At 46.0% G+C, this 57,671-nt stretch carries 53 protein-coding genes (1 of these 53 running past the window's edge); 26 read left to right on the forward strand and 27 right to left on the reverse strand.

What is annotated here, in order from left to right:
• Positions 1-974: sensor histidine kinase (locus tag NDI35_RS05835; protein WP_445311895.1), on the forward strand; the 974-nt coding region annotated here is incomplete at its 5' end.
• A 170-nt stretch (positions 975-1,144) separates the two neighbouring features.
• Positions 1,145-2,677 carry an ATP-binding protein gene (locus NDI35_RS05840; RefSeq protein WP_445311896.1) on the forward strand — a complete coding sequence of 511 codons (1,533 nt, stop codon included), beginning with the start codon at positions 1,145-1,147 and terminating at the stop codon, positions 2,675-2,677.
• A gap of 551 nt (positions 2,678-3,228) precedes the next feature.
• Here the strand turns inward: NDI35_RS05840 and NDI35_RS05845 are convergent.
• Entirely contained in the window at positions 3,229-3,924 is a 696-nt protein-coding gene (locus NDI35_RS05845; RefSeq protein WP_445311897.1) for a DUF8692 domain-containing protein, read from the reverse strand.
• 28 nt (positions 3,925-3,952) lie between these two features.
• Positions 3,953-5,350, reverse strand: coding sequence for a GAF domain-containing sensor histidine kinase (locus tag NDI35_RS05850; protein WP_445311898.1), 1,398 nt, complete (start codon positions 5,348-5,350; stop codon positions 3,953-3,955).
• A 115-nt stretch (positions 5,351-5,465) separates the two neighbouring features.
• Between NDI35_RS05850 and NDI35_RS05855 the strand changes: the two genes are divergently transcribed.
• Together NDI35_RS05855 and NDI35_RS05860 are read left to right on the forward strand one after the other, a co-directional pair.
• The gene (locus tag NDI35_RS05855) at positions 5,466-5,633 is read left to right on the forward strand and encodes a hypothetical protein (protein WP_445311899.1); all 168 of its coding nucleotides are present in this window, start codon (positions 5,466-5,468) and stop codon (positions 5,631-5,633) included.
• A 106-nt stretch (positions 5,634-5,739) separates the two neighbouring features.
• Positions 5,740-6,063 carry a DUF3155 domain-containing protein gene (locus NDI35_RS05860; protein WP_006635576.1) on the forward strand — a complete coding sequence of 108 codons (324 nt, stop codon included), beginning with the start codon at positions 5,740-5,742 and terminating at the stop codon, positions 6,061-6,063.
• A 339-nt stretch (positions 6,064-6,402) separates the two neighbouring features.
• On the opposite strand, the gene NDI35_RS05865 is transcribed toward NDI35_RS05860, so the two are convergent.
• From NDI35_RS05865 to NDI35_RS05880, 4 genes are all read right to left on the reverse strand, one after another.
• Entirely contained in the window at positions 6,403-6,936 is a 534-nt protein-coding gene (locus NDI35_RS05865; protein WP_445311900.1) for a cofactor assembly of complex C subunit B, read from the reverse strand.
• A 320-nt stretch (positions 6,937-7,256) separates the two neighbouring features.
• A complete protein-coding gene (locus NDI35_RS05870) occupies positions 7,257-7,649 on the reverse strand; it encodes a PadR family transcriptional regulator (RefSeq protein ID WP_445311901.1) in 393 nt (130 codons plus the stop codon).
• A gap of 83 nt (positions 7,650-7,732) precedes the next feature.
• The gene (locus NDI35_RS05875; RefSeq protein ID WP_445311902.1) at positions 7,733-7,879 is read right to left on the reverse strand and encodes a hypothetical protein; all 147 of its coding nucleotides are present in this window, start codon (positions 7,877-7,879) and stop codon (positions 7,733-7,735) included.
• A 112-nt stretch (positions 7,880-7,991) separates the two neighbouring features.
• Positions 7,992-8,195 (reverse strand): DUF751 family protein, encoded by a 204-nt coding sequence (locus tag NDI35_RS05880; RefSeq protein WP_190657763.1) that lies wholly within the window; start codon positions 8,193-8,195, stop codon positions 7,992-7,994.
• Between the two features lie 274 nt (positions 8,196-8,469).
• Between NDI35_RS05880 and NDI35_RS05885 the strand changes: the two genes are divergently transcribed.
• On the forward strand, positions 8,470-9,345 hold the full coding sequence (locus tag NDI35_RS05885; RefSeq protein ID WP_445311903.1) for a DNA adenine methylase: 876 nt from the start codon (positions 8,470-8,472) through the stop codon (positions 9,343-9,345).
• Between the two features lie 88 nt (positions 9,346-9,433).
• Here NDI35_RS05885 and NDI35_RS05890 read toward each other — a convergent pair whose 3' ends face one another.
• On the reverse strand, positions 9,434-9,916 hold the full coding sequence (locus tag NDI35_RS05890) for a PD-(D/E)XK nuclease superfamily protein (protein ID WP_445311904.1): 483 nt from the start codon (positions 9,914-9,916) through the stop codon (positions 9,434-9,436).
• A gap of 27 nt (positions 9,917-9,943) precedes the next feature.
• The gene (locus NDI35_RS05895) at positions 9,944-10,879 is read right to left on the reverse strand and encodes a metallophosphoesterase family protein (RefSeq protein WP_445311905.1); all 936 of its coding nucleotides are present in this window, start codon (positions 10,877-10,879) and stop codon (positions 9,944-9,946) included.
• 102 nt (positions 10,880-10,981) lie between these two features.
• Between NDI35_RS05895 and NDI35_RS05900 the strand changes: the two genes are divergently transcribed.
• Both NDI35_RS05900 and NDI35_RS05905 read left to right on the forward strand, forming a co-directional pair.
• A complete protein-coding gene (locus NDI35_RS05900) occupies positions 10,982-12,013 on the forward strand; it encodes a hypothetical protein (RefSeq protein ID WP_445311906.1) in 1,032 nt (343 codons plus the stop codon).
• A 308-nt stretch (positions 12,014-12,321) separates the two neighbouring features.
• Entirely contained in the window at positions 12,322-13,083 is a 762-nt protein-coding gene (locus tag NDI35_RS05905; protein WP_445311907.1) for a Uma2 family endonuclease, read from the forward strand.
• A gap of 104 nt (positions 13,084-13,187) precedes the next feature.
• Here NDI35_RS05905 and mrdA read toward each other — a convergent pair whose 3' ends face one another.
• Entirely contained in the window at positions 13,188-15,002 is a 1,815-nt protein-coding gene (gene mrdA, locus NDI35_RS05910; protein WP_445311908.1) for a penicillin-binding protein 2, read from the reverse strand.
• A 224-nt stretch (positions 15,003-15,226) separates the two neighbouring features.
• Between mrdA and NDI35_RS05915 the strand changes: the two genes are divergently transcribed.
• Positions 15,227-15,586, forward strand: a complete 360-nt coding sequence (locus NDI35_RS05915; protein ID WP_445311909.1) for a phage holin family protein — start codon at positions 15,227-15,229, stop codon at positions 15,584-15,586.
• Positions 15,587-16,045: 459 nt separating this feature from the next.
• Here NDI35_RS05915 and NDI35_RS05920 read toward each other — a convergent pair whose 3' ends face one another.
• The 3 genes from NDI35_RS05920 to NDI35_RS05930 all read right to left on the reverse strand — a co-directional run bounded on the left by NDI35_RS05920 (position 16,046) and on the right by NDI35_RS05930 (position 19,850).
• Positions 16,046-16,723 (reverse strand): N-acetylmannosamine-6-phosphate 2-epimerase, encoded by a 678-nt coding sequence (locus tag NDI35_RS05920; RefSeq protein WP_445312100.1) that lies wholly within the window; start codon positions 16,721-16,723, stop codon positions 16,046-16,048.
• Between the two features lie 73 nt (positions 16,724-16,796).
• The gene (locus NDI35_RS05925; protein WP_445311910.1) at positions 16,797-17,162 is read right to left on the reverse strand and encodes a four helix bundle protein; all 366 of its coding nucleotides are present in this window, start codon (positions 17,160-17,162) and stop codon (positions 16,797-16,799) included.
• Positions 17,163-17,303: 141 nt separating this feature from the next.
• A complete protein-coding gene (locus NDI35_RS05930; RefSeq protein WP_445311911.1) occupies positions 17,304-19,850 on the reverse strand; it encodes a hybrid sensor histidine kinase/response regulator in 2,547 nt (848 codons plus the stop codon).
• A 631-nt stretch (positions 19,851-20,481) separates the two neighbouring features.
• On the opposite strand from NDI35_RS05930, the gene NDI35_RS05935 reads away from it, so the two are divergent.
• The 4 genes from NDI35_RS05935 to NDI35_RS05950 all read left to right on the forward strand — a co-directional run bounded on the left by NDI35_RS05935 (position 20,482) and on the right by NDI35_RS05950 (position 28,545).
• Complete coding sequence (locus NDI35_RS05935) at positions 20,482-21,768, forward strand: CBS domain-containing protein (RefSeq protein ID WP_445311912.1); 1,287 nt, start codon at positions 20,482-20,484, stop codon at positions 21,766-21,768.
• A 202-nt stretch (positions 21,769-21,970) separates the two neighbouring features.
• Positions 21,971-23,893: a response regulator gene (locus NDI35_RS05940; RefSeq protein ID WP_445311913.1), complete on the forward strand. Its 1,923-nt coding sequence runs from the start codon at positions 21,971-21,973 to the stop codon at positions 23,891-23,893.
• 275 nt (positions 23,894-24,168) lie between these two features.
• Positions 24,169-27,630, forward strand: a complete 3,462-nt coding sequence (locus NDI35_RS05945) for a PAS domain S-box protein (protein ID WP_445311914.1) — start codon at positions 24,169-24,171, stop codon at positions 27,628-27,630.
• A 528-nt stretch (positions 27,631-28,158) separates the two neighbouring features.
• On the forward strand, positions 28,159-28,545 hold the full coding sequence (locus NDI35_RS05950; RefSeq protein WP_333083611.1) for a response regulator: 387 nt from the start codon (positions 28,159-28,161) through the stop codon (positions 28,543-28,545).
• 670 nt (positions 28,546-29,215) lie between these two features.
• Here NDI35_RS05950 and NDI35_RS05955 read toward each other — a convergent pair.
• A complete protein-coding gene (locus NDI35_RS05955; RefSeq protein WP_445311915.1) occupies positions 29,216-29,533 on the reverse strand; it encodes a hypothetical protein in 318 nt (105 codons plus the stop codon).
• 76 nt (positions 29,534-29,609) lie between these two features.
• On the opposite strand from NDI35_RS05955, the gene NDI35_RS05960 reads away from it, so the two are divergent.
• Positions 29,610-29,918, forward strand: a complete 309-nt coding sequence (locus tag NDI35_RS05960) for a DUF1830 domain-containing protein (protein WP_445311916.1) — start codon at positions 29,610-29,612, stop codon at positions 29,916-29,918.
• 5 nt (positions 29,919-29,923) lie between these two features.
• Positions 29,924-30,343, forward strand: a complete 420-nt coding sequence (locus tag NDI35_RS05965; RefSeq protein ID WP_445311917.1) for a late competence development ComFB family protein — start codon at positions 29,924-29,926, stop codon at positions 30,341-30,343.
• 82 nt (positions 30,344-30,425) lie between these two features.
• On the opposite strand, the gene NDI35_RS05970 is transcribed toward NDI35_RS05965, so the two are convergent.
• Positions 30,426-30,779, reverse strand: coding sequence for a DUF6464 family protein (locus tag NDI35_RS05970; RefSeq protein WP_333249596.1), 354 nt, complete (start codon positions 30,777-30,779; stop codon positions 30,426-30,428).
• 411 nt (positions 30,780-31,190) lie between these two features.
• Entirely contained in the window at positions 31,191-31,922 is a 732-nt protein-coding gene (locus tag NDI35_RS05975) for a sucrose-phosphate phosphatase (protein WP_445311918.1), read from the reverse strand.
• A 171-nt stretch (positions 31,923-32,093) separates the two neighbouring features.
• Between NDI35_RS05975 and NDI35_RS05980 the strand changes: the two genes are divergently transcribed.
• Entirely contained in the window at positions 32,094-34,418 is a 2,325-nt protein-coding gene (locus NDI35_RS05980; RefSeq protein ID WP_445311919.1) for an iron uptake porin, read from the forward strand.
• 517 nt (positions 34,419-34,935) lie between these two features.
• On the opposite strand, the gene NDI35_RS05985 is transcribed toward NDI35_RS05980, so the two are convergent.
• Positions 34,936-38,277 carry a PAS domain S-box protein gene (locus NDI35_RS05985; RefSeq protein ID WP_445311920.1) on the reverse strand — a complete coding sequence of 1,114 codons (3,342 nt, stop codon included), beginning with the start codon at positions 38,275-38,277 and terminating at the stop codon, positions 34,936-34,938.
• A 406-nt stretch (positions 38,278-38,683) separates the two neighbouring features.
• A complete protein-coding gene (locus tag NDI35_RS05990) occupies positions 38,684-39,343 on the reverse strand; it encodes an HAD family hydrolase (protein WP_445311921.1) in 660 nt (219 codons plus the stop codon).
• A gap of 110 nt (positions 39,344-39,453) precedes the next feature.
• Here NDI35_RS05990 and NDI35_RS05995 point away from each other — a divergent pair, with 110 nt between their 5' ends.
• Together NDI35_RS05995 and NDI35_RS06000 are read left to right on the forward strand one after the other, a co-directional pair.
• A complete protein-coding gene (locus tag NDI35_RS05995; protein WP_445311922.1) occupies positions 39,454-40,218 on the forward strand; it encodes a Uma2 family endonuclease in 765 nt (254 codons plus the stop codon).
• Positions 40,219-40,430: 212 nt separating this feature from the next.
• Entirely contained in the window at positions 40,431-42,239 is a 1,809-nt protein-coding gene (locus NDI35_RS06000; RefSeq protein ID WP_445311923.1) for an aspartate kinase, read from the forward strand.
• 118 nt (positions 42,240-42,357) lie between these two features.
• On the opposite strand, the gene NDI35_RS06005 is transcribed toward NDI35_RS06000, so the two are convergent.
• Both NDI35_RS06005 and dcm read right to left on the reverse strand, forming a co-directional pair.
• Positions 42,358-42,798 carry a DUF29 family protein gene (locus NDI35_RS06005; protein WP_445311924.1) on the reverse strand — a complete coding sequence of 147 codons (441 nt, stop codon included), beginning with the start codon at positions 42,796-42,798 and terminating at the stop codon, positions 42,358-42,360.
• A gap of 88 nt (positions 42,799-42,886) precedes the next feature.
• Positions 42,887-43,939 (reverse strand): DNA (cytosine-5-)-methyltransferase, encoded by a 1,053-nt coding sequence (gene dcm / locus NDI35_RS06010; RefSeq protein WP_445311925.1) that lies wholly within the window; start codon positions 43,937-43,939, stop codon positions 42,887-42,889.
• A 332-nt stretch (positions 43,940-44,271) separates the two neighbouring features.
• On the opposite strand from dcm, the gene NDI35_RS06015 reads away from it, so the two are divergent.
• Positions 44,272-44,655 (forward strand): DUF4346 domain-containing protein, encoded by a 384-nt coding sequence (locus NDI35_RS06015; protein ID WP_333166222.1) that lies wholly within the window; start codon positions 44,272-44,274, stop codon positions 44,653-44,655.
• 59 nt (positions 44,656-44,714) lie between these two features.
• Here the strand turns inward: NDI35_RS06015 and psb32 are convergent, their stop codons facing one another.
• Positions 44,715-45,437 (reverse strand): photosystem II repair protein Psb32, encoded by a 723-nt coding sequence (psb32, locus tag NDI35_RS06020; RefSeq protein ID WP_445311926.1) that lies wholly within the window; start codon positions 45,435-45,437, stop codon positions 44,715-44,717.
• Positions 45,438-45,569: 132 nt separating this feature from the next.
• Here psb32 and NDI35_RS06025 point away from each other — a divergent pair, with 132 nt between their 5' ends.
• Positions 45,570-45,800, forward strand: a complete 231-nt coding sequence (locus NDI35_RS06025; protein ID WP_006635545.1) for a hypothetical protein — start codon at positions 45,570-45,572, stop codon at positions 45,798-45,800.
• Positions 45,801-45,959: 159 nt separating this feature from the next.
• Here the strand turns inward: NDI35_RS06025 and NDI35_RS06030 are convergent, their stop codons facing one another.
• Positions 45,960-46,505: an NADPH-dependent FMN reductase gene (locus tag NDI35_RS06030; RefSeq protein WP_445312101.1), complete on the reverse strand. Its 546-nt coding sequence runs from the start codon at positions 46,503-46,505 to the stop codon at positions 45,960-45,962.
• A 326-nt stretch (positions 46,506-46,831) separates the two neighbouring features.
• On the opposite strand from NDI35_RS06030, the gene ftsH reads away from it, so the two are divergent.
• Complete coding sequence (ftsH, locus tag NDI35_RS06035) at positions 46,832-48,766, forward strand: ATP-dependent zinc metalloprotease FtsH (protein WP_445311927.1); 1,935 nt, start codon at positions 46,832-46,834, stop codon at positions 48,764-48,766.
• A 218-nt stretch (positions 48,767-48,984) separates the two neighbouring features.
• Here ftsH and NDI35_RS06040 read toward each other — a convergent pair whose 3' ends face one another.
• Together NDI35_RS06040 and NDI35_RS06045 are read right to left on the reverse strand one after the other, a co-directional pair.
• A complete protein-coding gene (locus NDI35_RS06040) occupies positions 48,985-49,539 on the reverse strand; it encodes a M23 family metallopeptidase (protein WP_445312102.1) in 555 nt (184 codons plus the stop codon).
• A gap of 267 nt (positions 49,540-49,806) precedes the next feature.
• Positions 49,807-49,992, reverse strand: a complete 186-nt coding sequence (locus NDI35_RS06045; RefSeq protein ID WP_445311928.1) for a hypothetical protein — start codon at positions 49,990-49,992, stop codon at positions 49,807-49,809.
• A 31-nt stretch (positions 49,993-50,023) separates the two neighbouring features.
• Here NDI35_RS06045 and NDI35_RS06050 point away from each other — a divergent pair, with 31 nt between their 5' ends.
• From NDI35_RS06050 to NDI35_RS06065, 4 genes are all read left to right on the forward strand, one after another.
• Positions 50,024-50,407: a hypothetical protein gene (locus tag NDI35_RS06050; protein ID WP_445311929.1), complete on the forward strand. Its 384-nt coding sequence runs from the start codon at positions 50,024-50,026 to the stop codon at positions 50,405-50,407.
• A 142-nt stretch (positions 50,408-50,549) separates the two neighbouring features.
• Positions 50,550-50,948 carry a DUF4087 domain-containing protein gene (locus tag NDI35_RS06055; RefSeq protein ID WP_445311930.1) on the forward strand — a complete coding sequence of 133 codons (399 nt, stop codon included), beginning with the start codon at positions 50,550-50,552 and terminating at the stop codon, positions 50,946-50,948.
• A 37-nt stretch (positions 50,949-50,985) separates the two neighbouring features.
• Positions 50,986-52,434 (forward strand): RecQ family ATP-dependent DNA helicase, encoded by a 1,449-nt coding sequence (locus tag NDI35_RS06060; protein ID WP_445311931.1) that lies wholly within the window; start codon positions 50,986-50,988, stop codon positions 52,432-52,434.
• A 194-nt stretch (positions 52,435-52,628) separates the two neighbouring features.
• Entirely contained in the window at positions 52,629-53,594 is a 966-nt protein-coding gene (locus tag NDI35_RS06065; RefSeq protein WP_445311932.1) for an RluA family pseudouridine synthase, read from the forward strand.
• Positions 53,595-53,830: 236 nt separating this feature from the next.
• On the opposite strand, the gene NDI35_RS06070 is transcribed toward NDI35_RS06065, so the two are convergent.
• Positions 53,831-54,721 carry an NERD domain-containing protein gene (locus NDI35_RS06070; RefSeq protein ID WP_445311933.1) on the reverse strand — a complete coding sequence of 297 codons (891 nt, stop codon included), beginning with the start codon at positions 54,719-54,721 and terminating at the stop codon, positions 53,831-53,833.
• An 87-nt stretch (positions 54,722-54,808) separates the two neighbouring features.
• Complete coding sequence (locus NDI35_RS06075) at positions 54,809-55,567, reverse strand: phycobilisome rod-core linker polypeptide (protein WP_445311934.1); 759 nt, start codon at positions 55,565-55,567, stop codon at positions 54,809-54,811.
• A gap of 148 nt (positions 55,568-55,715) precedes the next feature.
• Between NDI35_RS06075 and NDI35_RS06080 the strand changes: the two genes are divergently transcribed.
• Entirely contained in the window at positions 55,716-56,045 is a 330-nt protein-coding gene (locus NDI35_RS06080; protein ID WP_445311935.1) for a hypothetical protein, read from the forward strand.
• Here NDI35_RS06080 and NDI35_RS06085 read toward each other — a convergent pair.
• Entirely contained in the window at positions 55,986-56,582 is a 597-nt protein-coding gene (locus NDI35_RS06085) for a phycobiliprotein lyase (protein ID WP_333078001.1), read from the reverse strand. The genes NDI35_RS06080 and NDI35_RS06085 overlap by 60 nt on opposite strands.
• 229 nt (positions 56,583-56,811) lie before the next feature.
• On the opposite strand from NDI35_RS06085, the gene NDI35_RS06090 reads away from it, so the two are divergent.
• The gene (locus NDI35_RS06090) at positions 56,812-56,982 is read left to right on the forward strand and encodes an NblA/ycf18 family protein (protein WP_190734295.1); all 171 of its coding nucleotides are present in this window, start codon (positions 56,812-56,814) and stop codon (positions 56,980-56,982) included.
• A gap of 231 nt (positions 56,983-57,213) precedes the next feature.
• Here NDI35_RS06090 and pstB read toward each other — a convergent pair whose 3' ends face one another.
• On the reverse strand, positions 57,214-57,671 hold the 3' portion of the coding sequence (gene pstB, locus NDI35_RS06095) for a phosphate ABC transporter ATP-binding protein PstB (protein ID WP_445311936.1). The gene runs 343 nt beyond the window's last position; only the last 458 of its 801 coding nucleotides appear in the window; its start codon lies off the right edge, out of view; its stop codon occupies positions 57,214-57,216.

Raw genomic sequence — 57,671 nt, forward strand, 5'->3', positions numbered from 1 at the left:
TTCTTTATTTGGAAAATAATTTGACTGAGGGGGCTTTTACTACCGATCGCCTAGAATTGTTAAAAGTTTTATCTGCACAAATTGCTATTTCTATTGAGAATGCTCAACTTTACAAAAATTTACAGGAGTTTAATCAAAACTTAGAGCAATTAGTGAGCGATCGTACTCAACAATTATCGAACACCCTAGAGGCTTTAAAAGCCACCCAAACTCAGCTAGTTGAATCGGAAAAAATGGCATCTCTGGGAGGATTAGTTGCTGGTGTTGCCCATGAAATTAATACTCCCATCGGAGTGGGTGTCACTGTTGCTTCAGCTTTGGCAGAAAATACCACCGAATTTGCATCTATTTATAAAAGTGGCAAAATGAAGCGCTCGGATTTAGAAGAGTTTGTCGATATTGCTACTCAAAGCAGTAAGGCACTTCTAATTAACCTAGAGCGCGCGGCAGCATTGATTCAAAGCTTTAAGCAAGTAGCAGTCGATCGCTCTAGCGAAGAACGGCGTACTTTCCAGATCAGACCTTATCTTGATGAAATTTTATTACAATTAAAACCAAAGTTGAAAAATAGCCAACATTCGCTTAAAATTAAGGGAGATAGCAAGATCGCCATAGATTCTTATCCAGGAGCCTTATCCCAAGTTGTGACAAACTTGCTGATCAATTCTCTGATTCATGCCTACGAACCAGGGATTTCTGGGGAACTACTCTTTGCTTGGGAGCAAGAAGGTAATCGGCTAAGGTTTGAATACGCCGATGAAGGTAAAGGTATTCCCCCAGAAAACTTAAGTAAAATTTTTGAGCCATTCTTTACCACTAAGCGTGGTCAAGGTGGCAGTGGGTTAGGGTTACATATTGTCTACAATTTAGTCACCCAAAAACTAAAAGGTGAAATTGAATGTCTAAGTGAGGTGGGAAGAGGAACCAAGTTTATTATTAAATTACCCATGCAAATTGATTCACAAATAATGTAGAGTTCCTATTCTGATTTCCTGGCCCAGATCACTAAGTAAGTCCACCTCATTAAAAGTAAAATAAGGATGACTGAAAAGGTTGCTGTTTAACTCTTCTCCCTTCTGCCTTTTTCTTAACAGGTTTTCTAACTTCAAACCTAAAAATTAGTAAAAAATCAAGGTGTACAGCAATGAAAAGTGATTTTGACGATTTGTTAACTAAACCATCTCCAGAAACAGTATACTTTGCCGAAGTGATCGACTCGGATGACGAGATATTGTTTGCAGATGAAACCACAGAAGAAAAACTGAGTGAAAGCTGGAAAATTTTAGTTGTTGATGATGAGGCTCAAGTTCACACCGCTACCGAAATTTCACTAAGGAAGTTTGTATTTGAAAATAAATCTTTAACCTTCATTAATGCTTACTCCGCTGGTGAAGCTAAACAGCTAATCCAAGAAAATCCTGATGTTGCCATCATCTTACTTGATGTAATTATGGAAACAGATGATGCTGGCTTAAACTTTGTTAAATATGTCCGCGAAGTCTTAGGCAATCAGTTAGTGCGAATTATTTTACGCACGGGTCAACCCGGACAAGTACCTGAAAAAAGCATTATTATCAATTACGATATTAATGACTATAAAACTAAAACTGAATTAACGACATCAAAGCTATACACTACGATGCTAACAGCTTTGAGAAGTTTTTCTCTAAGTCAGAATTTGCAGTCGGAAATAGAGCGACGCGAACAAGTAGAGAAAGCACTCCGTATCAGTCAAGAAAAAGAACACCAAAAATCTCTGGCCTTAGAACATTTTGTCAAAGAACTGCAAGAAACACAACTCCAGTTAGTTCAAAGTGAAAAAATGTCTAGTCTCGGTCAATTAGTTGCAGGTGTTGCTCATGAAATCAACAATCCGGTTAACTTTATTTACGGCAATCTCTCCCACGCCAACGACTATATTAAAGAACTCATTAATATGTTGAATCTTTACCAAAGGTATTACCCGCAACCAGAAGCAGAAATTGTCCAGGAAATAGAAGATGGAGAGTTGCCATTTATCATAGATGATTTACCAAAATTGCTTTCTTCCATGCAGTTAGGGATCGAACGCATTCGCAATATTGTTCACTCTCTACGCAATTTTTCGCGGTTGGATGAAACTGAAATTAAATCAGTAGATATCCACGAAGGCATTAATAGCACTTTGCTGATCTTACAGCACCGACTAAAGGCTAAGTCTGATCGACCTGCTATTAATGTGATAAAAGACTATGGTGCATTGCCACTTGTGAACTGTTATGCCGGTCAGCTCAATCAGGTGTTTATGAACCTTTTAGCGAATGCTATAGATGCTTTAGAAGAGCGGCTAAGTAGAGAAAATGGTGCAGTTTTTCAACCCCAGATTTTGATTCGTACTGAAGTTGTACCCGGCAATTCGCATGACAACATTAGCTCGGCTTCCCACATCCTGGTAACAATTTCTGATAATGGTGTGGGCATGACAGAGAAAGTTCGTGCTAAACTTTTCACTCCCTTTTTTACTACTAAGCCCATAGGAAAAGGTACAGGCATGGGATTGTCCATCAGCAGAAAAATTCTCATAGAAAAACACTGTGGTCAATTGGAGTGTATTTCTACGCCAGAGCAGGGAACGCAGTTTATTATTGATCTGCCGACTATCTGTAGAGCCACTAATATCGCCGTAGCGAATGCCTAGAAAACTTATCTGGCTGAATTGATCATATACCGGTTTTCAGTTGCATGAGAATAGGGTAATTGCTAATTCCTCATTAATCGGAATTCTGACAGAATTTTTGACCGCATCAAGTCCCCGCTTTTCTGGGGTGGGGACTTGATGCAATACGGTTCAGTTAGTGCTAAACCCTTTGAACCACTGGGGATTATTTTTAATCAAGGGAAGTGCTATTTTATGTGACAGATTGCTGGAAAGTTGACCGAAGTTTTAGTGCTGATTCAAGTAAAATTATTAGAAAAAACTATAGGAAAAGACTTGACCGAAAAAATACAATATGAAGACATTATTTTACTAAGTTCAAATAAAAAACCATTGGCTATTCTAAATCTGAACAAAGGCTCAGACACTCGGTTGGATCGATTATTAATTCACCCTTCCCAAATTTGCCTATATTCCAATTCCATATCAAAATCAAAGAAATTATTGTGGTTTTATGCGATCGCCGGCGTTGCTTAGTGATACCCTAATTTAGAAACGGCTTTTTGTATAGTATAGTAATGTAATCGAGGCGATCAACGCTTTTCGCTTTGCCGTAAATGCCGCCCGATTTCTTGATGACATATGTGCCAAAAATACAGTGATAAATTCAGAAGAGCTAATAATTTAGTGCCATCTTCTAACATCGCGTGTACTCCTAGACTTTGAGACTCAAAAATATCCTCAAACCGTGAGAGAGCAAACAAGAGGAATGCTGCGACTAATGGCAGGTAAGGAGTGGTTTTGATGTATCGCCAAAACTTAACTCCGTAAAGGAAAACAGCCGTACCATAACACAAATAAATAAATTTGCTAGATATGCCGCCCAACCGAGAAAGAATCAAAGTCATCCGAAACCTGTCATCCAGGAAAAAGACTCCCAGTAATAATGCACTAAAAAATAAGAATATTCCCGATCGACTCCGCGGCTCTTTCTGGCGCAGCACTCCGAAAGTAAATGCACAAATTGCTACTGGGATGCACCAGAAGATTTCGGAAACTCCGGTTAGAAGGCCTTCGTAAGGGAACCAGAAATTAAAAGGATCGCTAAACAGGCGTTCAACTGCGTCTCCCTGGTTGTTGAGTTTGGCGTATAGGCTCAGGCAGACTAAAATCAGGACAGTCAGAGTGTTGAAAGCAGCTAAAAACGGGATACACAAAAACTTTTTTTGGAAAAATTCTAAAGAATTGGAAAAATTGGGAATTTTATCGAATAAAGGCAGATGCTTCATAAAAAATGTCTCTAAGCAATAAAGTTCGTTAATTATTCACTGGTAGCCAAACCACAAATGTAGTGCCGCGATTGGTTGGATATAATAAAGGATCTGCCGCAGAGGGCAGCCATTCAGGATTGAGTGGGGAAAATACTTCTATTTCTCCTTGCATTTGGCGGACTAAATCGCGGGCGATCGCCAAACCCAATCCTGTGCCGGGAATTTCTGTCTGCGCTTTTTCTCCCCGGTAGTGTCGCTCAAATAAATGCTCTAAATCTTGGGGAGGAATGCCGGAACCTGTGTCGCTAACGGCAACTGCTATGGCAGGCAATTGGCTGTATCCTGCCCGATCGCCATCCGCTGCTTTGTACCTTACTTTAATATAAATTTGGCGGCCAGCAGGAGTATATTTCAAAGCATTGTCAATTAAATTGCTCAAAACCTCGCGCAAAGCTCGATCGTTCGCTGAGACTGGCGGCAAATTCGCCTCCACGTCGGCGACCAATTTCAGATTCCTTTCAGATGCGATCGCCTCGGCGGAAATTAACAGCGGTTTTAAGACTTCTGCCACAAAACAACAGGATTCCTGCAAATTGGCCGCAGGTGACAGCGACAGAGGAGAATTCCGGATTGATTCCACATTGGACATTGCTTTTTCTGAAGTGCCCGATCGCAGTTTTAGATGTGCTTCGCCGGTGTCAACAGTTCGATCGAACTGGCTGAGCAACTCTTGCAGCCGATCGCTCTCTCGGACAATACTAAAAGCCACATTGCGGTTTTTGTCTTCGGGTACCAGCCGCCGCGCTAACAGCTTGCCAAAAGTTCGCAACGCTGTCAGCGGACTTTTGAACTGGTGCAGCAAATTGTGCATCGTGTCGTAAACCTGAGCCTGGATTTGCCGGGCCGAACCCAATTCCTGCTGCATCCACTGCGATCGCTGGTCTAAAATGCAGGCCAGGGCTAAGCTGCGAGCAATTTGTTTTATTTGAGCCTCTTCTCGCTCGTTCCAAGGCCTGTCTTGCCGACCGCTGACTAGGAGTCCCATTACAGCTCCCTCGTGTATCAGAGGCGTCACTATTTGCATCCGCTGCTGCCACACATTCTCTGGGCCTTGGCACTGATGGGAAGTGCGCTCCTTACCCGGAAGTCGCTCGGGTGCGATCGCCCCTACCGTTGATTCTTCCACTGGCAGGACAGGCGGCGCCAGCAGTCGCGGTACCGGTTTTACTGTCGAGCTTTCGGAAGATTGCAACCTCAACCCCTGATTTTCTTCCGATTCGGCTGAGGTTTCTGGGTAAACGGATATCGGCACCAACTTTGCTTCGCTGCCTTCTACCAACTCTTGTGTCAGGTATACCGCGCTGAATGTCGCGCCCAAACTGACGGAGATCGCCACCTGCGAGCGGCAAAGTTTGACAAATTCTGAACTGGCTGGCATTAACATGAGCGCCACATTAAGATATCTAACGGAATTCTAAGTAAATTACAAATGATCGGCCACCGATTACTGATGAGAGACTTTTAGATTTCAGGTTTCTTCTCTTCGATAGAAGGCAGCTATGTTCAAGGCATGGGGCTTTCATGAACCAAAATTGCCCCGCATCGCCGTCCGCGCAGCTTCCAGCGATCCCCAAGCTGGGCTTTTGGCGGAACTTGCGGCCAGCCATACCACAACCGCTACACTTTTGTCGATCGGCACGAATGTTAAGATTATGTCGATATATTAAAAACAGTTGATTTTTTGAGCTAGAACGGATATACTGGCCTCGGATTTGGTAGCTATCATTACAACCTGTCTGCTCATACTGTCTGCTCACAGAGGAGGTAAAGAAATTGGCCAGGAGACGCAAACGCAAGAGTCGCCGCCGACAAGAAGGACGCAGAATTTTAGAGTGTGTGCCTCAATATAGCATCGAGAGCGGCGAAGATAAACCCGTAACAGCGGCTCGCAAGTTCATCCATGCAGAAGGCATTGCTCCCCCAGCTTTGCTGTTAGTCAAGCGTAACGAGCATACCACTGACAGATACTTCTGGGCTGAAAAAGGTTTATTTGGAGCCCAATACGTAGAAGAGAACCATTTCTTGTTTCCCAGCTTAAAGGTGATGTTGGAAGCTACCACAGAAAAAATTCCTGTGGTGTCAGCCAGCCGCGCATAGCTCAAAATGTTTAGCTCAAAACATTGACAGCAATGTTTTTCTAAGTCTTTTAACCAAAGCGCGAGAGTTCTCATTGTCTGGAGAGTGCCAACTGAAATTTCTGCGAAAAGTCCTTAGAAATTAGGGTATAAGGAGCCATCGCAACAGGCTTGATCGCAGCCCAAGGGCGATCGCCACAATTGGCACTTTCACGATAATGGTTTTTTTTGACGGTTTTGTTGATCGAACAAGTGGATCAAAAAAACAGCCAACGAGAAAGTCGCTCTAGAGTCATCGGTTTGTCAGCTAGAAGTCTAACTACGGCATCTAGCATATCAAAAAACGTTCCGCGTCAAACTTTTAATCCACCGGTTTCAAATCTAAAGCTTTTTGCATGGCTGCTAGTTCATCGCGGTGAGCTCTGACAGTAACAAAGCTCTTGGTTTGGCTTCCCGACTCAGCAACTGATTCGAGTTTGAGGGAGACTTGCTCAGAGCGTCCAGCTTTTTTCCAGTAAAATACCCCCGCCAGCGGGGACAGCATTACCAAAGCTAGGAAAATTTGACCTTGTTGGGGAACTAGCATTCCCAAAACCAGTCCCAAGCACAGAGCGCCGCCTGCACTCAGCAGTGTTAGAAAAATAGCTAGAAACCAACTCGGCCGCACAAAACCCTCAAACGTGACTTTATAGTTGGGGGCATCGACGGCTGCAACTCGGTAAGCTCTCTGGGCAAAATACTGTTGTAACTCGGTTAATAGTGACTCTTGCGCGCTCTCGGAAGCCAGCTTGACTTGTTCGATTCGATCTTTGACTGAAGCCTTGATGAAGAAAAACAAGCCAACAGCTAGCAGTAGCGTTAGCACAAATGTTGAAGGAAGAACAGCAGTATCCATCGGTAGAAGTTTGTGTAATTGAAATTATCTACTATTACTTTACAGAACTTGACATACGAAAGCGATCGAGGACTTACGCAGACACTGTGTTATCAAAATTCGCAGAAAGCTTCTTCTGCAAGGCGTTTTGCTCTCCATCACCCAATTCCCATATCTCCCCATCGTCGCTAATTCTCAAGTGACAATGCGTAAGTCCTGACGTAGTGTAGCTGCTTTAATCGCTGTGCCGCAGGCGATCGAGCAAAGCGAAGGCAATCGGGCAAATCGCTTTGCAAGTAGCGCCAGCATCTCCAGGGTGTAGGCATCCGATTCAAACTCGGCTAACCTGTGTGACCAGTTTCTAAGGCACGGGATCGACGATCGGACGAGCCGTTTCCCTGACCAATGTACTCATGCCAAAGACGAGCAAGGTCTTGAGCTTGGTGCCGCCACTCAGCGAGGATTTGATACATCCGGCGGGGGCGGCCTCGTCCTTCTACTTTTTTCCAGTAACCGGTGATGACGCCTTCATCTTCGAGGAATTTCAGAGCGCTGTAGAGAACGGTATCAGAAAGTCGGTAGATGGGGAATTCCCTCTCTAGTTGGCCAATCAGTTCTGTACCGTAGGAATCTCCGCGCAATAACACGGAGAGAATGTAACACACAGCTAATTCCTTGTTTAGATAAACAGGAGGGGGGTCTTGAAAAAATTGATAGATATGTTCAAACTTCATCTGTCTTGTCCGCTGGAAACTCTCGTGATACCGTCAGGTTAACGGGAGAGGAAAGCGGGGCGGGGTGTGCCGCTTCCTAATGATTAAGTGGGACACCGGGGAAACAGAGGTGCAGTATTTCCCCAGTGAATGTTGATAGCCCCAAAGGCTTGTCCTGCACTTCGGTAATGTTTGCCTGCGCCTTGGTTGAGCAGCACTGGTGTAACTAGCGCAATTTTTTCCTCTTCCAATCTATCGCAGCGACTATTGTCAAGTGTGCGATCGCCTGCAAGAGTTCGCAGTTACTTTGGGAGTTAGTGTTTTAACTCAATTTGCCGTTGATGTTTGCGTTCTAGCTTGGCTTTAAACCGAACTCAGGCCTAACATAGCGCGCAGTGTAAAAGTTAGAAAGACAAAAGTCGCTACAATCGAACTAATCAGGGCGATCGCAGTTGCCGGTCGATCGAGCAGGGGTTTGAGTCGCTCGAACAGGAAAAAGAAAATTCCCAGGCATATCGTAATGAAAAAGCGCGGGTAGCGAGAGACGTTATTAATAAAATCTTGCATGAGCTTGGTGGGGTAAAGTGTCACAGCACGAGCTTTGACTGGTAACACTTGTGAGCGAGTTAGACAATTTTGGCACAGCCGGAGCTAAATCTGCCGATCGGGCGATCGGGCATTTTTGCCGGCGAGGCTGACATATATAATTCTAACGAAAACTTTTCGCCGATGGCTCCGGCACTGTCTGTTTAATGCCACGCGACCTCCGGTAAGAACTTCAGAAGTATTTATATTGAGTTCTAGTTGTGATAAATATTATAGGGCCGTTATTTCTAGATAAATGTCTGCTTCCGCACCTTCTTTCGTCTTGCCACGTCCCTTTCTGAAATGGGCAGGAGGCAAAACTAGGTTGATTGGACAATATCAACCTTATTTTCCTGAAAAGTTCACAACTTATTACGAGCCTTTTTTGGGTGGCGGAGCTGTATTTTTTTACTTAGCACAGCAGCACCCTGGTTTGCAAGCTGTTTTAACAGATATTAATCCTGAGTTGATTAATGCTTATCGCTGTGTCAGGGATAAAGTTGAGGAACTGATTCTACTTTTAGAGGAGCATCAGTTAGAACATACCAAGGACAATAAAGATTATTATTACTCGGTGCGATCGCGCTCCTACAAAAAAGATACAGAAAAAGCAGCACGCCTGATTTACCTAAATAAAACTTGTTACAACGGCCTCTACAGAGAAAACTCAAAAGGTGAATTTAATGTTCCCATAGGTCGATACAAAAATCCTAACATTTGTCAAGCCGATTTATTGCGATCGGTCTCATCTTTACTCGCGCCCGCTCAAATTGAAGTCAGAAAATTCGATGAAATTTTGGATTTTGCTACCAGCAGCGAAGACTTTGTTTATTTTGACCCGCCTTATTATCCAATCAGTGCCACCAGTAACTTTACTACTTACAGCCGGGATAATTTCAAAGAATCGGAACAGCTTAAACTGAGAGATATTTTTGCAGACCTTGCAGAACGGGGCGTGAAAGTTATGCTGTCTAATTCTAACTGCGATTTTATCGAAAAAATCTACAGCGATACTCAAATTTTTCCAAATCAATCTCGGCCCGAACTCATTGAAATCTCAGCGTCTAGGGGAATTAATTCTAATAGTTTCAAGCGCGGTAAAATCAAGGAATTATTAATACGTGTATTTTAAATCTTACTTAAGCAAAGTCTCCAATTAAGCATATTTTGTAGAAGCAATACGTGGTGGCCCCACAGGTGGCAAAGTTCCGTAATTCCTGTTACAAATATTTGTTGGCCCACGTAATAAAACCTTCGAGCTTGTGAACTGCCAACAGATTTTGATTTTCAGGAATTTGTTTTTTAAACCAGTCGATCGAACCTTGCCTCATACCGTCACCACCCACTATAACAATAGTTGGCACTTGATAACAATTTTTAATATTTAAATTGAGGTAAGGATACTTCTCGTCTACTGAACCTTTGTCTTCTTGCCACTTGCACTCAACAATTAGACCCCGAGGAAACCCACCGGAATTAACAATGTAAAAATCCACATTTATTTCAGTTTCATAAATGCTAGACCCGATATAAACCTGTTTAGCATATCGCTTGGGATTTTCAGTAGAGATTAAGAGCCACTCTAGCTTGCGCTTTTTCGGCAACTGGGGGCAGATTTCGAGATATCCGTGGCCTCTCAACGTACCTTCTACAGTTGTTTCTAAAACAAAACCAGTTTTATTGGCTCTACAACCCCTATTCATTTTGTTGCCTCCTGAATATAATCTAAATTAAGCCGATCGCACTTCGATCACTCCCCTGTCAAAAACCCGTTTGTCAGTACCGATAGAACTGACAAACATCCGGTCTTCATAGACATCAAACGTCGCAAAACTCAGGCGGCTAGCAGAATACTCCGTCCACTCAGAACGACTCACCGGACGAGTGCCACCGCCGGCACCGCAAATTAAATAAGTCGTACCCTTAATCGAGCGAGTGCGTTCGTAACTGTGCTCGTGTCCGTTAATATAAAGCTGCACGCCGTACTTTTGAAACAAAGGCGGGAAAGTCTTAATAAAAGATTGATTCGATCCGTAGACGCCAGAAGAATAAATCGGGTGGTGGCCGAACACAACTTTCCAAGGTGCGGTGCTCTGACTCAATTCTTTTTCCAGCCACACAAGCTGATTTTTCCAATCCGCATTGTGATTGGTATCTAAAGCAAAAAACTGTACGGGATCGCGGCGAAAAGTATAGTAGCGACCTTGCATATTAAAACCAGCATATTTAACTTGCGGATCGCCGTTAGCAGTCCGGATGTCGTGATTTCCCAGACAAGCATAAAATTTTACACCTTGCTGTAATAAGGGCTGGTAAGGCCGCTCGAAAACAGCATTAATTTTTTCAATTTCGCCGTTATTGTAGATATTGTCGCCGGCGAGAACCGCAACATTAAAAGGGTTTTCCCGGTGATATTGAGCCATCGCCTCAGCGACAGCATACTGACCTTCAGCACCGGTACCGGTGTCGGCTACCGAAATAAAGCGTAAAATAGGCGGTGAGGCCGGCAATGGGACGATCGCCCTTTCTGCCTCAACGTTAGAAGGGACAGCAGCGTTGGCGTCTTTACCCCAGGCACTCCGAAGCTGAAACATTTTCCAGACTCCGGCAAAACCAAAGCTGCTGAGACTGCCTAAAATTAGAAAGTGACGACGTTTGATGCTCATTTTGATTCGGTTACAACTAATAAAATGATAAATTAAGGTTGAGATGGCTCAATTAAAATTTATCTCGTTTAGATATATTTGCAACGCCCCAAGGCAGAGAAAATGTCAGAAGAACAACTAAACCAGTCAACTCCACAAGCCTCTCAATCTCCGACACCGGAGGTTGATTCGGCTGCAAAGTCTGCCCCCACTGGCAGCAAAACTCAAAATGCCAGCAGCGCGGTTCCCAAAAGTCAGACAATCAAAGCTTTGATGGCATCGATTGGGAATTTGGGAAAAAAAGGCAAAAAATTACCAGCCGAACCCCCCTTGCAGCAAGAAAAGCCGATCGCGCCCACCGCTTCTGACTCAGCAACAGTAAGTCCTCCCGCTGTTGCTGCGGAAGTTAACAGCGTGCCACCAAAAGTTGCTGTAAAAGTTGATAAAAAGCCTGTATCCCAACGCAGGGAAGGGAGCTTTTTACAGAACGTCGGTATACTTTGGCAAAGTATTGTACGGCTAGTGCGATCGCTACTGCCACCATCTACGAATCAGAAGCTGTCCGATCCAATTTTAAACGCCGCCATAGCAGCAATTCTAATCGTTGTAGTCGGTTTAACTTTCAACAGTTTCTCAGCAAAACCGCCGCAGAAAGTAGCAAAAGTGCCTTTGCCAGCAGCGCAGCAGTCACCGCCAACCTTTGACGATTTTATGGCGTCGGGAACGGCGAAATCACCAGAGGCGATCGTACCGTCTGAGCCAATCTCTGCTAACTTCAAAAGCAAGTTGCCCGATTTAGTGGCTCCGGAAAAACCGCAACCAGTAGAAATTATCCCACCGCCACCGCTGACGCCCGAACAGTCTCTGATTGCTGCGATTCAAAATCAAGTTACTGACATTAAGAATCGACTGGGTGGCGGTTTAGTTGAGTCTGTTCAAGCTAATTTTTCCAGCAGCATTTTGACAGTAAAAGTCGCAGAAGATTGGTACAAACTCAGCGAAGTTGAGCAAAATCAACTAGCAACGAAGATGTGGAAGGAAGCTAACTCACTCGATTTCAGCAAGTTAGAAATTGCGAATATGGAAGGCAAGTTAATAGCTAGAAGTCCGGTTGTTGGTTCGGAAATGATTATTTTAGATAGAGGGATTAATTAGAATTTAAATAGTCTGTATCTGTACACCATCTTACCAGCCTTAAAGTCCAGGACGCATAACATAATTATGTAGCGTGCTCCCTGCGTACCTTACGGCTGTTGATTTTTTTGAGGAATCTTGAACTTTTAAAAGTTCCGACAGGATGCTAGCATTAAATCATATCATGTCAGCGGTCACGACCACAATTAAATAGTTTTGTAGTGAGGACTTCAGTCCTCATAAAACTACTAATAATGAAGTTCTCACTAGAAACCTTAGAACGCTTATTTACCCGGCATTAAATTAATAAATTTGAGGAAAATTGAAAAATGACAATTTTAGCTCAAGCCGAACAGCTAGAAATTGAATATCCCAGCAGCGACGGAGAGCCGATGGCTGAAAGCGACATCACGCGCGATTACATGACTTACAGTGTAGAAGCTGTCAAGCTTTACTTTCAAGAACGTTCTGATGTTTACGTGTCAGCTAATTCTTTCATTTATTATGAAGAAGGGAACAATCAGGCAGTTGTGGCCCCGGATGTTTATGTGGTGTTTGGAGTTGCCAACCGCAAAAGGGATAATTATAAAGTTTGGGAAGAAGGCGGAATTACTCCCGATTTTGTGTTAGAAATTACTTCGGAAACAACTCAGACGAAAGACCAAGAAACCAAACCGGAAATTTATCGTGCTTTGGGAGTTAGGGAATATTTTCAGTACGATCCGTCGGGAGATTATCTGAACCCAATTTTACAGGGAGTACGTTTGATCAATAATCAGTACGAGCCGATTGCAGCCAACAATATCGCTTTCGATACGCTGTGGCTGTTCAGTGAAGTGCTGGGACTGGAATTGCATCTAATTTCAGGAGAATTGAGGTTTAGAGTTCCTGAAACGGGTGAGTTTTTGAAGACTCATAAGGAAGAGAACCTGGGACGGCTAGCTGAGCAACAAGCACGACTGGCTGCGGAGTCAACATTGCGATCGCTCGTAACTCAACTCTTAAATACTGGAATGAGTCTGGAACAGGTAGCGCAAATGATGAATTTATCGACCGTGGAAGTGAGACGATTGGTAGGGGAAAACTTTTGATCGATCGCACTTTTCCAAGATATGTTGGAAAAGTGCGATCGAAGTATGGGACAAAATGAGAACAGCCAACAGTCAACAGTCAACAGTCAACTATTAACTCATGACTATAGAGGCTTATTAGTAGGTTTAAAACCCTGCTTTTGAAAATAGGTTCGGAATACCTCTTGAGCAATTGGTGCCGCCGATACAGAACCAAATCCGCCGCCTTCAACTATAACTGCGATCGCAACTTCCGGTTTGTCAGCAGGAGCAAAACCCACATACATAGAATTGTCAGGATGACCGGGCATTTCCACCGTCCCAGTCTTACCAGCACTTAAAGGAATAGTACCATCATTCATGCGTTTGCCAGTACCTTTTTTCACCACGTCAATCAATCCCTGGCGAACTACATTCAAAGTTGCAGGCTTAATACCTGTGGGAACTTTTTTGGTAATAGGAGTGTTGGTTTGAGAAGCCAATAAATGCGGCTGAACTCGATAACCGCCATTAGCAACAGTTGACACCATCACAGCCAATTCTAGGGGAGTACAAAGTACCAAACCTTGACCGATCGCCATCGTTACTGTATCGCCAACGTACCAATCTTCACCATACATTTTCGGTTTCTCTGCTGGTATCGGAACTTGACCGTGATTGGCGGATTCTAACCCCAAAAGGTCTAAATTAATAGTACCGCCAATGCCCATCGCTTTAGCCGCTTTTGCCATTTGTTCGGGGCCAGCAGCCATACCTACTTGATAGAAAAACGTATTGCTGCTGTAGGCTAAAGCGTCGCGGAAACCGATAACGCCGTAACCGCCGCTGTGTTCGTTAAAAGAAATTCCGCCGATCGTAATCGAAGAAGAAGTACCCAAAGTCGAGTCAGGAGAAAACTTGCCCGACTCCATCCCCGCTATAGCAGTAACAATTTTAAAAGTGCTACCGACTGGATAACCTTGAACGGCTCGATTTAAAAACGGTTTTTCTGGCCCTTGCAGCCGATCCCATTCTTGTTGAGTCACCTTGCGGGTGAAAATATTGGGGTCAAATGTCGGCCAACTAGCCATTGTTAAAAGAGCTCCAGTTTTTACGTCGATCGCCACAACTGCACCCAGGCGATCGCCCAAAGCTTTTTCCGCAGTTTTCTGCATATCTAAATCTAAAGTTAGCTGCACCGGTTTGCCGGGAATAGGGTCTTTTACACCTAAATCTTGGATTTCCTCGCCCTTAGCATTCACCTCGATTAAACGGTTTCCCCAAACGCCCTCTAAAGTTGAATTGGCTAATTTTTCAACTCCCATTTGACCCACGAGCATCCCCATCGGATATGCAGGATTAGCTTTTAATTGCTCTAAACTAGCTTCGCCGACGTACCCCAAAAGGTGAGCTGCTAATTGCTGGTGGGGATTGTCTCGGCTCGATTCTACGCGAATTTCAACTCCCCGCAAAGTATTAGCTTGTTCTCCCAATGCGACGAAAGTACCGACATCGATATCCTTACTAATTCGCACTGGCAGGGCCGATCTGTAGCCAACGGCATCGATTTTTTTGATAATTTCGGCCGCCGGAAGTTTGACGATCGGGCTCAGTGTAGTGGCGATCTCTTGCCACTCCTGGGCCGAGCGCTCTTTTGGCCACACATAGACCGATCGAGATACGCGGCTGGCCACAAAAATTTTGCCGTTGCGGTCTAAAATTTGACCGCGAGTCGCTGGGACTGAAACAGGGCGAATGCGGTTATTTTCCGCCCGTTGTCGGTTGTAGGCTCCCTGTACCAGTTGCAATTCGGCTAGACGAAATATTGGTAGCGTCACCAAGGTAGTGACGAGCAGCATAAAAATCATAACTTGGAGCGATCGGCTGCGTTGCCGTGAAGCATTGTCCAAGCCATTTTTGTCGAATCGGACTTTAGAGTTAAAAGAAAAATCGCCAGCCATATTAATTAATCTGCTCTTTTTATTCAACTAACAGGTTGATACGGGCCCCATCCGGATGATTGGGCAGATGATTACAGGGATTATAACTTCTCACTCTTTAGTAACAGACATAAATTCTGTCGATTGGCAGACGAATCAGCCGGATTGTTTAATTAAGCTATATGAGATGTATGTTAAATATCAGGTTTTTCTGACAATTCAACTGTTAAGGAGGTAGGGGCGCTGTGGAACCGATCGATTTTTTGATTGCTTGGCTGGTGACGGGTAGCAGCTTGCTACTGATTTCTCAACTGCCGATCGGCGTACAAATTGACAGCACACCGAAAGCAGTAATTTCCGCTGCGGTTTTGGGAATGTTGAATGTTTTAATCTTGCCAATTCTGAAAGCAGTTTTTTTCGTGCCGAACCTACTGACGCTGGGATTGCTTTCCGGCCTGTTTGCTTTTGTAATGAACGTGATTGTTTTTGCCTCGGCTGCGAAGTTAGTTGAAGGATTTAGTTTGCGGATGGGCATTTGGAGCGCGGTACTGGGGGCGATCGCCTTGGCTGTAGTTAGCAGCTTTATCAACGGCGCACTGATTTAGCAACTTCCCCTGATAAAGGGCGATTGAAATCGCCCGATATTTCCCACCCTTAGCAGGCGCGTTTCCTTTGCCTACAAGCGATTTCTATCGCCAAATATTTCTTCCCCCTTCTTCCTTCAATCCGTTACATCCGTTAAACAATCCGTTGCCGAACATCCGTTACATCCGTTAAACAATCCGTTGCCGAACTTCCTTCAATCCGTTACATCCGTTACATCCGTTACATCCGTTAAACAATCCGTTGCCGAACATCCGTTACATCCGTTAAACAATCCGTTGCCGAACTTCCTTCAATCCGTTACATCCCTTACATCCGTTACATCCGTTACATCCGTTAAACAATCCGTTGCCGAACTTCCTTCAATCCGTTACATCCCTTACATCCGTTACATCCGTTAAACAATCCGTTGCCGAACTTCCTTCAATCCGTTACATCCGTTAAACAATCCGTTGCCGAACTTACTTCCCCATCAGCGACTTATAGGCTGTCACCTTAACATCAATCCCAGTAATATCTGTCCCCACCACAACAGCCACCGCTCCTAAATCCAAGGCTTTTTTAGCCATTTCCGGCCCCGATATCCCGCCTTCGCAGATAACAGGAACCTTAAGCTTTTCTACCATTTCCGCAAGCAAATCAAATCCCGGCGGCGAAAAATTTTCCGTCTGGGCAGTATAGCCAAAAAGAGTAGTTGCTACAGTATCTGCACCAGCTTCGGCTGCCGCGATCGCAGCTTCTATTGTATCTACATCCGCCATCACTAATTTGCCCAATTCACTGCGAATTCGCGCGATTAACGTCTTTAAGTCTTCGCCGCCAGCAGGACGGTTTCTCAGAGTAGCATCAACGGCGATAATATCGGCTCCAGAAGCGGCGATCGCCCGCGCGTCTTCAAACCGAGGAGTAATGTAAATCTCGCATCCCGGCAATTGCTGCTTCCAGATCCCAATTATGGGAGCGGATATCTGTTTTCGCACCGCTGCAATGTGAGCCGGAGTGTCAATCCGCACCCCCGATGCACCTCGATTGATAGCGGTTTGCGCCATTGCCGCAATTACGATCGGATCGTGCAGCGGCGAATCACCAGGTGCTTGACAAGAAACAATTAATCCTGTAGGAATTTGACAATTAATCATGGGGAATTGCGGATGGGGAATGGGGAATTGGGCATCGGGCATCGGGCATCGGGCATGGGGCTTTTTTTGTAATTTATTCCCTGTACCCTATTGAACTCAAATAAGCGTTAAGTTTTGGTAGTAATTTATCGACAATTGGTTTAAATTTGCTTACTTCTTCGCTTGTGATAAGCTGTCTAGCATAGGCTAATCTTAACCAGTTTACTGTTTCGTACAAAGAGCCTCTCGCAATTTTTACAAAACGCCGATTATCTTGGTCATTATAACGACCTCTTCCTTCAGCAATATTAGCACAGACACTATCAGCAGACCGAACGATCTGTTTACCCATCGTATCTTTTGTGAAGTAATCCCATTTTTTTACAATTTCCCAAATCTGATTCGCCAAACTTTCCGCCAACTTATAAACCTCTAATTCCTCAAAATCAGGTCTTCCCATAATTGCCTCAAAAACTGAATTATATTAAATGCCCCATGCCCAATGCCCCATGCCCCATGCCCCATGCCCCATGCCCCATGCCCCATGCCCGATGCCCCATGCCCCATGCCCCATGCCCCATGCCCAATCCCCAATTCCCAATTACCCATTACCAATCCCAGCCATTAAAGAAATAATTTTGTCTAGCAATTGCTCCGGGTGAATCGGTTTAGCCAAACAATCGTTAGCTCCCGCCGTCACGACAGATATCTTATCTAGCGGAATTTCATTAGCGCTTAAAGCTAGAATCTTGATATTTTCAGTAGCGGGTTTTTGGCGCAGTTGGTGAATTATTTCGCAGCCATTCATACCGGGTAAACGCATATCGACAATCACAGCATTCGGCTGCAAAAGTTCAATTTGTTCCACCGCCGCCGAACCTTCAATCATCCACACCACTTGCAGTCCTGCTGCTGTCAGGATATCGCAAATCAGCATGGCAGTTTCTTCATCTTCTTCCACGAGTACGAGACTGCCCCGCGAAGAATAATGCAGCGGTAAAGATGAATTAGATTTTTCATAGGTGAATTTTGTGGATTCATCTTTGGTTAGAGTTTGGATGGGTATAAAAACGGTAAAAGTAGAGCCGACATCAACTTTAGAGTTGACTTCGATCGCGCCACCGTGAAGCTCTACTAACTGTTTAGTTAAGGCCAATCCCAGACCGGTGCCGCCGTATTCGCGGCGGTAGGGGGAATCCAACTGCTGGAATTTTTGAAACAACAACGATCGCTGATTTTCGGGAATTCCAATCCCGGTATCTTTAATTTGAAAAACAGCGGTGCTGCCAGCAGGTGCAGTACCGGGGTGCCGCACTGCCGGCGTTCGATTTTTATCTTCTGTCACCCAAACTCGCAGGATGACTCGCCCGCCTTTGGGAGTAAACTTAATCGCATTTCCTAATAGATTGAAGAGGATTTGTCTCAAGCGGCGCGGGTCAGCTATGAAGCGATCGCACTCTTGTTTTATCCGCTGTTCTTGCAGCAGTTCCACGCCTTTAGCCGCAGCTTTTTCTTTGAGGGCGTGCAGGCTCTGAGAAGCTAATTTAGAAAGTGAAAATTCACTAATTTTTAATATTGCTTTTCCCGCTTCTACTTGCGATAAATCTAAAATATCGTTAATTAATTCTAATAAGTGGTCGCCGCTGTCTCGGATAGTTTGCAGGTACTGCCGCTGCTTTTGCACTGGCACTTCTTTACTGCCAACTTTGCCGTAAGACCACCGCAGCAGCGTGTCGGAAATGCCGATGACGCAAGTGAGAGGAGTCCGCAATTCGTGGCTCATAGCTGCCAAAAATTCGCTCTTGGCGAGGCTGGCAGACTGGGCCGCAACCAGTGCATCGCGCAGTTCTCGCGTGCGCTCTATTACGCGCTGTTCAGAGGTGCGCTTTTGCTGCTGGACTTGTGCATAAAGTTCGGCTTGGTAAATCGCGATCGCCAAATGTTCTGCTATCTGTCGCAAAAATGTTTTTTTGCTTTCTTCCCACTCCCGAAAAGTACACTGGTGGGCAATTAGCAGCCCCCACAAGTTGTCTTGAACTACGATCGGCACTAGCAACTTCGCCCGCACCTTCGCCCGCCGCATCAACTCTAAAAAACAAGGCTGCGAAGAGTAAGTTGTTTCCACATCCGCAACGCACAAAGCCAAACCTTTGCGATATTTCTCTCGGTCAATGACTCCATTCGTAAAACACTGCGCGTCTTCACTAAAATTCAATACAGACGAGATATCATCGTTCGCTAAAGCTTCGTAGGTAACGCGACCTAAATACAAGTAAGACCCGGAATTTTCTTGGATTTCGCCAGACCCAGAAACCGCCGCAGATATTTCTTTAGCTAACTCGCCATTGTGCGGCGCTGGCACTTTTTCAAATTGATAAATTAACAGGCGATCGACCTCCAAAAACTCTCGCACTCGCTCGACTGCTTTTGACAAAATTACAGGCAATTCCAAACTCTGGCGGATTTGAGTTGTCACCTGATTCAAAAGTCGCTCTTGTTCAAGCTGCTGCTGCAAAGCATCTTCTACTGGCTGACAAAATGAAATGCAGGGGCTGGCAATTTGTAATTGATTGACGGCTTCAGCAATCTGGGTCTGTAGCGTTTCTGGATCTATAACTTTGGGCGCGGATTTTCCCTCTATTTCTATTTGGCTGTGTAGGGGCAGGCGATTATTGGGGCTGGCATGGGCCGCGAGAATATCCAGCAAATTTAGGGTGAATTCGCTTTGAAGAACTGCCGAGTTGGTCTGTATATTTTTAATTGCTTGTTTGAGGGCGCGAATGTCAATTTCCCACGAGGGTGCGCCCGTTATTTCTGCGAGTTTGTCTGCGAGGGGAGACAGGAAATTGGCGATCGCCCCAGGATCGAAAGTCAACTGCACATTCAATTGCGAATGGAGATTTTTTTCGCTGTGCTTGTGTCCGTTTGTTGCGAACTCATCTAATAGATTGCCCCGCAGCAGCGCGCTAAAATGCTCTGATACCACTGCTGCAAACCTTTCCGACGAATTTTCCCGATTTTGAGAATCAGCGATCGCATCGTCGGTGAGCCAAATCGCCCCTGGGATTTCAGCCATTTGCTGTAACAACTGGTAAGCAGCCTCAAAGGTTGCTAGTGGCAAAGTCCGATTTAAGGTTTTTGGTTTCAATCTAGATATTTTCCCGGTTGTTTTAAAGAACAAAATATGAATGCCCCTGTTGTGAGGACGGAACCTCGGGCACAGCAGGCGCGGCCGATCCAACAGACTTGAGATGACAGTAGTCAGAAAGTAGTTAATAGAAGGCTCCAAAGCCAGAGAGCTAATTTCTCCCTATAGTTCTCATCTTTCTTCTGGGCGAGTGACCCGCGCTCCAGCGCTTGACGAGCGCGAAAGCGGTAGGAGGAAACGGGGGGAAGGGATACGGCTGTATAATCGATCGCTTCTGGTTGTGTTTGTGAACCGGGTTGTTGATGGAAACTAAGCAATTCCACTCCCATTGCTGGGGTGAAGTTAGCACGCGCCTTTGTTTTCGGAGCTGATTCGCCTAATGGCACGTCCTTAACCCAAATAAAAATGTTTAACCCTTAACGACAGAACAGGGAACTAGCTACGCATCCGCTTGGTGTCATTACTCAAAAAACCTAGACATCAAAGGTCTCAGGCTGGTCAACTGAAAATCAAGTTTTAGGCCCCAAGCCCAGTCACTTCCGTGCTGGGTCGTTGACTACTTTCAACAATCTTATTCCAGTATAATATTAATATATAATTTGTTAACTTGTACTTAACACTATCCGGGTAAATGAGCAATCTAACTCAACTCACCCCCGATTTCACGATCGGACATCTGCCGTGTCACGACTTCCAAGTGAGCGCTGCAACTCTAGGACAGGTAGTGGCTGAAAGATTTGAGCAAGAACCCGACCTGCCGGGAGTCATTATTACTCATGAATCACAGATATTGGGCATGATTTCTCGCGTCAAATTTCGAGAGCAAATGAGTTTTCCCGATCGCGTAGAACTTTACGGGTCACACCCGATTCGAGCCTTGTTAGATTTTATTAGAATTCCGCCTTTGCTGCTTTCGGAAAACTGGAAAGTTGACGATGCCGTCCAAGCGTCTTTCAACAGACACAAAGACTTGATTTATGAACCTATTATTGTGGTAATGGAAGACCAAAGCCACCGCCTTTTGGACGTTCATACTCTGGTGATTGCCCAGTCGAAACTGTTAGCGCAAGCCAACAAACTTATTCAAAAATACCGAGTAGAAAGACACAAGTATTTGGCGCTACTTCAACAAGAGCAGGCTAAGTTTCACGAATGTAATGAGCTTTTAAAAATCCACCAACGTCAAGCAGAAAAGCTGCATACCCATCCCAGTTCCCAGCAAGTAGCACTGGTCAAACAAGCTGAAGAAATTGCTCAAATGAATCAGCGATTTGTGAGGATTGCGAAACTGATTTCTTCGGAAGGTCGCCAAGCGTTTCAAGCTACTTTTCAAGGGGCTAATTCTATTTGCAACAATACAGATAAAATTTTGGGCGTGGGCAAAGCAATAGCTAATGATTTAGAAACGGTTAACCGCACTTCCCGAACCATCCGGGAGGCGATCGAACAAGTCAGGCATTTAGCAGTACAGGTGGCTGTAGTTACCAATCAAATGGGAAGTCAGCCCAGCGGTCTGAGCAAAGTGAGTCTAGAAATTGGCAGACTGGCAAGTAAAACTTTTGAATTGGGGACTCAAATGGAGCAAATTGCCAGTCGGTTTAAACTTCGAGTTCACGAACTCACGGAGGCAGCAAGAGCGGGTGCTAATGTGGCTAAATCCGTGACGATCAAGATCGATCGCGCAGAAATGGCCCTGCTAGAGTTGGAAGAATTAATAGCAGAAAAAAAATTCAATTCATTGACCGCTATCCAAGAACCTTTGGGCGTCATAAAAAGTGTTGCCGCTGATTCTTTAGTTCAAGATATAGAACACGCCGAAGTAGCGGTTTCAGAGTTGGAAGACTTAGTTAAACATCAAGATTCCTCGCAATATCTGATTCAAAAGATTCAGCAGGCGCTGAAGTCCAAAAAGCCATAAAATCCAGCCCGAATCTAATGAAATATTATTAGAGGAAAACAAATAAAATCAAAATAATAATTTACAATTATTCTCTGTCAATAAGACTATTTGTTATACTGAAGGTGGGGAATTTTTAAATTCAGTTGTAAAAAGGCTATTTAATTAGCCCCACAAACCGATAACAAAGTTCCAAGAAGAGTTGGAAGAACAGGTGACGTTTATGAAAATCCTGCTGGTAGAAGATGACACAGTTACAGTCAGTTTGCTGACTCAAGCGCTGAACTCTCACAATTACAATGTGAATGCGGCAGCAGACGGTGAAACAGCGTTGCATTTGGTGCAGGCATACGATTACGACCTGATTGTTTTGGATGTGCTGATTCCTAAACTCGACGGCATTAGTTTGTGTCGAAAATTGCGATCGTCCGGCTGCCAAATGCCGATTTTACTGCTGACAGCGCTAGATAGCAGCAACGATCGAGTCCAAGGTTTAGAGGCGGGTGCAGACGATTATGTGGTCAAACCCTTTAATCTCGAAGAATTAATCGCTCGAATTCGGGCTTTGCTGCGCCGGGGTAAGGCAACTTTGTCGAGTACAAATTTGACATGGGAAAAACTGCAAGTCAACCCGGACACTACGGAAGTAACTTATGCCGAAAAAGTGCTGCACTTGACTCCCAAAGAGTACAATTTGCTAGAACTTTTCCTGAGAAATCCCCGGCGCATTTTCAGTCGCAGCGCCATCCTCGATCGCATTTGGTCGGCCGGCGAATTTCCTCAAGAAGAAGCCGTTACCGCTCACATCAAGGGGCTGCGGCAGAAGCTGAAAACAGCCGGGATGACAGTAGATTTAGTGGAAACCGTGTACGGATTGGGCTATCGGCTCAAAAGTCTGCCGGAGGAGATTGAGAGCCAACAAGTTGGACAGGAAACGGCAGAAACTGCTAAAACTCAAGAGACTTTATCTACTGAATCCAGCGGGTCGAGCCAGGAATTAAACAAAGACGAGCGCCGTCTCAAAGTCTTGAATGCGATTGCCCAAATGCGGGGAAATTTAAAAGCTAATTTTATAGAAAAGATGGCGATATTCGATCGCGCGATCGCTCAACTGAAAAACGGAAGCTTGGAGGGCGAACTGCGCGAGGAAGCCCAGGCTCAAGCTCACAAATTAGTCGGTTCTTTGGGAACGTTAGGGCTGCCGAAAGGTTCGGAAGTTGCGCGCCAGATAGAACATTTGTTCAAGACTGAAAACATCTTGAAACCGGAGACGGCTCAGCAGATTGAGGGATTTCTGCATAAGCTCAAACAGATATTCGATCGCCCGTCGCCCGAACCCGAAGGCGATTTGGTTCCTGCGGTTTCCCAAAAGCGCCGAATGCTGATTGTTGATGATGATACTTTTGGGAGCGATCAACTGAAAATAGTAGCATCCGGTTCCGGCTTTCAGATAGAAGTCGCCAACTCTCCGCAAGCGGCAAGAAATGCGATTTCTCAACAGCCTCCCGACGCGATTTTGCTGGATTTGAGATTTTCCAGATCTCAGGAAAACGGACTTTCTCTCTTAGCCGAACTCCGCAGTGAAAAGCCCGAAATTCCGGTGATGGTTTTTAGCGGACACAATCAATTGAGCGATCGAATAGAAGTTGCTCGTTTGGGAGCTTCGGGCTTTTTACACAAATCTATGCCCCCAGCAGATATACTCAAAGCAGTCGCCCAACTAATCGACCAGACTGGCCCTGCAGAAGCTAAAGTTATGGTGGTAGACGATGACGTGCATCTATTGGCTGCACTGCAAGTGATTCTACAACCTTGGGGATTTCAAGTAACAACATTGGACGATCCTGAAAAGTTCTGGGAGGTACTCGAAACAACTTGTCCGGATTTGCTAATTTTAGATGTGGAGATGCCCGGTTACAGCGGTATCGAGCTGTGTTTGGCAGTTCGCAACGATTTGCGCTGGAGCAAGCTCCCCGTGCTATTTTTGACAGCTCATTCCGAATCGGAAATAGTGCGCCAAATGTTTGTCGCAGGTGCTGACGACTACGTGAACAAGCCGATCGTGAAACCGGAATTAATTGCTCGCCTTCTGAATCGTTTGGAGCGGACTCAGCTCAGAAACAGACTGGCTCAGGCACAGCGCTAATCCCATTTTAGATTTAAAAAAATAAAGAATTAAAGAATTGAAGAACAGGGAATGACTGATGAGATATGGGTTTCGAGCACGTACCTACAGTTGTATTCTTTTTTTAAAATGGGATAACTAAGAGCAAATATGCAGTGCGTGTCCGAAACAAATCAGGAAGCCTTAGCCAAGACTTGGGATTGTTAGATTGTGTGATTCCGACGAGGTGCTGTTGATGCTTGCCCGCTGATCGAGAACACAGGCTAATTTAGAGAAGTATTAATCAGATGAAAGCAATGGTATTGCCCTCAGACACAGACAATCTCAATAACAGCGACTGCGAACTAATTTACGCCCCGGGTTCGATTCAGCCTCACGGCATCCTTTTGGTGCTGGAATCTCCTGTGTTGAAAATTTTGCAAGTTAGCAACAATACTTTTGAGGCGATGGGCCTTTACCCCGAAGAACTTTTGAATAAATGTTTAGAGGAATTTGTCGAGACTGAGGAAATTGAGGCTATTGAAAAAGCTTTATTTGAAAAAGACCAACAACGTAACGGTATCAGATTATCATTCAAAAGTCAAGACCGCCAGTCTTTTTTTGAGGGGACGCTACATCAATCAAATTCCGCATTAATTGTTGAACTAGAGTCGGTTGTTTCCCCAAAAACGAGCGATTGTTTCAATTGTTATAATTTAGTCCAAGAGCCGATCGACAAAATCCACAAAACACCAAACCTGCAACTGCTGTGTCAGACAGCAGTTGCAGAAGTGCGGAGGATGATCGGTTTCGATCGGGCGATCGTCTATCAATTTGATGCCACCGGGGCGGGGGAAGTTGTCGCCGAAGACAAAGTAGAAAGTTTGGAGCCTTTATTGGGACTGCACTATCCGGCTACCGATATTCCCCCCCAGGCAAGAAGCCTCTTCAACATGAATTTAATTCGGTTTATTCCCGATATTAACTGTCAGCCTGTAGAACTAATTCCTCACTGCAATCCGCTGACGGGTAGCCCTTTAGATCTGGGCGCTTCTTTGTTGAGAACAGTTTCGCCTTGCCACGTTCAATATCTCCAAAATATGAACGTTGCCGCTAGCATGACCCTGACATTAATCAAAGATAAAAAACTCTGGGGATTGATCGCCTGTCACCACCCAACCCGAAAGTATGTCAACTACGAAACAAGAACCGCTTGTGAACTGATAGCCAAGTTTGTGAATTTAGAACTCAGCTACAAACAAGATAGCGAAGACCGGGAATATGCAATTTATTTAAAATCTATTTGCCAAAAATTTATCACAGAGATTTCTCAAAAAAACTGCTTTGTAGAAGGTTTACTAACATACCGAGATGAATTGCTGGCCTTAGTGGCCGCTACCGGTGGAGTTGTGTGTGCCAATGAAAATTTAACAACCATCGGGCAAACCCCGGAAGTGGTAGAAATCGAAAACTTAATTGCTTGGATAAAAACTCAAATAAATAATGAGGTTTTTTATACAGATTCTCTCTCAAAACTGTATCCGCCCTCCGAGAAGTTTAAAGAAGTTGCTAGCGGTTTGCTGGTACTTGCCATGTCCGAGATGCAAAATTATTACATTTTGTGGTTCCGTCCCGAAGCACTTCAAACTGTAAACTGGGCAGGTCCACCAGAGGGGGAAATTGAACTTAAACCGGATGGCAGCCGAGTGATGTCTCCTCGCATTTCCTTTGAGTTGTGGCAAGAAACTGTGAGGTCAAAATCTTTGCCTTGGCAGCCGTGCGAAATCGAAATAGCCCGAGAACTTCGAGTTGCTATTACTAGCATTGAGCTGCGGAAAATCAATCAGCAGCTCAGCTTAGCTTTGTCGGCTACCAAAATTGGATTTTGGGACTGGGACGTGCAGAAAAATCGCATAGTTTGGTCGAGGGAACACGAAGAGTTGTTTGGGTTGGCCCCCGGAATTTTTGCCGGAACCGATCAAAGTTTTGCAGCTTGCATTCACCCAGAAGATTTAAAAGGTGTGGAGAATGCTAGGAATCAGGCCCTCGCCCAGCGAACAGATTACTTTCACGAAAACCGCGTGGTTTGGCCCGACGGCAGCATTCACTGGATTGAGGGAAAAGGTAAGTTTTTTTACAACGAAGCCGGCGATGCAGTGCGGATGGTGGGGACAGTTACAGAAATTACCGATCGCAAAGCTAGAGAATTACAGTTGCGCCTGTTGGAATCAGTAGTCACCACCACTAACGACGCCGTGTTAATTACCGAAGCTGAACCGATTGAGGAACCGGGCCCGCGAATTATTTATGTCAACCCAGCTTTCACGCGAATGACCGGCTATACGCTAGAAGAAGTTGTGGGCAAAACGCCACGCATCTTGCAAGGAGAAAAAACAGACCGCGCCAGTCTCCATCGAGTTCGGACCGCTTTGAAAACTTGGCAGCCGGTGCGGGTTGACTCGATCAATTACCGCAAAGACGGGACGGAATTTTGGGTAGAAATGAGCATTGTGCCCATAGCGGACGAAAATGGTGCGTTTACCCACTGGGTATCAGTGCACCGCGATATTAGCGATCGCAAACTTGCTGAAGCCGCCCTCCAACAGCTCAACGAACGGTTAGAAATGCGAGTTTTGCAGCGAACCAGAGAACTAGAAAGCTCTCAAGCAGAACTCCGGGAAAGCGAAGCTTTATTTCGCTCTCTGAGCGAGAGTTCCCCCGTGGGCATTTTCAAAATCGATACTGAGGGGAAATGTACTTATACAAATCCTCGCTGTCAAGCAATTGGCGGCTTCACACCGGCAGCAGCTTTAGGAAAAGGCTGGATGCGGTTTGTTCACCGCGAAGACCTCAAACTAATTCTGTCTAAGTGGTCGGAATCACAATCGCTACATGGGGAATTTTCCTGCGAATTCCGCCACATCCAGCGAGACGGAACCATCCGGTTTTGTCGGCTTAAAACAGCTCCGATTTTTTCCGACAGATCTCAACTAATTGGTCACGTAGGCACAGTCACAGATATCACAGAAAGTCGGGCAATTGAAAAAATGAAAAATGAGTTTATTTCGATTGTCAGCCACGAACTGAGAACGCCGCTTGCCTCCATTCGCGGTTCTTTAGGTTTGCTGGCGGCTGGGGTACTGAAAAATAAACCGGAAACTGCCAAACAGATGTTAGAAATCGCTTCGAGCGATACCGAACGGTTAGTGCGTTTGGTAAACGATATTCTCGACTTAGAGCGGCTCGATTCGAGCCAAGTTATCCTCGTCAAGCAGTGGTGCGATGCCCAGGTTTTGATGCGGAAGTCTGCAGAAGCTGTACTTTCTTTGGCTGCTGAAAATAACATTGATTTGTCGATTTTGCCCGAAACAGCCCAAATTTGGGCTGACCCCGACAGAATCGTTCAACTGCTGGTAAATTTGTTGAGCAATGCGATTAAATTCTCCGCTCCAGGGAGTACAGTAACTGTCAGGGTTAAAGATTTGGGCGATTCCGTACCGGATAGCTACGCTTCACGGGTTTTATTTGAAGTCAAAGATCGAGGGCGGGGGATTCCAGCAGATAAACTAGAAACTATCTTTGGACGGTTTCAACAAGTCGATGCTTCTGACTCCCGCCAAAAAGGAGGTACGGGTTTGGGTTTGGCTATCTGTCGCAGCATAGTACAGCAGCACGGCGGCAGAATTTGGGTCGAAAGTGTTGTCTCACAAGGCTGCAGTTTCTATTTCACAGTGCCTGCACCGTTGGAAGGCGAAGGGGGAAAAAGTTTGGAGGTTTGAGATTGCTTTGATAAGATATCGCGAAAGCTAAAGTTGCTGGAAACGCAGGCGTGTAGGATGATTTTGGGAGGCTTATATGTCGATTTTTCTGTTCAGGGTTTCAGTATGTGATACCAATTTAAGGTGAAGTTGCACATATCTCGATCCCCCTCGCATCCCCGTGGTTGTTGGGGGACTTTGAGAAGAATCTTGTACCCCCCTCTTATTAAGGGGGGTTAGGGGGGTTCAGATTCTACGGGGCCTCATAAAAAAGTGGTATGAGTGGCAAAATATAGCAACCGCGCCCGACAATTAGGACGTTCTTAATTGCTGAAACTCTTAATTTTATTGCTTCTTCCTTTTGCTATATCTGTGAAGAAACCGAGTTGATGAGGCAGGGTGCGTAAGTTTTTTTCAGTTTAAGCTGTTGCGGCATTTAAATTGTCTGTCAAAAAAATCAAAGTTTTGTGGGGTGTCCCGCCCGCCCTGAATATACAATTTAAATTCGCGACATTTTACCATAATTAATTTAAAATTTGAGTTTTAATTATGTCAGCCAAGCGCATTCTGGTCATCGATGATGAAAAAAACCTCTGCAGCGTGATTCAGGCCTGTCTGGAACATTTAGGCGGCTGGATTGTACTAAGCGCGCCCGACGGCAGCCAAGGATTGCTTTTAGCTGAAACTCAACTCCCTGACGCTATTCTGCTAGATGTGATGATGCCGGATATGGATGGCCTTACTCTGTTTGGTTTGCTGCAAAACAATGTGGCTACTCGGGGGATTCCGGTGATTTTCCTGACGGCTAAGGTGCAGGCGATGGATTTGAGCGAATTTGCTGATTTGGGGGTAGCGGGGGTGATTGCCAAGCCTTTCGATCCTTTGAGTTTGGCACAGCAAGTGGCGGACATTCTGGGTTGGGAACCGTTGCTGTAAACTGGGGTAAAATACATCGCAGATAGCATATCAAACTCGGCAGTTGAAACCCCTACTAGACAAACAAAATCGGCCCTGTCCGACGGAAGAATTAATGGGGCCTTAAAGCCGGATGACGATCGGAAACCCGTTTTCTGGTTCCCTTGATTATTGCGAAAATCACGCAATTGTTAGGAAACCGGGTTTCTGCGTCCAGGAAAGTCCTAGTTTTTCCGGCTATGTTCATAATTTCCTCATTTTTTTGATTTAGCTTTGAGATGGATCGGTGATTGGTTAATTTAAACTCTGATTCCCTAGAAGTTCTAGAGATGATCTCAGGGAGTCGGGGTTTTTTGTTACCTGCAAAGCCGATCGGCTATCACCGTATTTACAAGCAGAATAACTCCTACAGAAGTTACGTACACTTACCTCAAGAACGATTTTTTTAAACCCGGAATTATGGATGCAGCCAAGTTTTTTGCTAAAAAACCAGGTTTAAGCCTGCTAATCCAAGATTTACGCCGAATTCCCTGAGAAACCGGCTTTTTTAACCCAGGGTCACAGATGGAACCAAGTTTTTGGCTAAAAAACCAGGTTTTTGCCTAACTTTTGTAATCTCTGCTTCGGCAAAAGTATATTTATCAAAAAAAATGATGGTCTTCATAATTTCCTCATATTTTTTAGATAAAGTTTACCCCAAGCTCTGGATCACAAGGTCGATCGCACTCTCAGCACCATTCGGCTGCCAAAGAGCGAACCTGTTGTCAGGAGAGTTCGGGGCAGTGACGGTACTTTCGATTAACTGATGCCACAGCACCACCAACCTAAATAAGTCAGGAGCTAGGCCCTGCATACCAAACAAACCGGGTTTTTTAACCGGGAAAAACGGAGTTTCTGCGCCACACCTCAAAGTGTTGGCAGGATAACTCAATGCTACAAAAATTAATAACTGAGGATGTGATTCGCGCTCTCGAATAACACCAAAAAAATAAGTAGGTCGTTTGATCAAGAGCAAAACTCGCAATTACCACTAACAGGTAAATCCCAGTCTCAGTTAGTTTTTGAAAGAGTGTGGAGATTTTTAAATGTCTGATCAGCTATCTTATAAAGGTAACAACCAGATTCTGTGCTATTACGCAAATGTTACCAACCTAGTTCAGGTGGTTCGGATTGGGAACATTCCTAATTGGTACTTTGAAAGAGTGATGTTTCCGGGACAGCGACTGATGTTTGAAGCTGCTGCTGAAGCAGTCTTAGAAATTCACACTGGTACGGTGGCAAGTGCTATTTTATCCGACAAGATTCCCTGCTACGTGCTGCGGGTTATAGAAGAGGTAAGTTCCGACTTCGAGCTGGTGATTACCGAAGAACGATTGGCGGTATTAGCCGGTTAAAATTCATGAGAAATCAGACGAGATCGAGAACGACCACAAAAATATTAGTTAACGAGTGTTTGGGGACGGGGAAAATGCAGAAAAATCTTGTCAATATTACCTTAGCTGTAGTCACAGAGGAAGTAGAAATTATCTTGGAGTCTTATCCGAAGCACCCCTACCAACAAGCTTTTTCGCCTTCGGGATTGCGACAAGATTTAATTGCTTATGTGCTTAGCCGAGTTCCTAATAGATATACTGCGATCGACTCCAGCGAGTCGGTGTCAAACCAAACTGTTCAGGTTCGCTGTTCTTCAGAGCAATTGCTGCACATAGAAAATTTGATTCATACTGGAATTCGCGAGGTGCTGCACAGCTATCAGAAGATAGATTACCGCCTGCCTGAAGAAGTTAAATTTGATTCGAGAGTTGCTAGTTGGTTGTGATAGTTTCTGGTAAATGAGGGAGACGCCGAGATTCTCGGCCCTCTCGGTTGGGCGAGGTGGAATTGTGTACTGACTCGATTGTTCAAGACTTTTGGTAATCGCAGCAGCAGTTGCACGGGCCATTGGGATTGACAGCACAGCGCAGAATTTCCGATCGAGCATTAAAGCGACAGCTAGCATCTCCTATAACCCAGATGCCGCTTACAAAAGTTCTTTCCGTCGGCGGTGTGGCCGACTGCACGTACAGGGCAATTTTTTGCAGTCGGTAGCGACCGGATTTGAGTTGATAGCGGTGGTGGCGTTCCAAGACAGCGTAGGTTTCTCCCTCTAAATCTAGATAGTTCCCCGGTTGTGGCGTCCAATCCAGCCGAATGCTACCTAAATATTGGCGGGGGTGAGAGAGAATCACCTCTACGGGTAAAGTATTTTGTTCCATGTGGCGGTGCGTTCGCGAACTGAACTAAAGGGGCAAATAGTTGACTAAACCGACCTCTTCTTGATCTAGAAAGATAACTTTTTCTAGAGAGAGTAATTTCGGTTGAGGCGCTAAGCTTAACTATAGAACCTTTGGCGATCGGCGGATAGCCGACTAACCAACAGCGCTAGAAAATAAACTTCAATTCGCTTGACGTAACTAAAGTTAAGTTCGATTAGGCTTTATAAAGCAGTACACGCTGATGATATCGCAACTCACAGGTTCGATCGATACGCGGTTGAGATTGGTGAACATATTTTAACGGTTGGCAGGACTTGGGGTGCTTCGGGTGCGTTTGTACTGAGGACTTCAGTCCTGTGATTTTTATGAGAACTTCAGTGCTCACTACAAACCAAACCGGATTTTTGGCAATCAAAATTCCCAAAAATATGCCATTCCTTCCATGATTCCCCAAGCGCAAGCAGAACCAGCTAAATAATGATTTTCAGTGCCGCATTCGCGATGCCATTCTAAGAGTTCTGACATAGCATTAGCGACGATTACTCCCCGGACATCCTGTTCAAACATATTGATATCATTGCCAGAATCACCGCAAACTAATGTTGCATCAGATGGAATTTGTAGGCGCTTTTGTAAATAAGTAAGGGCATTACCTTTATTGCTAGTTTGCGGTAAAATATCCACATCGCGATTGCTGCTAAAAATGATTTGACCTGGCAGTCTCGATTCAGTTAACTTTTGCTGCAAAGTCTGGACAATCGAACTATTTTCTGCTGCTGGTTCTAGACAATAACTGATTTTCCAAGGATTTTGTTCTTTTAGGGATTGGGGTTTAAGCTGGGAAAACTGCTGAGCTAAAGAGGCGATCGCCATTTTATCCCAGTCTTGAGAAAGATATTCCGCCCAATCTAAGTCGAGGGTTCCGTCTTGGTAAATTTCGCTGCCTACACCTGCGATCAAATAGTCGGGTGCTAGCAGTTGCTTTTGGGCAATTAATTCGCAAGTTGAAGCATAAGAACGCCCGGTAGCGTAAACCAAACAAATTTGCGATCGCTGTGATTGCAGGCGCTGGTTGAAAACTTGAGTTGCTTCGTCATCTCCGACTAGCGTGTTGTCTAAATCTGTAACTAATAAAAACTTCATTTGGGGAATTAGTCAGGAGTCAGTAGTCTTCAGTCATTAGTGATTGGGAATTGCTCGCTTCCTAAAATAATTTTAACTATTTATAAGAATTTGTTAAACCCACTACATTTATAAGCAAGCTTATCGGTTAACATTGGCCAGATTTAATTTTCAATAAGTGGTGTGAGTTTTATGGTGAATAATGCAACCTCCGTTAAAGCTTTTTGGCTGTCTTTCTTGATTTCTGGTGCTGCAGTGCCTTTGGGGCCGATCGCAGCAACAGCTCAAATTCAGGATACCTCAACTCCAGAAGTTGCGCTAGAAGCGAGTGCCGTCCCGGAGGCTACCCCAGACGCAGCGCTGGCTGCAGTTAAGATTGAGATACCGCCGTTAGCGGCGATTACCGCAGCAGAGACTAACTCCGCAGTCGATCGCGCTTTACCCGACACAGATACAGCATGGGTGAATAGCGCTTTACCCCAAACAGATGCAGCAACAGTCGATCCGGCTTTACCCGAAACAGATGCAGCCACAGTCGATCCGGCTTTACCTCAAACAGATGCAGCAACAGTCGATCCGGCTTTACCCGAAACAGATGCAGCCACAGTCGATCCGGCTTTACCCAAACAAGATATAGCAACAGTCGATCCGGCTTTACCCGAAACAGATGCAGCCACAGTCGATCCGGCTTTACCCGAAACAGATGCAGCCACAGTCGATCCGGCTTTACCCGAAACAGATGCAGCCACAGTCGATCGTGCAACAACAACCCCAGAAATAACGGAGGCAATTCGCGAATTGCCCCCACAGAAGTTAGAAATTGCAAACTCTCCTCAGTCTCAACAAGTTGCTGAAGCCAGCAAAGTTGCCGACATCAGCAGCGAGACGGGCAGCGCTGATGACCTCAGCATACAAGAAGACGCAGCACAAGTCACCTCTGTTTCCCAACTCTCCGACGTGCGGCCGACAGATTGGGCTTTTCAAGCCTTGCAATCCTTAGTAGAAAGATACGGCTGCATTGCGGGATATCCAGACGGCACATTCCGAGGCAATCGAGCAATGACTCGGTATGAATTCGCCGCCGGATTAAACGCTTGCTTAGACCAAATTACCAAACAACTTGGCGGTTCTACTGGTAATTTAGTCAAGCGAGAAGATTTACTTGCTTTGCAAAGATTGCAAGAAGAATTTGCAGCAGAATTAGCTACCTTGCGCGGTCGAGTAGATGCTTTAGAAGCCCGCACTGCCGAATTAGAAGCCAACCAATTTTCAACTACGACTAAACTAAACGCATTTGCTTGGTTTAATCTGAGTGGAGCTTTTGCGGGCAAGCGAGTCCGAGTTGAAGCAATAAATGGAAATGCTGCTCCGCTCGATCGAGTACCCGGACGCGATCCTGTCACCAACAGACCGATCGTGCAGAGAGTGGACGATCCAGAAATTACTTTCAGCCACTTAATTTGGTTAACCCTCACTACTTCTTTTACAGGGAAAGACCAATTGGTTACACAGCTAGCTGTAGGTAACGGAAATTCACCAGCCAATCAGTATACTTCTCCGGGTCTTTTTAATACCTTTGGCACTCCTTTTCTAGACCAGACTGCTGGGGTGAATTCCAATGAAGTTATCCTGCGAGAACTTTATTATCAGTTCCCGGTTAGCAACAGCTTGCAAGTAGTAATCGGCCCCAGAATTAATTTCTACCGCTACTTTGACAACAATAATTTTAGCTTTTTCGTGGACGGTGCGAGCAGTTTTAATTCTAACAATAGCACTTTGTTAACTGCTACCAAACGCGGCGCAGGTGCTTTGGCTTTGTGGGATATCAGCCGCCGATTGAAACTGCGTGTGGGCTATTTGGGCGAGAGTATGGAATTTTTGCCCTCTTCGGTGTTTAATTCCGCTTCCAATCCGTCTCAAGGCTTGTTTGGTGGGACAAATACGAGTACCGCCGAACTAACATTCAGTCCGAGCGATCGGGCAAATTTGCGGTTTTTGTACAGCCGTTCCAACATCCAGCAAATTGGCGGGCTAATTGGAGCACCGAATGGCAGGCCGATTAACGGTTTGGCAGATGACGGTTTCGGTGGCCGTCTCGGCAATGCTACTGCCAATACTTATAGCTTTAATTTCGATTGGTCACTCAGCCGCCGTTTCGGTCTTTTCGGCCGCTACGGCTACGCCGAAACCAATATATTTCCCAAGACTGACCGACCCGACGGCACGATCAAAACTCAATCTTATATGTTAGGATTTGCACTTCCTGATTTATTCAAAAAAGGAGCTGTGTTTACTGCCTCATTTTTAGTACCTTTTGACGTTACTGGTGGTCGCAGGTTTCTGGTTTCGGGCGGGGGGAATGGTGGCAAACAGTACGAAATTGAAGCCACTTATTATTTGCCTGTCACCGAGAATATTTCGCTCGTACCGGCATTTTATGCGATCTGGAATGCCAATAATTTCGATAACAACCCGACAATTTTTGTGGGCAATTTGCGGACTCAATTTAGTTTTTAAGTAAATTAGGACTTACTTGAACCTAATTATAGTATTTTTCAGTTGAGTCAGGTACACATTGGTAATGGGTAATGGGGTCCTGACAGCAGAGTACCTGACTCAGTTTAAAACTGCTATATTTAGGGCGCGCATTACGCCCCTTACCGCATTATGTAGGGTGCACCTGGAGCACCTTACCGCGCTCTTAGTAGGGTGTCAAACCACTGATACCAAATCCGCGTTAAAAACCCCTTGATAAGACTCGGCGATAGAAATCGCTACTACACAAACTTTCGTTCCTAGCTGAGAGGGACTAAGAAATCAAGGGGGTTTTTAAGCCGAATGCGGACATAATTAATGGACATGATATCAAATCCGCTAGCATCGTCGGGCGTAAAATCGAGTTAACACTCCATACTCAACCATCATTCAGTTTTTCGACTGACAGTTAACAGCCAACAGTCAACAGCCAACAGTCAACAATCACGGACGGTGCAACCGGAATTGACCTGATATCCTGATTAGCGTCGTCCTGATGTCAACGAATTGGAATTTCGATGATAAATTCACTACCTTTACCGGGTTCTGAGAGGCACTGCAATTTGCCGTTGTGTTTTTCAACGACAATTTGGTGCGAAATTGATAAACCCAAACCTGTGCCTTTACCTACGGGTTTTGTGGTAAAAAACGGGTCAAACAAACGCACGATCTGATCTTCGGGAATGCCCAGACCGTTGTCTTTTATCCGAATTAAAATGCTCTTGTCATCAATCGTTTCAGTTTTAATGGTAATAGTAGGAAAGATAGAAGTTCCGGTGTCTTTGGCTTGGCTGCTGCTTTCTTCCAAGGCGTCGATCGCATTTGCCAATACATTCATAAATACCTGATTTAACAGTCCGGGATGACAGTTTATTGGCGGCAGTTCTCCGTAGTCTTTAATCACTTTAATGCCCTGCCATTTGGCCTTGGCTTTCAGCCGGGTGTTCAACATTAACAAGGTACTTTCTAAACCTTCGTGAATGTCGGCCGTCTTGATTTTCGCTTCGTCCGCCCGCGAGAAATTGCGAAGAGTTTGAATAATTTCTACAATGCGCTCGCATCCGGTCTGCATAGAACTGAGCAATTTTGGCAGGTCTTCTGCTAGAAATTCTAAGTCTATATCCTCGGCTTGTTGCTGAAGTTTTGCAGGGGGATTTGGGTACTCTTCTCGATACACTTGCACGATTTCTAACAAGTCTAGAACGTAGCCTCGGACGTGGCAGAGGTTGCCGGCGACAAAGCCAACTGGGTTGTTAATTTCGTGGGCAATTCCTGCTAGCACCTGTCCGAGGGAAGACATTTTTTCGGTTTGTACTAACTGCATTTGAGTTTGCTGCAAGTCGCTCAAAGCTGTTTGCAGTTCTTGAGATTTTTGCCGATCGCGATCGGCGGCGGCGGCCCGTTCTTCCTCAACTCCGATCGCCCCGGCAATAATTCCGATCAGCTTGCAGTCGGCTTCTGTGGGCGCGATCGACTCGGTGTTGACAACGCACACCGCACCCACGTAATTGTCGCCCAGCCGCACTGCTTGTCCCAGATAGCTTCGCAGTTGGTAGCGGATGACAGCGGGATCGGTTTGGGCGTAGATCGTGTTCTGCAAGTCAGGAATGGCAACAGCCCGATCGCTTCCTTTGCTGCATACGTCGGTGCAGATGCGGCCCTCGGCGCGATCGACTAGCGGGTAGTCCGGCGGCGCTTGCCAACTCGCGATCGCGTGCAGCAGTCCGCCACCTAAGCGGCTGTAGATGGCGCAGCTTCCGCCCAAAAGCTCGCCGGCTAAGGATGTCAGCCGCTGGATGTTCTCAGCAGCGTCGGTGGTGAATCCCAAAAAGCACTCGTTGATTTTGCTGAGGCGGTACTCTGCTTGCCTGCGCGCCGTCATGTCGCGGGAGTTGATCACAATTCCTTTCACCGCGGGGTCTGCTAGCAAGTTGATGCCGACACCTTCAAGAAAACACCAAGAACCGTCAGCGCGCCGGAACCGGCCTTCTAGGGCCATCGGATCGCCTGGATTGGCCATCAGTTTTTCGCCGTCGGACATCACCGAGGGCAGGTCGTCAGGGTGGATCAAATCGAGAGCAATTTGACCGGCGAGTTCATCGGGTTCGTAGCCCAAAACTCTTTCTACAGAAGGGCTTTCGTAAACAATGCGACCGCTGGCGTCGAGAATAGTAATGATGTCGGAACTGTTGAGAATTAGCGATCGCCACTTAGCCTCATTTTGGAACAAAGCTGACTCGGCTTGTTTGCGATCGGTAATATCCTCTACCATTTGCAAAATAAACTGTGGCGTTCCCTGACTGCTGTCGATGACAGAGGCGCTGAGGCGTCCCCACCTGATGCTGCCGTCTTGGCGGAGGTAGCGCTTCTCGATTTGGTAAGCTTCGCGGGAGCCCGCGACCAACTGTTGGCGCAACTCCCGCGAAACTGGTGCGTCTTCCGGGTGCGCGTAGTCGTCAAGGCCGACACCCCGCAGTTGAGCTTCCGAGATACCTAACATAGCTTGAAATGCCGGGTTAGTGGCGATCGCAACACCTTCGAGGGTAGCGACTACCATGCCGATCGCAGCGCGTTCAAAAATTGCCCGAAACCGCTGTTCGCTGTCTCGCAAAGCTGCATCCGCTGCCACTTCCTGGGTGATGTCCCGCCCCGCCACTGCCAAACCTTTGCGCGAACCGTCGGGGTTGAACAGTGGCACTTTCCGCACTTCAAACAAATTGCTGCCGCCTGTGGGCAAGGAGACAATTTGGCGGCTGGAGGTAAGAGTGCCTGCTTGCCAGGTGGTTTCGTCGGTTTCCTGCCAAGTTAGCAGGATTTCTCTGACTCTGGGATCGGCGGCGGCAGCGAGTTCGGCAGTAGTTTTGCCCTGGTAGTCTGCGGTTTCCCAGCCCAAAAGTTGGAGGGCGCAGTCGTTGGCAATCAGCCAGCGCCCCTCGCTGTCTGTGAGGTTGATTGCGTCGGGGACGGCGTTAATCGCGGTTTTGAGCCAGTATTCTTGATTTCGCAGTGCTGCTTCGGCGCGCTTGCGATCGGCTATTTCGGCGACGGTTCCTTCGTAGTAAAGGAGTTCGCCATCTTCGTCGCGGACTTCGCGCACGTTTTCCGAGATCCAGGTAGTGCTGCCGTCTTGGCGGCGGACGCAGGACTCAAACTCTTTCAGGGAGCCATTTTTGCCGATTTCTGCCATGAAGGAAGCGCGGCGGGTGCGATCTGCGTAAAGGTTTTTTGCCGAACATTTTGCGATCAGTTCAGACGGGGAATCGTAGCCGTACATTCGGGCGAGTGCCTGGTTGGCGCTGAGGTAGCGCCCGTCTGGGGCGGTTTGAAATATGCCTTCGGTGGCGTTTTCAAAGATGCTGCGGTATTTTGCCTCGGCTTCTTTGAGGGCTTCTTCTGCTTGGAAGCGATCGGTGATATCAGATTGGACGCCGATGAAGTGGGTAACGAGCCCGCTGCTGTCGCGCACCGGCGAGATGGTGAGTTCGTTCCAGAAGGGGGTGCCGTCTTTGCGGTAGTTTTTCAGAACTACTTTGCAGTCATGCTGTTCTTTCAGGGCCACGCGGATTTGATCGACGGCAGCGCGATCGGTATCCGGGCCTTGCAGGAAGCGGCAGTTCTTCCCGATTATTTCGCTGCGATCGTAACCTGTAATCCGCTCGAAAGCCCCGTTGCAGTAGACTATAGGCTTGTCCGGCTGGGTAGCGTCCGCGATCGCGATGCCGTTGCTGGTAGCTGCCAGGGCGCGATCGTACAGCCTCCATACTTCTTCTATTAAATTCGGTGTGCCGCCAGTACGAGTCGGCGATAGCGTTTCCGAAGGAATGCTTATATCTATCTGCATGAGTTTCTATAAATTGAGTTTATTGTAGATCCCGACTGGCAGCACATCCTAGAGTTTAACAGAATTGCCTGTTTTCCACAGGCAGAAGTTAGAAGGCTATTATGCAGAATTTGGGCGGTAAATCCTACCTAAAAAAAATCTGGCTTCGCTCGTTTTTTCCTATTTGCTTCTGCCTTGTGCCTTCTACCTTCAAAGGAATCCTACTTGTTAATTTATAATAGCTGTTCCAGGGATCACTCTATCTTTGGTATGGTTTGCTTGGCAGGGTTTGGGCGGATTACAAGTTCGGGCATTTATTTTTTCAATTAAATAAAAAATTACTTATCCGGATCTAGTAAAAAAAAATTAATTAAATACTTTATAGTTAAATGATTCCAACTATTCTCTCAAACAAACCGAGGAAAAATTAATTTTGAACGAACACAGCAAGTTCTGAAATATCGTCGATCGCGAAAGTCGGTTCTAGGGCGAGACACTGAGCGCGATCGCCATATCCGTAAGCCGCCCAACAAACATCAATCCCAGCATTTTGAGCAAACAGCAAATCAATCGCTGTATCGCCAACCATTAAAATTTGACTGTTATCCAATTCCGGGAACAGGGGTTTAATAATCGAGTGAAAAACAGTCGGATTGGGTTTCGGAGTTATTTGTCCGTTATCACCTAATATCAAATCAAAAAAACTGTGAATTCTCAAACTCTTTAGTAATACATTAACAAAAGTAACCTGTTTGTTGCTGAAAACTCCCAGGCTCAATCCAGACTTGCTCACCAACTGCAACACTTGCTTTGTCCCAGGAAATAAATCTACCTGCTTTTCACCTTCCGTCCGATAATAAGAGCGGTAAGTTTCAACCCATTCGGGAATTGCGCTTTCCTCGATCGCCGGATGGAGGATTTTAAAACTATTTGGTAAATTGATGCCGATCGTACTTATAATAGTATCAGCAGCAGGCGGGGCAATATTGTAACTTTCAAAAGTTTTGGTAAAGCAAAATACAATAGCTTTGTGAGTAATTGCCAAAGTGCCGTCGAAGTCAAAAATAATTAACTTGTACTGACTCATATTATTTAATTTTTTCTATATAGCAACCGGGGTTTTCCCTCACATAATAGCATTATTAATCTTTCCTTTCCCAATTTTAAGTATAATTTTTCAACATTCAAGAGGTCAACATGAGTGTCACCGAAGAACCAGAAATTATAGCCTCAGATTTCCCAGACCACACTCAATTACCAGACTCAGACGGTACTTTTGTAAAAAATTTTCAAGAACACCCTCAAAGCATCCTGTTAACAACATCAATTAGACCGATTTTAGAGCAAGTTCATCGGGACAGACAATACTGCATCGGTCAAGATTCCGGTATTTATTGGCGGGTGGCCCAACCCCCGGAACCGCCAGAAAGAGGAGCCGAAGCACCTGATTGGTTTTACGTGCCAGACGTGCCGCCAACTCTTGACGGAAATCGGCGCCGTTCCTATGTAATGTGGCGGGAATTAATGCCGCCTCTGATTGTACTTGAATTTGTTTCTGGCGATGGCAGTGAAGAAAGAGATAGGACTCCTCGCCAGGGCAAATTCTGGATTTACGAGGGGATAATTAGACCTGCTTTTTACGGCATTTATGAAGCCAAAAAAGCACAAGTTGAAGTCTATCATTTGGTAGAGGAGCGCTTCGAGTTAGTCCCACAAAATCAGCGCGGACATTACCCGATCGCACAAATAGGAGTGGAATTAGGCATTTGGCAAGGGGTTTATCAGGGCGTAGAGCTGCCTTGGCTGCGCTGGTGGGATGCTTCCGGGAATTTGCTGCCGGCGGCCGAGGAACGGGCAGAACAAGCCGAATTAGTGGCAGAACGAGAACGACAAAGGCGCATAGAAGCTGAGTTGCGAATTCAAGCTTTGGAAGCGCGTTTGCGAGAGTTAGAAGGAGGCTAAAATCAGAATCAAGAGGGCGGGTTTATTAAATTATTGGTTGAGAGACTTAAATGGCTGGTAAAACCCGCCCCTACCACATATTTTTTGTCGTTTACGCAGATATTTTTTCTCTTTTTTCCGGTTTGTCGTATGGGAATTTTAAAAATTACCACTTCTAATCCAGAAGCTGCTTGTATTATTTGATAAGTATTTTGTAGCTTTGTGTAGAATCTATGGCACTAATTGTTCAGAAATATGGCGGAACCTCGGTTGGCACAGTCGATCGCATTTTGGAAGTAGCCAGACGAGTTGTAAAAACAGCACAGCTCGGCAACTCTCTCGTTGTCGTACTTTCGGCGATGGGCAAAACCACCGACGGTTTAGTTAAACTCGCCAAGGAAATTTCCCCAAATCCCAACAAGCGGGAAATGGATATGTTGCTCTCCACTGGGGAACAAGTCTCGATCGCACTTTTGAGCATGGCATTGCAGGAAATGGGACAGCCCGCAATTTCCCTCACCGGCGCCCAAGTTGGCATTGTCACCGAAGCCGCCCACACCCGCGCCCGGATTTTGCGAATCGACCCAAATCGGCTTGAAAGCCAGTTAAAAAGCGGTAAAGTTGTTGTGGTTGCGGGTTTCCAAGGCATAGCCGATGCCGGAGAATTGGAAATTACCACCTTGGGCCGTGGCGGTTCCGACACAACCGCAGTAGCCTTAGCAGCAGCGCTGCGGGCAGACAGGTGCGAAATTTATACCGACGTGCCCGGAATTCTGACTACAGATCCGCGCTTGGTTGCCGACGCCCAATTGATGGACGAAATCACCTGTGACGAAATGCTGGAATTGGCGAGTTTGGGCGCAAAAGTCCTCCACCCGCGCGCTGTAGAAATTGCCAAGAATTACGGCGTGTCGCTGGTAGTGCTTTCTAGCTGGAGTGACGCCCCCGGTACGCGGGTAGTGTCCCCACCCCCGCAGCCGCGGCCTTTGGAGGGCTTGGAGCTCGCAAAAGCGGTGGATGCGGTGGAATTTGACTTAGATCAGGCGGGGGTGTCGCTGCTGCGTTTGCCCGATCGCCCCGGCGTAGCTGCGCGGTTATTCGGTGCGATCGCGCAACAAAACCTCGATGTAGACTTAATTATCCAGTCAATTCATGAAGGAAATACTAACGATATTGCCTTCACCGTGACGAGAAATTCGCTGAATCAAGCTGTCGCGGTTGCTGATGCGATCGTACCCGCCCTCGGCAAGAATTCTCGCCCAGAATTGGGAGAACCCGAAGTGAAAGCAGAAGAGCGGCCAATAGCTAAAGTTAGCATTGCGGGTGCGGGAATGATCGGTCGTCCGAGGGTAGCGGCGCAGATGTTTAAGACTTTAGCGGATGCGGGAATTAACATTCAAATGATTTCCACTTCCGAGGTAAAAGTTAGTTGTGCGATCGATGCCGAAGATTGCGATCGGGCTGTTGCCGAACTCTGCAAAACATTTGATGTCGCCAACTCCCCTATAGGGCTGCATTCATCATCCCACAAACCGCCCGCAGTCCGCGCCGTTGCGTTGGATCTCAATCAAGCGCGTCTAGCAATTCGCCAATTGCCCGATCGACCAGGAGTAGCAGCAAAACTGTTCGGACTTTTAGCCGAGGAAAATATCAGCGTAGATACAATCATTCAGTCGCAGCGCTGTCACAATATCGACGGCATATTAACTCGCGACATTGCATTTACCGTAGCACAAATTGACGCCGAAGCTGCTAAAAACGCCCTTGAAAAAGCCGCCCCCGACTTTGGATGGGGCGAAGTAGCAGTCGATACACAAATCGCCAAAGTTAGCGTTGTCGGTTCCGGGATGGTAGCGCATCCGGGAGTAGCGGCAAAGATGTTTGAAGCGCTTTCCCGCCAGCAAATCAACATTCAAATGATTGCCACTTCCGAGATTAAAATTAGCTGCGTTGTGGATGAAGGACAAGGAGTAACTGCTTTGAAAGCAATTCACGCAGCCTTTGAACTTGCCGGCACCGAAAAAATTCAAGTTCCCGCCTAATCAAGTAGGGAAACGGCACTGCCGTGTCCTTACAAAAATCGAGGAGACGGCAATGCCGTTTCCCTACCTCAATTAATTGTAGGGAAACGGCATTGCCGTCTCCTAAATTTGGGTAACTTTAGTCCTTATCTTCAACTTCTTGTGAAATTAAAGTCATTGCTTGATTAATAAGTGCCTCTTGATTCACTAACTGGGACAATTCTCTTGGTTCATAACGCCCTTCTTCCACTTCTAGAGAAGCTTTGTTAATAGCTTGTCGATACGCCATTTCTAAAACAATGAGTAACTCTTCTAGAGGCAAGTAAAATCCCGCGCCTTTCGGTCGCTTATTTTCCTCCTGAATTTCTAGAACTGAGTTCCGAATCGAGATATCCCAAGAGCGAGTTGTGCGATTTTCAGCTTGCTGTTTAATCAGATGCAATAGTAAAATCACTGCATAGCTGCGAATAGTTTTAATGATGTCTTTTTTGCTCATTTCTTCTAGTTCTTCAACTATAGCTAATGACCCAGGTATATCCCCTTTTAGCAGTAAGCTTTTTAAGGTGAGTAATTCTTCCATGACGACTATATCTATCTTGGGTGACTTATATTCTAGCTCAAAGTTAGCGGTTGGTTAATGCTAAAATTGTTTAATAACAAAATTAATCTCAAGTAATAGTGTTAACTAGAGTCCCAACTGATTGCAGAAGTCGGGAGTCGGGACATCTTTGTAGTTCCTTCTTTTCATCATACAATAAGTTTTGACTTAATATTTCTTTTGCGATCGCCTCCACAACCGGTACACAAACCGAATTCCCAATTTGCTTGTAACTTTCCCCCGCACTCGGATAACTATTAAAATCTTCAGGAAAACCCATAAGACGGTAACATTCCTTCACCGTCAACTTTCTCACCATATCTTGCTCAGGAATGTAGATAAAAAACCTGCCCGATGTTTCTTGGGAAGGAATAGTCGGATGCACTCCATCTACCGAATAAATGCGATTAGGCTGTCTGTGAACTCTCGATAAATGTTCTGTATTCGGCCTCACGCCAGTTTTCCAAGTACCTTTATTTCTGTAACCTACAAACAAAAGTCCCGAATCTTGCTTTCTGGGAGACTCAATTAAAGTATACTCGGATTTGTCCAATATTTCAAAATCCCCTGTCTCGTCTAGAAATTCCCTGAGTTGCGGAGGAAACTTGCTTTTAAGTCGAGAAAAATTAAATTCTTTACCTTTAGTTGCAATAATGAATATTCTTTCACGATGTTGAGGAATTCCAAAGTCTTTAGCATTCAGCATTTTGTAATTCACGCTGTATCCCAAATCTTCAAGACTAGCAATAATTACTTTTAATGTATTTCCCTTGTCGTGATGGATTAAGTGCTTGACATTTTCGAGAACGATAACTTTAGGCTGCTTGATTTTGATAATTTTACAAATCTCGAAAAATAGCGTACCTCTAGTATCTTCAAAACCCAGCTTTTTGCCACAAATGCTAAAAGGTTGGCACGGAAACCCTGCGACTAAAATCTCAAAGTCTGCTAAATCGGTGGGATTAATTTTACTGATATCGGGAAAAGGAACATCAGCGAAATTTTTCGTGTAAACTTGTCGGCATTGGCTGTTAATTTCGCAGGAAAAAACGCATTTAAAGCCTATTTTTTCAAAACCTTGTCTGAAACCTCCTATTCCTGCAAATAAATCTATAAAATTCATTTATAATTTAATCCCAAAAATTACTCAGCCCAATGATAACAGATTTTGTTTCTCTCTCTTCTTTGACTCTGTGTTCTCTGCGTTCTCTGCGGTTCATTATATCAATTTCAACAAGTCTTGCTACAGTCCTCAATCTTATACCAATCGTTAAAAGTTGCAGAACCCCGCGCCGGACACGGCAATGCCGTGTCCCCACAGATATCGCGTAGAATGTCGATCGCCCGAAACTTCCCCCCGCATTCAACCAACCAACCTGCCAAACTTGTCCCGCAGCCGACTAAACTAGAAATAGCAAAAAAAATATAGCTATTGTTTACTTTCTTTCACCAACCATGAGTCAAACCTTGGAAAACCTCACCGCAATTGATGACAAGCTATCCAAACGCCACATCGACCTCGATCCCGGCGGCTACTTCATCATCTATCTCGATCGCGAAACCAGCTTAATTTGTGCCAAACATTTCACCAACATCATCGACGATCGAGGCCTCGCCGTCGATCCCGAAACTGGCAAACCCATCCCCGCCCGTGGCAAAGTAGAACGCACGGAGGTCACACTTTTTACCGGCAGAACCGCCAAAGAACTTTGCGTCAAAATCCTAGAAGAAACCCGCCCCTGTCCGGTGACAATGTTAGATCACGCGGCTTATCTGGGACGGGAATTTGTGCGGGCAGAAATTGCATTGTTGAGCGATCGCGAATACGTTCAAGATTAGTGCAGCCCTGCCTTAATTTCTTGACAAAACGGTAACTTATCAAAGTTAACAGCACCCGATCACGAAAAACCTTGATACCAGAAATAAGTCACCATCGGAATCACTGTCGCCAACACCAACAGCACAACCACAACAACTGTGGCATTGCCTTGATCTGTTTCTTCAGCTTTTTTAAACGTGCCTTCAACTTGAATGTTGTCAACAACTTCAGGAGGACCCGGATCGGGTTCGCCCGACAAAACAGTTGCAATGCGCGTACTTGCAGCCGAAAATGCCTCGTTGTATTTATTCGCTTCCCGCAGTGGCACTTGCACGGTTTCCCCAGCCACACTCTGGGCAATTTCATCGGTTAGCAGGGATTTCACCCCTTCCCCCGTCCGAATTGCCGCACTGTTGGTAACAGTGTCGAGAACGAGTAAAATTTGATTAGTCTGGTCTTCTTTTGTGGGAAACCACTGTTCAAACAGTTGGTCGGTGAAAGTGGCAGTCGTTTCGCCGTAGTCTAAGCGGTGGATGGTGACAAATCTGACTTGTTTCCCTGTTTTGTTTTCCAGGTTGTCGAGCACGCTGCTGATATTGCTTTCGCTACTGCGGCTGAGCACGTCGCCTTTGTCGAACACCCAAGTTCGATCGCCCGCCGACAACACCGGTATTTCGTAAACGCCAGTCGCCAATGCCGGCAATACCGCCATCTGGGATGCGATTAGGACGATCGCGATCGTCGCCGCCAAAGGTTGGAGATATTTTCTCCAGTTAAATAATTGCTTCAGGAGTCGGGTCATGAGGTTAACCGTAAAACTGACTTTTTTCCAAAAATACTATAGAAACCCCCGTAAAATTCATTTTATGCAGGGCAATATTTACAATTAGCTCGCCACTGGAACTCCCCGCCCGATTATTTTAGGATTCTAACTATGGAACCAGCAGACACTTATAAAGGTTGGATTATTCAATCGCAGAAAGTCTTCTACGTCGAGGTTTGGGATAGTCGCGGCAACCGCCACGTCGCCGTCCAAAATGCCAAGACTGAGGAGGAAGCTTTGGAATTGGCCAAAAAGTGGATAGACAAATATGAGTCAAAACCCGGAAGAATGCCGATCGACGTACCCCATCCTTTCGGAGACATGATCGATATGCCATTTTAATTCAGTTGACGGTTGACTGTTGACTGTTAACAGTTAACATTTCAGCTTGTCGGCTGCTCTACTAGAGACAAAACCTCTTCAAATCGAGCAATTATTGCAACTGACACATCCGAAGAATAGGCCAGTTGCGTTTCGGACTGCATTTGTCATGAGATAAAATTACGAAATTCCTCGCAATTTCTGCGTATTTTCTACCAAACTCCGAGTAAATTCGTCGAACCTTTCAGACAGTTTTTCATCCAACAATTTACCATCAGGACTAAAAGCTTTCCAAGCTTGTCCGATCGCAATTTGTTCGGGAATTACCCAAGCGTGTACCCATCTCAAAATGGTTCGCAAATCGTTGAGTGCGTTGCTGTTAACTTGCCCTCCCAAAACGCTAATCGCACCCGCAACTTTCCCGTCCAAATGCTCAAAACTCATCAAATCCAGGGCATTCTTGAGAGCACCGCTGACGCTACCGTGATACTCCGGCGTTGCCAAAATCAAGCCGTCGGCTTGCTTAACCGCATTCTGCAGCTTTTCCACATCCGGGTAATCGAGATAATCATTCTCACCGTTGCAGAATGGCAGATTGAGCGATCGCAAATCGAATATTTCAACTTCCGCGCCCAGGGCCTGCGCCCGTTCGGCTGCCACCTTCAACGCTAACTGGCTGTAGGAGCCAGCCCGCAAACTTCCACCAATGCCGACAATTTTTACCATAAAGCTTAAAAACAATAACTGCTTTACTAAAGCGTACTCATTACGAGTATGATTAATATAGCAAGTTCGATCGGCAACTGTCAAGTAAAGTTTCCGATGTAGAAAATAGAAGGAAGAACAGAAGGTTATGGGTAAGAGGGGTGAGTGCTCATCAGCCCGGTCAGGGAAAACAGACTCGGATCGTTCACAAGCGGCTATTTTCAGGGGTTTCTTAAGATGCCCGCGAGAGATAAACCCATCCAACACCCGCCATCTTGTTAAAATAAATGAACGTAGCAAACCACAAGCGGTCAATCTTGGCAGTCTTCAACCTTGGGCAAAGCAATATGAAAAATTCTTGGAAACACGCATGGCTGGGGCATCTAGCTGTAAACAAAGACAAATCGAGCCAGAATCCTAAAAAATCAATTCCAGGACGGAATCTTTGGCGCATCCTGGGCAGTTTGGTGATTTCTCAAGGAATATTGCTCTCGACCCCGGTGTTTGCCGAGAGCGCGCCAAACACCATGAGTTACAGCCAACTGATCGACAACATAGAAAAAGGGCAAGTCAGTAGAGTCGAAGTAGACGAAACTCAAAAAACTGCCAAGGTTAGGCTAAAAAATCAAAAAAGCGATCAAACCCAATCAGTTAGTCTGTTCGACTACAACAACCGAGAACTGTACTCGCAAATCCGCGCCAAAAAGATTGACTTTGAAGTCAAACAAACAGCCGACAACGCAGCGGCAGTCAGTTTAGTAGTAAACTTGCTAGTGATTTTTGCAGTGTTGGCAGTGTTGATGGCAATCCTGCGCCGATCGACCCAATCTCAAGGAAATGCCATGAACTTCGGCAAATCCAGAGCGCGTTTCCAAATGGAAGCCAAAACCGGCGTGATGTTCGACGACGTAGCAGGCATCGAAGAAGCTAAAGAAGAACTGCAAGAAGTCGTAACCTTCCTCAAAAAACCCGAACGCTTCAACGCCATCGGCGCCAAAATTCCCAGAGGAGTTCTGTTAATCGGGCCTCCCGGAACCGGTAAAACAATGCTGGCAAAAGCCATCGCAGGTGAAGCAGCCGTCCCCTTCTTCAGCATCTCGGGTTCGGAATTTGTCGAAATGTTTGTCGGAGTTGGCGCCTCCCGCGTCCGCGACTTGTTCCGCAAAGCTAAAGAAAATTCGCCCTGCATCGTCTTCATTGACGAAATAGACGCCGTAGGAAGGCAGCGTGGCGCTGGTATCGGCGGCGGCAACGACGAACGCGAACAAACTCTCAACCAATTGCTGACAGAAATGGACGGCTTTGAGGGTAACAGTGGCGTGATTGTGATTGCAGCTACTAACCGGCCCGACGTACTCGATACCGCCCTGCTGCGGCCCGGCAGGTTCGATCGGCAAGTAACGGTAGATTTACCCAGTTACAAAGGGCGTTTGGGGATTTTGCAAGTTCACGCGCGCAACAAAAAACTCGACCCAGAAGTTGCCCTAGACACGATCGCCCGCCGCACTCCCGGCTTTTCCGGCGCTGACTTGGCAAACTTGCTCAACGAAGCAGCAATTCTCACTGCGAGGCGTCGCAAAGACACGATTAGTAACTTAGAAGTTCACGACGCGATCGACCGGATCACGATCGGGCTTACCCTCAACCCGCTGCTGGACAGCAAGAAAAAGTGGATGACAGCATACCACGAAGTCGGACACGCCCTAGTCGCGACCATGCTCAAAAATGCCGACCCGGTGGAAAAAGTAACGATTATTCCCCGTTCCGGCGGGGTCGAAGGCTTTACTAGCTTTGTGCTCGACGACGAAATGCTCGACAGCGAAGGTTTGAGGAGTCGGGCTTTGCTGTTAAACCGAATTAAAGTAGCTTTGGGGGGACGGGCGGCGGAGGCCGAAATTTATGGCGATGCTGAAATCGACACCGGTGCTGGTAGTGATCTCAGAAAAGTTAGCAGTCTCGCGAGGGAGATGGTAACGCTTTACGGAATGTCGGATTTGGGGCCTGTGGCTTTGGAAAGTCCGAACAATGAGGTGTTTTTGGGTCAGAACTGGAATTCGCGATCCGAGTATTCCGAAGACATGGCAATCAAGATCGATCGCCAAGTCCGGGAAATTGCCTTTGAGTGCTACGAAGAAGCTCGCCGAATTATCCGCGAAAACCGCGCTTTGGTAGACAAACTTGTCGAAGCGCTGTTGGAGGAAGAAACGATCGACGGCGACGAATTCCGCCAAATTGTCGCTCGGTACACCGAGTTGACAAAAAAAGAGTTGGCACCAACGTAAAGAGTCAGTTGGCAGTTGGCAGTTGGCAGTGGTCAGTGGTCATTAGTTATATCATGTCCGCCTAATCGCTTACGATATGTCCGCAGGGAGTGAAACGAAGCAATCGCAATGTTTCTGCGATTGCTTCTCTACGGTCGCAATGACGTTTAACCGGACAATTTATTATTGGTAATAACTGTCAACTGTCAACTGTCAACTGTCAACTGTCAACTGACAAATTAAGATTGTTGCGCGTACATTTCCCGGAGTACCAAAGCCGGGTCTACCCAGCGGCCGCCGTACTTCAATCCCCAGTGCAAGTGAGGCCCACTCGTGCGGCCGGTCATCCCAACTCTGGCAATTCTCGCACCCGCAGGCACTGTTTGACCTTGCCAAATTTGCACGGTACCTTCGCGATCGGTATAATAACGCCCGCCGTTAGCCGTTAGCACTCGGCCTCTAAGGTGACAGTAGATGTGTTCCCAATTTCCCGATCGCACCACCATACCAGTGCCGCACCTGCCATCTTCCCAAACTTCCACAATTTGTCCGCCCCACCAATTGCGGATATAGCTGCCTTCGGGGGCGGCCAAGTCCAAACCGTAATGAAAATCCCCGCCACGGGGGCCGAAGGCGGAAGTGTATGTTTCAAAGTTTTCGACTGGAAAAGAAGCTTCTTGCCACAAATTACCCGTCGCTACTCTGCTTGGTAAGCCTGACTGAGCTTTGACCACCTGCTGCTGCAAATAAGGGCTGATCAAAATAATGCCGATCGAAAGTGCCAGCAGCAGCATCTGTCTGAAACGAAAAAAGCGTTTTACCGTCAGCGGGCCTCTAGAGTCTTGCAGGATTTTTTTCACGGCTCAAAGTTAAATGTGTGTGGGAGTTTGCGTTGTCTGTTAGGCTCACATCTTGCACCCTTGTCAATAAAGCTTTCAGGGGCGGGCTTTCCGGCACGTTCCACAAAAAAATCATTTTTTGTGGAACGGGCATCTTCCCCGTTTCTGAGAAGGGTGCAAGATGTAAGTTATGCCAATTCGCTGCAAGATTGGCTTTGAGCTCTACCCGCGATCGCGAATCAGTTTAATAACAACGTGTATCTTACTCCATCCAAAACCCGTGTCAAGGCTTCCGGGTAAATGCCCAGGGGTGATAAAAAAAAATTGGCCGAGGAATTCCTGCTGCGGTTGAATTCGATCGAGCTTTTGCTTGACACTATAGTTAAGTTCGGGGATTTTGGAGCTCATCCAACATCTCAAATTCATAACACATCAAGCAATGCTTACTGAAATTTTTCCTTTTAGTTTTGCCATAGACGCAACTGCGATCGCCGGTGCGTCCTTGTGGTCTTTGGCCCTGTACTGGGGCCTGTCGCCCGTGACAGAATGGGTAATCCTGCAACTCAACCGCTGGATGAATTTTGCTGAGAGATCCCTCTACACCTCGGAAGCCGAGTTTGAAAGAACCCGCCAAGCCAGAGAAGCCCAAAATGCCTTTTACGCTTCGCTGTTGAGTATTGTGCCCTTTTTGATTGTGGGGGGATTGTGCAATTGGGGCGTCGAATTGTCTCTGGGCACTGGTTGGGCGGTATCTATGGGTACGATCGCCTGTATTGGTGGCGGCGTGTACGAGCTCGGCCGCCGAGACGGCGAGGAGTCTTAGGGGATTTTGGATTTTGGATTTTGGACAGGACTTACGCGCAGGTAGTTAGAAACCTGGTTTTTGCGACAATATTTCGTTGTCACCCGCAGATTCGCTAAAAAACCCGGTTTCTGTTTCTTTTCTCGAAGCGCGTAATTACTGTATGATTGTCGCTCAAAAATTAGGATGTAAAGCTATAAAACTAAAGTGGTTGATACCTGCAATTATCTCATCTTTTTCGATGGTTATTATTCCTGCGAAAGCGGCTGAAACCAGGTGCGGATGGTTAATAAATCCCACGCCTGCTAACTGGTATCTCAAAGACAAAGATGCTCAGTGGACTATCTCGGCGCAAGGGGGATATCAAGCCGGAGGAATGAACAATATTCCTCCTTTTAACGACGATGAATATGTCAAAACTAATGTTAATTATGGATATGGATGTGCTTGCTTAAATGTGGTGACAGATAGAAATCGAATAAGAATTACCACGATACAAGGTGGTGAACAATTACCACTCTCGACTTGTCGAAAAGATCCGAATTTGCCAAAAATTCGTTAGTTGTGGCGAAACCATACAATTTTTTTAACTCTGTCAAATGAACTTTCAACCCGAATTAACATCATTAAATCAAGCCCGCGCCACATTTAAAAAAATTTGGGGATACGACGACTTTCGCCCGCCCCAAGCAGAAATTGTCAGCAGTTTGCTAGCCGGAAAAGATACACTTATAATTATGCCGACAGGTGGCGGCAAATCAATCTGCTTTCAACTGCCAGCTTTGTTGCAAACAGGCTTAACTTTGGTAGTTTCGCCGTTAGTCGCATTGATGGAAAATCAAGTACAAGAATTGCGCGATCGCAATCTGCCCGCTTCCCTCCTCCACAGTCAATTGCCAACAGCACAGCGCCGACAAACTATGCAGTCGCTGCAACAAAATAAATTAAGATTGCTGTACCTGTCTCCCGAAACATTACTCAGCAAACCTGTTTGGGAAATTATCAGTCAGCCACACATCCAAATTAACGGTTTAATATTAGATGAAGCTCACTGTTTAGTGCAGTGGGGTGATACTTTTCGACCAGCTTACCGCCGTTTGGGAACAGTCCGGCCGGCTTTGTTGAAAGGTAAACCAGCAACCAGTAAAATTGCGATCGCAGCTTTCACGGCTACCGCCAACCCGGAAGCACAGCAAACAATCAAAAATGTCTTGCAACTGCAAAAACCAGAAGCCTTTCTGCTAAGTCCCTACCGTTCTAACCTGCACCTGCAAGTGCAAACAGTTTGGACGCCGAGAGGACGCAAGCAGCAGTTATTAAATTTTATCAAAGCTCGACCAAAACAAGCAGGTTTAGTCTATGTCCGCACCAGAAAAGATAGCGAAAGCTTGGCTGATTTGTTGGAAGCAGCAGGTTATGAAACAGCAGCATATCATGCAGGTTTAAGTCCAGAATCACGGCGAAAAATAGAAACAGCTTGGCTGAACAATGAGCTAAAATTCGTGACTTGTACCTCAGCATTTGGGATGGGAATTAATAAGCCAGATGTCCGGTGGGTTGTTCATTATCAAGCACCTTTGCTATTATCGGAATACATTCAGGAAATTGGTAGAGGCGGACGCGACGGCAAATCGGCGATCGCCCTGACATTGATTAGCGAACCTACGGGTTTGCTTTATCCCGAAGATAAACAAAGAGGGCAATTTTTTCAAGATAAATTGCGATCGCAATACCGAGAAGCTCAGCAATTAGCTAAAAAACTGCCAGTTAAAGGCGATATAGAAGCAGTTTCCCGTGAATTTCCTGAAAGCGCGATCGCCCTTTCAATCTTGCACAGTAGCGGACAATTAACATGGCAAGATCCTTTTAATTATGCGATCAATAAATCCGCACAGCAAAAAGGCGAAAAACAAAACTTTACCGCAGCGGAAGAAATGGCTAAATATCTAAAACATCGCGAGTGCAGGTGGCAATTTTTGCTGCAAGCTTTTGGGTTTGCCAAGGAAGCTACATCAATGCGCTGCGGCCACTGCGATAATTGTCGATAGAATTGACGATTATACTCAAACGACTTAACCACTCCGACCAAAGAAACCGGGTTTTTTACCCAGTCTGCGGGCCCAAACGAAGTATTGCTGTGAAAAACCCGGTTTCTCGCTACCCGTGCGATCGCGAACTAACTCACAGATGTTATGATTAACATATTTGCTTTACACACTTGGCAAAAAATAGTAAAAAGTAAATGATAGAAACAGACACTGCGGCACAGATTTACACAGTAGAAAATACAGAGGAATTCGATCGCAGTAATGTCAATCAGCGATTAGATATTTGGCTGTCAAACCAGATACCGGACTTATCCCGATCGCGAATCCAAACCCTCATATCACAAGGCAACGTTAAAGTCAACGACGAAACCTGCACCTCGAAAAAAATATCAGTAAAAACGGGCGATCGCATCCACCTCACTTTACCCGAAACCCAGCCCACTTCCTTGCAGCCGGAATCAATTCCCCTCGACATCCTCTACGAAGATGACAGCCTAATTATCATCAACAAACCAGCCGGATTAGTCGTCCACCCAGCCGCCGGACACGCAGACGGTACATTAGTCAACGCTCTCTTAGCCCACTGTCCCCTAGCAGAAATAGGCGGAGTTCAGCGGCCGGGAATCGTGCACAGATTAGACAAAGATACAACAGGTGCGATCGCGATCGCCAAAACCGACCTTGCCCACCAACACCTGCAAGCCCAACTCAAAACCAAAACCGCCCGCCGCGAATATTTAGGCATAGTTTACGGCACTCCCAGCACCGAAACAGGCACAATAGACCTACCCATAGGGCGGCATCCCACAGACCGCAAAAAAATGGCCGTAGTACCAGTAGAAAAAGGCGGTCGCCCCGCAGTTACTCACTGGACAATCAAAGAAAGAATCGGCAACTATTGCTTAATGCACTATCAATTAGAAACCGGCCGCACCCATCAAATTCGCGTGCATACAGCGGAGATAAAACATCCCATTGTCGGCGATCCGATGTACAGTTCCAACCGTTCGATCGGCGTCAATTTAACAGGACAAGCTCTCCACGCATGGCGGCTGACATTGCAGCATCCCGTAACAGGAGAATTAATAGAGGCGATCGCACCTTTACCCGATCAATTCAACACTTTGTTAAAAATATTGCGGTTGCGGGCTAATATTTGATAATTGGTATAGCAGTGACCAAAGCTGTTATGACAAGTCGCCATTAGGCGTTGAGAATTTTATCTACCTTGATTGCTTTGTTCAACAGTCCCTCCAGGATATTGTTTCTACCTTAAATTTTTTTAATAGCACAAGTATCACTTAGATGCTAGTGCAAGTCTGGGATGGTATTGCTGTGTGCAAATTTGTTGATGTCCAACATATCGATGTAGCTCTTGCTCTCATTTTTCCCAATCTTATCTACTTTGATAGGTGCGATCGAGTTCTTGCAACCCTGACACCAGATTGCCCAGTTCCATGACGTAAACCCCCCTAATCTTCTTTGTGTTGCTAAAACTCACCTTAGCATCGCTAAATACAACTACTGGAGTGACCTTGGTTAACTTCTTAGCTTTCTTGATAGCTGTGACTTCTTTGGCAATCTGTGCCAGAAAGTCTTTCTCAAAATCTCTCAATTTCCCGTAAGATAGACGCTTGAGCACATCCCCATCCAACAGAACTACGGTTGAGTGAGACTTCACATCAAGGATAAAATTGACCCCTTTAGGCGATCGCAGCCACACATCGATATCGCCTACTTCCGGCAATCTTAAGTTGTACTCAGCTATCCATCCAGATTGGATTAGGGACTCCAAAACTTGCTGAATCTTTTCTTCACCACAGGCCCCTTGGTCAAATCTCTGAGACGACTTCCAAAACGTTTTGCCGTCCTCAATGAACGGAAGGGCGATAAATGCCCCTATCAAAAGAGCCGCGACCAAAAATAAAGGATCAAAAGGTGCTACCGCGTATACCAGCAGTGGCAACAACACCAACCCTGTTGCCGCACCGTACCTGTATAAGGCTTTGGTACGAAGCTGTTTAGCATGGCGACGCAATGATTTTCCAGCACCTTCGTTATATTGCGGCTGCATAAATGCACCTATGCACTTATAGTTAACAATGGGAAAAGGTCGAATTATTTTTCTTCCTTCTTCCTTCTTCCTTCTTCCGACGGACATCGGACTGACATCCGTTACATCCGTTACAGAATCCGTTGCCGAACTTCTTTCTTCCTTCTTCCTAATAAAAAAAATTATGAGTCCCGAGTTTTGGATTCCAAGTTTATCAAAAAACTCAAACCTCAAAACTCAAGACTCAAAACTCTCTCAGCCTAAAAGCCGATCGATTCAGTTGATCGCCCGACACAAATAATCGCATCAGGGCAGCATCAATTACCGGCGACGGGGAACCATCGTGTCGATATTGATATTAGCTAGAGGCACGCGCTGCGGCGGAGTAGCAGGCATGGGCATATTGCGCGCCATACCCAAATAGTTCGACGGATCGCCAGCCTTCGGTTGCTTCTCTTGAGGAACAAAACGGCGCACGCCAGTCTGCCAGATGATTTGCGGGAAGCCAAGCTGCGAACGGTGGTACTCACCGTAGCGAGGCGTCTTCAAGTTGAAAGGAGTGTCTCCTCCAACTCGCTGAGGCAAAATTCGGCGCTGTTGGTAAGGTACGGTATCGTACCCGAACTTATCCAGGTACTCTTCGCTATTGACCAACTCGTCAATAAAGCCTTGAGGCCCCTTATTTGCTACAACGATCGACCAAGCAATCTTTTCGCGCTCGCTGTACACATCCCGGCCCAAAATGCGCTGCACGCACATTTCTACAAACCGGTAATTGCTGTTAGTTTGATAATTCCGCTCCAAGAAAGGAGAAGAAGTCGCCAAACCACGAATAAAGTCCCGCACAGTAATTTGGCCGAACTTGAGTTGCGACTCCAAAGACTTTTGGCGGTTGCTCTTGAGGATTTGGTGTTCGCTGTAAATCTGGCGATATCCAGCCCAAATCAAATTTTCGATGTCTCCAGACGAGAGCACATTTTCAGTTGTGAAAATTCTCGGCTGCTCGTCGCTCCCTGTTTCAAAACCAGCAACGCGCTGGTTTTGGCTCTTGGGGGCGTAGCTTAATAAAGGTAGCGCCACGTTAAAATCTCCGTTATCTCAAATTTCAGAAATAGTTGACACCGTGAGCTGCCAGCATAACGGATACAACTAACCAACATACAGATTAGGGGATTCCCGCAATCTAAATCTGATTTTCCTGAATTTTTGCAACAATCTGTAACATTTGTTGACTTTGGGGAAGGAAGAAGGAAGTTCGGCAACGAGCAATGTACGGGATGTAACGGATGTCAGTCCGATGTCCGTCGGAAGAAGGAAGAAGGAAGAAGGAAGAGGGGGGAGGGAAGTTATGCAGAAAGAAGGCTCGTTCCCCGGAAACGGGCAGGAACGACACTCGGCGAGGCTCTGCCTGGTCAAACAGGAGGCAAACGGCTCCGACCAAGCATTCCCAGGCAAAGCTGGGGGAACGAGCTTAAGAGCTGGGGAACGAGCTTACAAATTACCAGCCCAGAGCCGAATAAAACTCGCTGGCGGGTACTTGATCTCCTGCTGCTTCTGATGTTGCATCCGAGTCTGGTTGCACCCGAATTTCGGTACAAAAAGTCGATGTGCTGAAACCGCCAAAGCGCTTTACGGTACTCGTCCGCATCCGCACGTTCGGATTAGCAAACCAGAAACGCTCGATCGAACTCATCGTCTCGTATTCGGTAATCAGCAGCAGCCCATCCTCATCATCCATCTCAAAACGGCCAGCCACCGGCACAATTTCTGCATAGCCCCGTTCGCGCAACATCAAGCCCTGCCGGGGATTTTCAGGATCGGGGACGATCGCGAACACCGTAGACCCTTTATGATTCTCATCATCCTTATCCCACGCCATCGAGCCGTGCCAGGTTACAAAAGCTCCCCCAGCAGCCCGGCTCGGATCGACTTCGTGCATCTTGCAAATCTCCGCGACTCGCGCGTCATCTGCGGCCAGCGCTGTTACCTGAATATTTGAATCCCCAATCTCCGCTTGACGAAAAGCGAGATGGTGAGTGCTGCGCTGAGAACGCCACTCCCCAGCACTGCTTTGAAAAAACTCCATGGCATCCATACGAACTAGCTCCTTTGGCTTAGGCTTCCCTGTCTTTACGCCTTTTTATGATAAAGCTCCCCCCACTTAGATGTACTTTTGCTACACAAATTAGTCTCAAAATGTCTACTTTGGACATATTGTCAAGGGAATGTTATGATAGTTTACAATGTAGGAGACACAACAAATCCTGCGAAACGTCATTCCGATCAATTTCGCATCAATCTCAGCAAACTGGAGGAGCGATTTTATGGATATGCCTACAACCAGCCTCAGCATGGAACAGCAGTTCAAACTGCAAGTGCTACGCGAAGAAGTCAAAAGGTTAAGCCAAGACCAAGCTCAGGAATATTTGCTCGAAGTTATGCGGCAAAACATGGTAAAAGAAAACCTGTTCAAGCATTGGATGAAGAATATGTGAACTCTTCGAGCATTTCTTCACAAAAATCAGTGGCTTGTATCTGCAAAAAGTACGATCGAGCTATTAAACATAAAACTCAGAATCCCGCTTTCTCCAAAAAAGCGGGATTCTAAATTCAGAAAAGTTTTACGCAGTTTTTTTGTTGCTACCAAACTCAGCAAATTAAATGTTTTTAGTCTCTTAAAGAGGGACGATAGTTTGTGTAGCGACAGGCTTCAACCTGTCGGGGACTCAACCAAAACGGCCACTCACATAATCTAAAGTAGACTCTTCCTTCGGACTTTGGAAAATGACCTCAGTCTTATCACACTCCACAAGATAGCCAAACCGCTTCCCATCGTCAGAAAGTTTTGCATTGAAAAAAGCAGTCAGGTCAGAAACCCGAGAAGCCTGCTGCATATTGTGAGTAACGATCACAATCGTATATTTTTCCTTGAGTTCCCGCATCAACTCCTCAATCTTAATCGTAGAAATCGGGTCAAGAGAAGCGCAAGGTTCATCCATTAACACTACATCAGGATTAATCGCGATCGCCCTAGCAATACACAAACGCTGCTGCTGACCGCCCGAAAGAGAAAAACCGCTTTGCTTCAACTTATCCTTCACCTCATCCCACAAATAAGCTTGGCTGAGCGATTTTTCCACCAGCTCATCCATATCTCCCTTATAATTGTTCACCCTCGCACCGT

It is taken from the genome of Microcoleus vaginatus FACHB-2002 (assembly GCF_040004035.1).
Classification (GTDB): Bacteria; Cyanobacteriota; Cyanobacteriia; order Cyanobacteriales; family Microcoleaceae; genus Microcoleus; species Microcoleus vaginatus_C.

Excerpts from the sequence above, each read along its gene's own strand:
- NDI35_RS05840 (WP_445311896.1), top strand. The coding sequence starts at position 1,145 with ATGAAAAGTGATTTTGACGATTTGTTAACTAAACCATCTCCAGAAACA.
- NDI35_RS05845 (WP_445311897.1), bottom strand. The coding sequence starts at position 3,924 with ATGAAGCATCTGCCTTTATTCGATAAAATTCCCAATTTTTCCAATTCT.
- NDI35_RS05850 (WP_445311898.1), bottom strand. The coding sequence starts at position 5,350 with ATGTTAATGCCAGCCAGTTCAGAATTTGTCAAACTTTGCCGCTCGCAG.
- NDI35_RS05855 (WP_445311899.1), top strand. The coding sequence starts at position 5,466 with ATGTTCAAGGCATGGGGCTTTCATGAACCAAAATTGCCCCGCATCGCC.
- NDI35_RS05865 (WP_445311900.1), bottom strand. The coding sequence starts at position 6,936 with ATGGATACTGCTGTTCTTCCTTCAACATTTGTGCTAACGCTACTGCTA.
- NDI35_RS05870 (WP_445311901.1), bottom strand. The coding sequence starts at position 7,649 with ATGAAGTTTGAACATATCTATCAATTTTTTCAAGACCCCCCTCCTGTT.
- NDI35_RS05880 (WP_190657763.1), bottom strand. The coding sequence starts at position 8,195 with ATGCAAGATTTTATTAATAACGTCTCTCGCTACCCGCGCTTTTTCATT.
- NDI35_RS05885 (WP_445311903.1), top strand. The coding sequence starts at position 8,470 with ATGTCTGCTTCCGCACCTTCTTTCGTCTTGCCACGTCCCTTTCTGAAA.
- NDI35_RS05890 (WP_445311904.1), bottom strand. The coding sequence starts at position 9,916 with ATGAATAGGGGTTGTAGAGCCAATAAAACTGGTTTTGTTTTAGAAACA.
- NDI35_RS05895 (WP_445311905.1), bottom strand. The coding sequence starts at position 10,879 with ATGAGCATCAAACGTCGTCACTTTCTAATTTTAGGCAGTCTCAGCAGC.
- NDI35_RS05900 (WP_445311906.1), top strand. The coding sequence starts at position 10,982 with ATGTCAGAAGAACAACTAAACCAGTCAACTCCACAAGCCTCTCAATCT.
- NDI35_RS05905 (WP_445311907.1), top strand. The coding sequence starts at position 12,322 with ATGACAATTTTAGCTCAAGCCGAACAGCTAGAAATTGAATATCCCAGC.
- mrdA (WP_445311908.1), bottom strand. The coding sequence starts at position 15,002 with ATGGCTGGCGATTTTTCTTTTAACTCTAAAGTCCGATTCGACAAAAAT.
- NDI35_RS05920 (WP_445312100.1), bottom strand. The coding sequence starts at position 16,723 with ATGATTAATTGTCAAATTCCTACAGGATTAATTGTTTCTTGTCAAGCA.
- NDI35_RS05925 (WP_445311910.1), bottom strand. The coding sequence starts at position 17,162 with ATGGGAAGACCTGATTTTGAGGAATTAGAGGTTTATAAGTTGGCGGAA.
- NDI35_RS05935 (WP_445311912.1), top strand. The coding sequence starts at position 20,482 with ATGAGCAATCTAACTCAACTCACCCCCGATTTCACGATCGGACATCTG.
- NDI35_RS05940 (WP_445311913.1), top strand. The coding sequence starts at position 21,971 with ATGAAAATCCTGCTGGTAGAAGATGACACAGTTACAGTCAGTTTGCTG.
- NDI35_RS05945 (WP_445311914.1), top strand. The coding sequence starts at position 24,169 with ATGGTATTGCCCTCAGACACAGACAATCTCAATAACAGCGACTGCGAA.
- NDI35_RS05950 (WP_333083611.1), top strand. The coding sequence starts at position 28,159 with ATGTCAGCCAAGCGCATTCTGGTCATCGATGATGAAAAAAACCTCTGC.
- NDI35_RS05960 (WP_445311916.1), top strand. The coding sequence starts at position 29,610 with ATGTCTGATCAGCTATCTTATAAAGGTAACAACCAGATTCTGTGCTAT.
- NDI35_RS05965 (WP_445311917.1), top strand. The coding sequence starts at position 29,924 with ATGAGAAATCAGACGAGATCGAGAACGACCACAAAAATATTAGTTAAC.
- NDI35_RS05970 (WP_333249596.1), bottom strand. The coding sequence starts at position 30,779 with ATGGAACAAAATACTTTACCCGTAGAGGTGATTCTCTCTCACCCCCGC.
- NDI35_RS05975 (WP_445311918.1), bottom strand. The coding sequence starts at position 31,922 with ATGAAGTTTTTATTAGTTACAGATTTAGACAACACGCTAGTCGGAGAT.
- NDI35_RS05980 (WP_445311919.1), top strand. The coding sequence starts at position 32,094 with ATGGTGAATAATGCAACCTCCGTTAAAGCTTTTTGGCTGTCTTTCTTG.
- NDI35_RS05985 (WP_445311920.1), bottom strand. The coding sequence starts at position 38,277 with ATGCAGATAGATATAAGCATTCCTTCGGAAACGCTATCGCCGACTCGT.
- NDI35_RS05990 (WP_445311921.1), bottom strand. The coding sequence starts at position 39,343 with ATGAGTCAGTACAAGTTAATTATTTTTGACTTCGACGGCACTTTGGCA.
- NDI35_RS05995 (WP_445311922.1), top strand. The coding sequence starts at position 39,454 with ATGAGTGTCACCGAAGAACCAGAAATTATAGCCTCAGATTTCCCAGAC.
- NDI35_RS06000 (WP_445311923.1), top strand. The coding sequence starts at position 40,431 with ATGGCACTAATTGTTCAGAAATATGGCGGAACCTCGGTTGGCACAGTC.
- NDI35_RS06005 (WP_445311924.1), bottom strand. The coding sequence starts at position 42,798 with ATGGAAGAATTACTCACCTTAAAAAGCTTACTGCTAAAAGGGGATATA.
- dcm (WP_445311925.1), bottom strand. The coding sequence starts at position 43,939 with ATGAATTTTATAGATTTATTTGCAGGAATAGGAGGTTTCAGACAAGGT.
- NDI35_RS06015 (WP_333166222.1), top strand. The coding sequence starts at position 44,272 with ATGAGTCAAACCTTGGAAAACCTCACCGCAATTGATGACAAGCTATCC.
- psb32 (WP_445311926.1), bottom strand. The coding sequence starts at position 45,437 with ATGACCCGACTCCTGAAGCAATTATTTAACTGGAGAAAATATCTCCAA.
- NDI35_RS06025 (WP_006635545.1), top strand. The coding sequence starts at position 45,570 with ATGGAACCAGCAGACACTTATAAAGGTTGGATTATTCAATCGCAGAAA.
- NDI35_RS06030 (WP_445312101.1), bottom strand. The coding sequence starts at position 46,505 with ATGGTAAAAATTGTCGGCATTGGTGGAAGTTTGCGGGCTGGCTCCTAC.
- ftsH (WP_445311927.1), top strand. The coding sequence starts at position 46,832 with ATGAAAAATTCTTGGAAACACGCATGGCTGGGGCATCTAGCTGTAAAC.
- NDI35_RS06040 (WP_445312102.1), bottom strand. The coding sequence starts at position 49,539 with ATGCTGCTGCTGGCACTTTCGATCGGCATTATTTTGATCAGCCCTTAT.
- NDI35_RS06045 (WP_445311928.1), bottom strand. The coding sequence starts at position 49,992 with ATGAGCTCCAAAATCCCCGAACTTAACTATAGTGTCAAGCAAAAGCTC.
- NDI35_RS06050 (WP_445311929.1), top strand. The coding sequence starts at position 50,024 with ATGCTTACTGAAATTTTTCCTTTTAGTTTTGCCATAGACGCAACTGCG.
- NDI35_RS06055 (WP_445311930.1), top strand. The coding sequence starts at position 50,550 with ATGATTGTCGCTCAAAAATTAGGATGTAAAGCTATAAAACTAAAGTGG.
- NDI35_RS06060 (WP_445311931.1), top strand. The coding sequence starts at position 50,986 with ATGAACTTTCAACCCGAATTAACATCATTAAATCAAGCCCGCGCCACA.
- NDI35_RS06065 (WP_445311932.1), top strand. The coding sequence starts at position 52,629 with ATGATAGAAACAGACACTGCGGCACAGATTTACACAGTAGAAAATACA.
- NDI35_RS06085 (WP_333078001.1), bottom strand. The coding sequence starts at position 56,582 with ATGGATGCCATGGAGTTTTTTCAAAGCAGTGCTGGGGAGTGGCGTTCT.
- NDI35_RS06090 (WP_190734295.1), top strand. The coding sequence starts at position 56,812 with ATGGATATGCCTACAACCAGCCTCAGCATGGAACAGCAGTTCAAACTG.